The sequence below is a fragment of the Rhizobium aethiopicum genome (genome assembly GCF_014197535.1).
GTDB classification, from domain to species: domain Bacteria; phylum Pseudomonadota; class Alphaproteobacteria; order Rhizobiales; family Rhizobiaceae; genus Rhizobium; species Rhizobium aethiopicum_A.
The window spans coordinates 56,452-111,271 of record NZ_JACIFV010000014.1 but is presented as its reverse complement, the minus strand read 5'-3'; the positions used below and the strand labels follow the sequence as shown (position 1 = coordinate 111,271).

The following is a 54,820-nucleotide window of genomic DNA, read 5'->3' as shown; positions in this document are numbered from 1 at the left end:
CAGATCCTTGGGCGGGTGCACCACCGTGACCCGGTCCTTGAGCCGGGCGAATTCCGCATCGACATCAGCGACCATGAATTCGAGAATGGCCGTCCGGTTGGCTCCTGGCTCCGCGCTGCCCTCGCGGAACAGCGCCACCGTCTCCGCGCTGCCGATGGCGAGGGTCGCGCCTGGTGTGACGATCTCGGCGAAGACGGGCGCAAGCCACTCGGCGCGGCAGCCGGTCACAAGCTCATAAAAGGCCACCATGCTGTTGATATCAGCGGCGATGAGGCGGGTGGATGCGAATTTCATGATCTTCTCCCTGGCTGCACGAGGGCTGCGCGACAATCTCTTTGCTTGCCTTTGTGACACAGCCGTGCTGACAGCGTTGTGGCAGCAGGAGTCAGCAGGCATGCGAAAAGCAGATCGGCTTTTTCAGATCATCCAGATTCTCCGCCGGTCGAGCCGCCCGGTGACCTCGTCCGAGCTCGCGGATGAACTGGAGGTCGCCAGGCGGACCGTCTACCGCGACATCGCCCATCTGATTGCCCAGCGTGTGCCGATCGAAGGCGAAGCGGGGTTCGGTTACGTGCTCGATCCGCGATACGACATGCCGCCGCTGATGCTGACGCCCGACGAGATCGAGGCCGTCGTGCTCGGCGTTCAAATGGTGGCAAGGCTGAATGATGCGGCCATTCGCAATGCCGCCAGCGATGTCATGGCCAAGATCACCTCGGTTATGCCGCCGGACCTGCTTCCCTATATTGCCGAGCCCGCGGTCGGCATCAAACCGGGGGCTGCAGGCGGCGATGCGGCACTCGACACACGTCGGCTGAGGCTGGCGATCAGGCAAGGCCGCAAGCTCGAACTCGATTACCGCGCCGCGGATGGGACGGTGAGCAGCCGCATCGTCTGGCCGGTGCTTCTCGGCTATGCCGATAGGCACAGCCTGCTGATCGCCTGGTGCCAATCGAAACAGGCCTTCCGTCACTTCCGCACCGAACGGATCCTCAAGGTCGAGATTTTGGCTGAACCGATAGGCGTGTCCAGGAGCAGGCTGAGACAGCAATGGCAGCAGTGGCGCGATGCCGAGATGGGCAAGTCGGGTTAGATGCGGAGATGCTTCCGGCCGACGAACGACGTCACAGCCTTGTCGGGTGCTCGCAAAAGATCGGAACCAACAACCGCATTGCGGGCTTCTTGTGACGGTCGAGCTTGATTTCGGTTTCAGGCGACAACTTGAACTCCCGCTGCGGGCCAGACTGTCATGGTTCGATGCTACAGCTCTGAAGCAAGATAGGAAAAATCGAAAACAGCCATGCTCCACAGTGACGATCGATCAAACTCGACAATCGCAACCGTCCGCGAGGTTCAGCAGGCCGGTGCGATCTGTTACCGAAGAAACGGAAGCGGCCAGCTTCGCATCCTTCTCGTGGGAAGTCGTCGGAATGGACGATGGGGCGTTCCGAAAGGCAATCTCGACCCCGGCGAGACGACATCTGCAGCGGCAAGGCGGGAATCCTTCGAGGAAGCGGGCGTCGTTGGCGACGTGGAGGCGACAGCCTTCGGTTCATTCAGCTACCACAAAGACAGCTCGCCGCATCACTACCATGTCACCGTTCACCTGCTGCACGTCGTCGAGGCGCAACCTGATTTCCCGGAGAAGGGCATGCGCAAACAGAAATGGTTTCCTTTGAAAGTCGCGGTCCGAGATGCCGCACAGCCCGGCTTGAAGGCTCTGCTTTCCAGGCTTGAAGGCCTGGCCCTTTGAAGCTCGGCTTCACCAAATCGCTGTCGAGATTGTTGAAGACGCGGCGGCGAGCCGCACGTCTGCTGGAGAAGGCATGGAGTCCGCTTGGCCATAAGCCAGCCAGGCAGCAGCGACCGAGGCTCCAGACGACTGCCGCATTTGGCAGCAACCCCGGAAGGCTTGTGATGAAGACCTTCGTGCCCGCCGATCTGCCAAGCAAGCCTGCCCTTGTGGTGGTGCTTCATGGATGCCGGCAGACGCCCGAAAGCCTGGACGCCGCCAGCGGCTTCTCGAGACTGGCCAGGGAGAGAGGGTTCGTGGTGCTTTACCCGCAGCAGACCCACGCCAACAATGCTCAGAAATGCTTCAACTGGTTCCGTCCGAGCGAGGTCGCTCGCGATCGCGGCGAGGTGCTTTCCGTCAAGCAGATGATTGACCATGCCCTCAAACGACATCGAGCCGATCGCACGCGCGTATACATTGTCGGCCTTTCTGCCGGCGGAGCGATGACAGGTTCGTTGGTCGCCAATTATCCAGATATGTTTGCAGGTGCCGCCATCGTCGCCGGCATGCCGGTCGGCGCCGTGCGCGATGCAATGTCAGCGCTGCATGCGATGAAGTCCGGCGCGGCACTGCCTTGGGATGGCTGGGGCGCAAGGATTGCCGAAATCTCCCCTGGCCAACGCTCCTGGCCGCCGATCAGCATCTGGCAGGGGACTGCGGATCGCACGGTCAACCCGGCAAATGCGAGGGCTTGCGCCGAGCAATGGGTTGAAGCGAACTCTGCTGATCGAAGCAGCGTTCGTGTCGAGAAGAAGCCCTGGGGCGAGTTGTCCTCCTGGAACGTCGCAGGCGCACGCCCGGTATCGCTCTATTCCATCCATGGCATGGGGCACGGTCTTCCCGTCAAAAGCCGAAAGCCGACTCGCTCAGGATCGACAGACCCATTCGTATTGACAGCGGAGATCTCGGCCCCGATCGAACTGATGCGTCTGTGGCGTCTACCAAGGCGGTAAGCACGCCCGGCCACTCCAGGCGATCTCAACATCGGGCGCTGGGTCTTCATGCGACGAGTGCTATATTCAATTTCGGTCGTTTCACCTGAGACGATCCGGGAAAGGAATATTCCATGGCAGACCAGAAGCGCCCCCTGCAACCCGGAAACACCGCGCCCGCCTTCGAACTCGCCACGGCCAATTTCGATGGCACGGTCTCCTTGGCCGATTTGAGCGGCCGCGCGTTCCTGATCGGCTTCTTCCGCGGGCTGCACTGCCCGTTCTGCCGGCGCCAGCTCGAGCAGCTTGCCGGCATAGAGCCCAGCCTCAGCGCCGCCGGGGTGGAGACCGTGGCGGTTATCAACACGCCGGTGGAGCGCGCTCGCCTGTATTTCCGCCACCGCCCGACGCCGGTGACGCTCTTATGCGATCCCGACTGCCGCACGCATCGCGCCTATGGCGTGCCGCATGCCGAGTTCCTGCCCGATGGCAGCAGCGAGCGGCCCGAATGGCCTTATCGCGCGACGATGGCGCAGTTCCAGGCGGCGCGCATCAACCCTACCGGCGAGTTTTCGGAACCGCTCCAGCCGATGGAAGCCAACACGGTTCTCAACGCCAAGGACCGCTTCGCGCTTGATCAAGCCGATCATGCGATCTTCGCCAAACACGCCACCCAGCTCGTCGGGCACTTCCTGGTCGATGCGAACGGCATTATCGCCTGGGCGCAAATGGAGGAGCTGGACGGCCCCAGCAGCCTTTGCATCTTCCCGACTGCAACGGAGATCATCGCCGCCGTGGGCGAGCTTGGACGCTAGGTTGCAGGGCGTAGCCGGATGATTGGCGGCGCCTTTGGCAGCAGGGGGCACGTAGGCGGTCGAGCCATGCGAGACGGTGCAAGGAACAGAGAGTTCGCGGCACGTCCTCTTCTCCCCTCGGGGAGAAGGTGCCGGCAGGCGGATGAGGGGGCCACACGGCGCATCCTCACATCACTACCTATCCCGCGACGCCTGAGCGCGTTTGATCGATGCGCAGCTGTTTGGAAAGATCAGCGCAACCGGCCCCCTCATCCGCCCTACGGGCACCTTCTCCCCGAGGGGAGAAGAGGGAATCGAGAGGTTGCGGCACATTTAGGGAGGCTTGCTTGGACGATCGCAGGAACGTCGAGTTTGCGGCGCCGTACAGGGTCGAGTCTGCCGGACCCTCTCCCGGCCCTTCGCTTTGGGCTCAGGGCGTTCGCAACTGCAATCGATTCGCTGGATCGATTGCTGGCGCTTTGCGCCGCCGGATCAGGGGTCGCGTCTGCCGCACCCTCTCCCGGCCCTTCGCTTGGGCTCAGGGCGTTCGCAACTGCAATCGATTCACTGGATCGATTGCTGGCGCTTCGCGCCACCGTTGCTCACCCACCCGCAATTCCCAAAAGTTCAGCGTCCAGCGCCTTCAGATAATCGCCGGCGATTTCGGCGCTGAGGCCGAGGTCGTGCTGGCCGTAGCGGGAGGCGACGCGGATGTCGACGAAGGTGGTTTCGGCCTCTTCGCGCAGCCGGATGATCATATCGAAGCGCAGGCCGAGGATCAGCGTGCGGGTGGTCGCCTGCAGCGTCACGCCGTTGGCGCCGCGGATCAGCTTGGCGACGTCGTCGTCATAGGGGCGCGGCGTCGGAACGGGAATGATGCCGGGCGCGTCGGTCACGGCGTCGTCGCCGGGGGCGGGCTTTGCCGGCCCGTCCTCGAGATCGCGGTCCGGCTCGGTCGTGCCGGTACTCTTGACGATCGTGAAGCCGCTCTGCTTGGCAACCTTGCGCACCGCCTCCAGCACGCGGTCTAGCGCGCCTTCATAGCGCCGGCCGGTCAGTTCGGGATAGGCCTCCATCTGCTTTTCGCGATCCTCCGGCGTCACCAGCGGATTGCGCTTCAGCCAGATCTGGTCGGATTTCGGCGGCGACAGCCACTCGGGTGCTGCGACCGGATCGGTGGAGACATCGTAGATCGCAGGCAGGCTGAGGTAGCGTTCGGCGGCCACGGCGCCGATACCAAGCGGAAAGGCAGCATAGATCAGCGCCGCGAGTGCGGCGAGCCCGCCCTCGGCGCCGGTCAGCCAGAGACTGCGCAGGCCGATCGCGGCGAGCAGTGCGGTGAGCAGCGCGCAGCCGGCGGCAAAGATCAAAAGCAGCACCAGATAAGGGGTGGCAAGCCCGCCGAAACGATGGGCGATCAGCACGGCGAGCGCCAGAACCAGGGAAAATGCCCCGAGCAGCCGCGAAAAGCGGGCGGCGCTGGAAACGGGGCGGTCGTAGCGGATGGCCATCAAACTTACCGGTTGCTCGTCAGCGCCGCGTCCTCAACCACGCAAATCGCCTTCTTCTTGTTTAGTGCAAGATTCGGCTGAATTGAAACTGTTGTCTCGGAATATCAGATGGAATTCGGCGGAGACCGCCGGGCAATCGGCCGCCCACTTCATAAGCCCTTGCTGATATGTCAAAAAAAGGCCATTCTGCCGCGGTTTCATCTCCAAAGTCACGGACAGGAGAGACGGGATGATTTCACCCGAGATAGCAGCAAGGCCGCAGGCGTCTGCGCTTGGCGGGATCGATCACACCGAACCGGCGCTGCCGATGGAGCTCGTCGAGCTCGAACTGTCGCTCGAAGGTTATGCCGGTGGCGATGCCGGCTTCTGCGAGGCGGTTCGCCAGGCCGCCGGCCGTTCCGGCGGCGAATTGCTGTTCGACCTGCCGGCCGCCGGCCTGATCGAGGATTGCCGCCGCATCGCCGTCCTGCGCATTCCCGATGGCGGGAGCATGCGCGTCGTGCTGGCGCTGCTCGACCATAACGGCACCGAAATCCGCATGCAGGCGCCCGATGAGGAGACCGCCCATCTCGTGCGCTTTGCCGATGCCTTCATCGAGGTGCTGGAGCGGATCTGAGCTCGACCGAGATTTCTAGCGCCGCTCGGCTGCGGCTTCCGCCAGGCTGCGGAAGGGAAATTTGCGACCGCATTCGCATTTGATCATGAAGCTTTCCTGGTGGTTGGAAGCCCGCTGCACGCCAAAGCCGCGCGGCAGCTGATCGACCTTGAAATCCGGATGTTTGCGCTTGGGATCATCGATCTCCGAAGCCTCGGCAAAACCCGCATTGCCGCATTGCGGGCAGTTCAGTTTCTTCGAAAATCGATCGCGGATAGCCATGCTCGTTCCAATATTTGCAAGCCCCTCATACAGAGGAATGCCCCTTGTGCATAGGTGGGCGGCGAAAGTGGAACCATCTGCCCGGGCTGCCGTTCCTTTTTTCAAAAGGAGGCGATCATGCCCAACAGAGACCCGATTCCGAATGCCGATACCCCACGCGGCCCGACGCCGACACCCGGCGTTCCCGACCGCACCCAGGAAAAACCACCGCTGACACCAGCGCAGGACCCGGGCGACACCAAGAACCCGCAAGACCCGCCGCTTGACCCGGCATTGCTGCCGATCGGGGATCCGGCCGGGGCGGCGTAGCAAAACGTCCCCTTTTGCACACCTCACTTTTTTGAGGTTAGCCTCGGCGTCGGCGGCCCCCTCATCCGCCCTACGGGCACCTTCTCCCCGCTGGGGAGAAGAGGGAATCGAGAGGTCGCGGCATAACCCCTTCGCCCCAGCGGGGAGAAGGTGGCCCGAAGGGTCGGATGAGGGGGCCGCACGGCACACCATTCACGTCATCGACCCATCTCGGCGTTCGCTCGCTTGACGCCCTCGCCCAAATGGCATTTCCTCAGGGAAAAGCAAGGAATACCCCAATGCGCCTCTCCCTTCTCCTCGCCCTGCTCGCCGTGACCGCCGGTCTTTCCGCCTGCCAGACGATCACGCCGGAGGAGCGGCGGGCGGCGGATGAGCAGCGGTGCCTGAGCTATGGTTTCCGCCGCGGTACGGATGGGTTCGCCACCTGCCTGCAGCGCATCGATCTCGACCGGCGGGCCGAATCGCGGGCTGAGAGTGCGGAGATGATGAACCGCATGGCCTGGGATCTGAACGGGCCCTATATCTACCACGATCGCTGGCGCTATCGTCACTGACGGCCCGGGCGCCCGCAGGGCTGCCTGGCTTACCTGGTCGCTGCAATGACCGCCTGCGCCGCCGCCAATCTCGCGATCGGCACGCGAAACGGCGAGCAGGAGACGTAGTCGAGGCCGATCGTTTCGCAGAAGCGGATCGAAGCCGGATCGCCGCCATGTTCGCCGCAGATGCCGAGCTTCATGTCGTTGCGGGTGCGTCGGCCGCGCTCGGCGGCGATGCTGATCAGCTCCCCCACCCCGTCGAAATCGAGCGAGATGAAGGGATCGTGCTCGATGATGCCCTTGCGCTGATAGGTGGGGATGAAGGCCGAGGCATCGTCGCGCGAGATGCCGAAAGTGGTCTGCGTCAGGTCGTTGGTGCCGAAGGAGAAGAATTCGGCGGCTTCGGCGATCACATGGGCACGCAGGGCGGCACGCGGCAGCTCGATCATCGTGCCGACGAGATAATCGATCTTCATGCCGGCCTCGGCCATGACATTGCCGGCGATGGCATCGATGCAGGCCTTGACGTAATCGAGCTCGGAACGCAGGCCAACCAGCGGCACCATGATTTCAGGCACGACGGCCGCCCCGGTCTCCTGGGCTGCGGCCACCGCCGCCTCGAAGATGGCGCGGGCCTGCATTTCGACGATTTCGGGATAGGAGATCGCCAGCCGGCAGCCGCGATGGCCGAGCATCGGGTTGAACTCGTGCAGCGCGTCGACGCGCTGGCGCAGCGCAAGCGGCTCCATGCCCATGGCAAAGGCGACCTCGGCCACCTCGTCATCGGTCTTCGGCAGGAATTCGTGCAGCGGCGGATCGAGCAGGCGGATCGTCACCGGCAGGCCGTGCATGACGGTGAAGAGACCGGTGAAATCGGAGCGCTGCATCGGCAGCAGCTTGTCGAGCGCCAGCCGCCTGCCCTTCTCATCCTCGGCCAGGATCATCTCGCGCATGACATGGATGCGCTCGCCCTCGAAGAACATGTGCTCGGTGCGGCAAAGGCCGATGCCTTCGGCGCCGAAGGAGCGGGCAGCGCGCGCATCGGCCGGCGTATCGGCATTGGTGCGCACCGTCATCCGCCGGGCGCGGTCGGCCCAGCCCATGATGCGGCCGAAATCACCCGAAAGCTCCGGCTGAATCATCGGCACCTCGCCCTTCAGCACCTGGCCGGCCGAGCCGTCGATGGTGATGATATCGCCCTTCTTCAGCGTCACGCCGATGCCGAGCAGCCGCTCATTGCGTTGATCGATGCGCATGGTGCCGGCGCCGACGACGCAGGGAATGCCCATGCCGCGGGCGACCACCGCCGCATGGCTGGTCATGCCGCCGCGCGTCGTCAGGATACCTTCTGCGGCATGCATGCCGTGAATATCCTCCGGGCTGGTCTCGACCCGGAGCAGGATGACCTTGCGGCCCTCGGCATCCGCCTCCACCGCCTCTTCGGCGGTGAAGACGATGGCGCCGGTCGCCGCCCCCGGCGAGGCCGGCAGCCCGGTGCCGATCACCTGGCGGTTGACGCGCGGATCGATCGTCGGATGCAGGAGCTGATCGAGGCTTGACGGTTCGATGCGCAGCACCGCCTCCTCCTCGGTAATCACTTTCTCATCGACCATGTCGACGGCGATCTTCATCGCCGCCCGGGTCGAGCGCTTGCCCGAGCGGGTCTGCAGCATCCACAGCTTGCCGCGCTCGATGGTGAATTCGATATCCTGCATGTCGCGGTAATGGATCTCGAGTTCGGTGCAGATGCGGCAGAGCTCGCGAAACGCCTCCGGCATCAGCTTTTCCATCGAGGGCTTGTCGGAGCCGGAGGAAAGCCGCCCCTCCTCGGTGATGCTGTGCGGCGTGCGGATGCCGGCAACGACATCCTCCCCTTGCGCATTGACGAGGAATTCGCCGTAGAGCGCCTTCTCGCCGGTCGAAGGGTTGCGGGTGAAGGCCACGCCGGTCGCCGAGGCGTTGCCGAGATTGCCGAACACCATCGCCTGAATATTGACGGCCGTGCCCCAGCCTTCCGGAATATTATGGAGCTGGCGATAGGTGACGGCGCGCGCGCTCATCCAGCTGGAAAAGACCGCGCCGACCGCGCCCCAGAGCTGGACTTCCGGATTCTGCGGAAACTCCTTACCCAGTTCTTCCTCGATCAGCCTTTTATAGAGGGAGACGATATGCTGCCATTCGGTGGCGCTGAGCTCGGTATCGAGTTCGTGGCCGAGCTTGGCCTTCTCGTCTTCGAGGATCTCCTCGAAGGCGTCGTTGCCGAGGCCCATGACAACATCGGCATACATCTGGATGAAGCGGCGGTAGCTGTCCCAGGCAAAACGCGCGTCGCCCGCATCATGGCCGAGCGCCTGCACGGTCTCGTCGTTGAGGCCGAGATTGAGCACCGTGTCCATCATACCGGGCATTGAGACGCGGGCGCCGGAGCGCACCGAAAGCAGCAGCGGCTGGCTGGTGGAGCCGAAATGGCGGCCGGTGATCGCCTCGATCGCCGCTATGCCGGCGCGGACCTCTGCCTTCAGCCGGTCGTCGATATGGCCGCCATTTTTATAATAGGTATCGCAGGCATCGCTGACGATCGTCAGTCCCGGCGGAACGGGAAGGCCGAGAGCGCACATTTCAGCAAGATTGGCGCCCTTGCCGCCGAGCATCTCATGGTCGCGCGCGCCACCCTCAGCCTGCCCGTCGCCGAACCTATAGACCCACTTGGTCATCTTCCCCCCAACACCAGATTGGGATCAGCGTGATCCCTCGGCTGCCGACAAACCTCGCTCTTTCCTCGGGCGTCGTCCCCGCCCTAGTGGCGAGGATCTGCTGCCTTATGCCGGTTGCAGATGCTCGGGACAGGCCCGAGCATGACGAAAGAGAAGCAGGCAGGTCATTAGCCTGATCACTCAGCTTAATGCCTTGGAGTTGAAATGAAAATCGACAAATGCGGCAAAAATGCTGCGCCGCACAATAATTTTCGCGAGAGTGGCTGCCGAAGGCATGAAACTTCGCCCGATGGGAAGAAGGCATAAAAAAAGCTTTGCGGGACTGCAACAATGTCCCGCAAAGCCTTGTTTCCGTCCGGCCAGGAAAACCGGACGGGGGGTCCCTCAACCCAGGGCGATTCATGGAACCGCCCTGATCTTTGTTTTCCGCAACTCCTCAAGAGACGCTTCGCATTTCCAGGGATTGCTCAAACAGCTTCCAGGTCCTTGCCCTCTACCTGAAAAGCGCATCGCAAATTCGACAAATCCGCAACTTTGACCGCCCCGCTCTTCAGCAAAGTCATCAGGTTGCGTTGAAACAACTTCTAATGCAAGTCAGGGAAAAGAGCATCACCCAAATGGGGTACGGACCGCAAGACAGCCGACCTTTTTTGGTGTTTATCGCCGAATGCGGGAAAATTGCGCGCGATTTGTGCGGACTCCGTCCCGAGCGCGGGGCCTGACCGGCCGGTGAGCAATCGCCCTGACGCCGTGAACAACTCTTGAAGCGATGAGGCGGAGGAGAAATGGGGGTCAGAAACGATCTGATCGAAGGTTTCCGGGGCAGCGGCAAGAGGTGGCCGAGGATTTGCCGCGGCGCGGCTGCATTGTCGTCCATTGGCGATCGAGAGTTTGCCGGTCGCGAGCCAATGACCGGGGATGCGGTGGATTGGCCCGGCGACGATCTCGGATAGAATTGTCGGAATTCCGTTTGGCCGCACGTCTTCAATGCAACGAGCCATGGAGAAAACGATGACGATCACCATTACCGCCTTTGAACGTTCGCCCGATCGCGGCCGTGGCCTGGCGCGCGACATGCGGGTTCGCTGGGCGCTTGAGGAAGCGGGCCAGCCCTATGAGGTTCGTCTCGTCACGTTCGAGACGATGAAGGAGCCGGCGCATCTGGCGCGTCAGCCTTTCGGCCAGATCCCGACCTATGAGGAGGGCGATCTCACCCTGTTCGAGTCAGGCGCGATCGTTCTCCATATCGCCGAGCGTCATGGCGGCCTGTTGCCTGGGGATGCCGATGGCCGGGCGCGGGCGATCGCCTGGATGTTTGCCGCGCTCAACACGGTGGAGACGCCGATCTTCGAGCACAGCCTCGCCAGGATTCTCGAGCGCGACGAGCCCTGGTACGAGCAGCGCCTGCGTGCCCTCGAGGGCAGCATCCGCAGGCGGCTGGACAGCCTTGCCGCTCATCTTGGCGATGCCGACTGGCTCGATGGCGCCTTCAGCGCCGGTGACTTGCTGATGGTCTCGGTGCTGCTGCGGCTGAAATCGTCAAACATCCTGGACGATTATCCGAGCCTCGCCGCCTATGTCGCCCGCGCCGAAGCACGGCCGGCCTATCAACGCGCCTTCGCCGCGCAGCTGGCGGTCTTCCAGGCCGCATCGGCGGGCTGATCGGGATCAGCCGGAGGCTGACAGGCCCGGGCCGCAAGATCTCAAGCAATCTCGCGCAGGCGTTCGGCGGTTTGCAGGTCGACGGAGACGAGGGTGGAGACGCCCTGCTCGGCCATGGTGACGCCGAAGAGGCGGTTCATGCGGGCCATGGTGATGGGATTATGGGTGATGATGACGAAGCGGGTTTCGGTCGAGGCCGCCATTTCGTCCATCAGATTGCAGTAGCGCTCGACATTGTGGTCGTCGAGCGGCGCGTCCACCTCGTCGAGCACGCAGATCGGCGCCGGATTGGTGAGAAAGACGGCGAAGATCAGCGCCATCGCCGTCAGCGCCTGCTCGCCGCCGGACAGCAGCGTCATCGTCTGCGGTTTCTTGCCGGGCGGCCGCGCCAGGATTTCGAGGCCGGCCTCCAGCGGATCGTCGGATTCGATCAGCTGCAGCTCGGCGGTGCCGCCGCCGAAAAGATGGGTGAACAGCCGCTGGAACTGGCCGTTGACGACGTCGAAGGCGGCGACCAGGCGCTCGCGTCCCTCGCGGTTCAAACTCTGGATGGCGCCGCGCAGCTTGCGGATCGCGTCGATGACGTCGTCGCGCTCCTTGATCAGCGCTTCGAGCTTCTCGCTCAGCTCCTTCTGCTCCTCGTCGGCGCGCAGGTTGACGGCGCCGAGCCGTTCGCGCTCCATCTTCAGCCGCTCCAGCTCGCGCTCGACCTCGCGCGGATCGGGCAGCGCCTGCATCGGCTGCAGGCCGGCGAGCCGAAGCGCCTCATGCGGCGGCACGTTCAGCGCCTCGCGAATGCGGCTTTCGCTTTCCTGCCGGCGCTCGCGGGCCGAGACCAGGCGCTCCTCGGCGCGGCCGCGGCGTTCGCGGTATTCGGCAAGCTCGGAAAGCGCGGTCGCCGCCTTGTGATCGGCATCGCGCTGGATGCGTTCGGCTTCGGCCAGAAGATCGCCGGCATTGCGGCGCGCCTCCTCGGCCTTCTGTAATTCGCTGAGCAGGGCCCGGCGCTTGTCGTCGAATTCATCCGGCGCCATTTCGAGATCGGCCGCCTCTTCGCGCGCCTCTTCCTCGCGCTCGCGCAGTGTCGCGACATGATCCTCGCCGCTTGCCGCCCGCTGGCGCCAGGTCTCGCGCTCCTGGCCGATCGCCATGATGCGACGCTGGCGGGCCTCGTTTTCCCTGGCGAGGCTTTCATGGCGGGCGCGGGCTTCGGCGAGCGCGCCGCGATCGGTCGCGACCTCCGCCTGCTGGAAGCGCAGCCGCTCGTCGATCAGCGTCAGATCGGGCGCCTCCTCCAGCTCGATGCGTGCATTTTCTTCCTGGACGCCGATTTCTTCCAGTTGCGCGCCCAGCTGGCTCGCAGCTTCGCTGACGACGTCGCGGCGACGGATGAGATCGCCGGAGGCCCGCTCGGCGGCAGCCAGCGCCTCGCGCGCTTCGCCGAGATGACGCGCCGCCAGCCGGCTCATGTCGCGGGCTTCCGCGAGCCTGCGCTCCTCGACACGGATCGCTTCGGCGGCGGCGGCCTGCCGCTCCTCGGCCTCGGCAAGCACGTCGCGGGCAATTGCCGCTTCGCTTTCGAGTTCGGCCAGACGGTTCTTCTGGGCAAGGCGCAGCGCGGCAGCGCTCGGGGCGTCGGCACCGGTGACATGGCCGTCCCAGCGATAGACGGCGCCCTCTTTCGTCACCAGCCGCTGGCCGGGCTTCAGCGCCGCCATCAGCGAGCGCGCCTCCCCTTCCCCGACCAGGCCGATCTGGCGCAGGCGGCGGGTGAGAGCTGATGGCGCGCTGATATGGGCGATGAGCGGCACGGTGCCTTCGGGCAGCGCCGGATCGCCGGCGCCGTCGCCATTGTCTGACCAGTGGGCCGGCGCCTCGGCATCGAGCGGCGATTCCAGATCGTCGCCGAGTGCGGCACCGAGCGCCGTCTCGAAGCCGCGATCGACCTTCAGCTCCTCGGCAACCGGCGGAAACTTGCCGGCGGCCGCACCGGCAGCGAGCATGCGGGAAATGGTGCGGGCTTCGGTTTCCAGCGCATTCAGGCCGGAGCGGGCCTGATCGACCGGCGCGCGCGACAGTGCCTCGGCCTGGCGGGCGGCGGCCAGCGCCTGCTCGACCGTCTGGGCGGCGGCTTCGGCATCGGCGAGCGCGATTTCGCCGGCTTCGACGATCGTGCGTTTTTCGTCCGGATCGGGCAGGCCTGATATCTTCTCTGCGATGGCCGACAATTCCCCGTTCGCCTCGTGCATCTGGCGTTCGAGGCGCATGCGGCGGTCGGTCAGATCGCGAATGGCGCGCTCCAGCTGGTTGCGGCCGGCGGCGGCTTCCGCCCGCTCGGCCGTCAGCTGCGTGAAGATGCGCTCGCTGTCGGCAAGTTTCGCCGCAGCGCCTTCGAAAGCCTCGCGGGTTTCTTCGGCAAACCGGCCGGAATCGGCGAGGATCTCGGAAATTTCGGCTTCTTCGGCATCGAGCTTGGCGAGGATGACGGCATTGTCGGCCACCAGCCGCTCCTCGCGGCGGATATCCTCGGCAAGCTGGGCGAGACGGCGGGTGAGTTCGTCGCGGCGGCGCAGGATGCGGCCGGCGTCCTCTTCCAGCTGGCTCCTGGCGATCTGCAGGCGCTGCAGGGCGGCGGCGGCGCGCGCCTCGCCCTCGCGCAGTTCCGGTAGCTTCAGGCTGGCGATGCCCTGCTGCTTGGCGGCCTCCATCTGGATCTGTGCCTTTTCGGCGACGATAACGGTTGCCTGGTTGAGGGCGCTGTCGGCCTCGGCCTCGGCCTCCTTGGCCTGCACCCAGCGGATATGCAGGAGCATTGCCTCGCGGGCGCGGATATCGGCCGAAAGCGTCTTGAAGCGGTTGGCCTGGCGGGCCTGGCGCTTCAGGCTCTCGATCTGGCTTTCGAGCTGTGAGGTGACGTCGTCGAGGCGCTCGAGATTGGTTTCGGCGGCGCGCAGCCGCAGTTCGGCCTCGTGGCGACGCGAATGCAGGCCGGAGATGCCGGCCGCCTCTTCCAGGAGCTGGCGGCGGGCCTGCGGCTTTGCCTGGATCAGCTCGCCGATGCGGCCCTGGCCAACCATCGAGGGCGAGCGGGCGCCGGTGGAGGCGTCGGCAAAGAGCAGCTGCACATCCTTGGCGCGGCTTTCCTTGCCGTTGATGCGATAGAGCGAGCCTTGTTCACGCTCGATGCGGCGGGTGACCTGGATCTCGTCGCTGTCGTTGAAGGCGGCGGGTGCGGTCCGCTCGCCATTGTCGAGATAGAGCGCCACCTCGGCGGTGTTGCGGGCCGGGCGGTTTCCCGAGCCGGAAAAGATCACGTCGTCCATGCCGGAGGCGCGCATGTTCTTGTAGGAATTCTCGCCCATCACCCAGCGCAGCGCCTCGACGAGATTGGACTTGCCGCAGCCGTTCGGCCCGACCACGCCGGTCAGCCCCCGCTCAATGATGAATTCGGTCGGCTCGACGAAGGATTTGAAGCCGACCAGGCGCAGCTTGTTGAACTTCATGCGGAAATATCCACGGCAGGAAGCCCCCTCATCCGACCCTTCGGGCCACCTTCTCCCCGCTGGGGCGAAGGGGATGTGCCGCGACGTCTCGATTCCCCCTTCTCCCCAGCGGGGGTCCGAAGGACGGGTCGAGACCCGCGGCTCGACCCCGCTCGGTGCCCGTAGGGCGGATGAGGGGGCCACGCCCGCAAACTGCTCTGAAAACCAAAAACGGGCGCACGGCTTTCGCCGTCGCCCGTAATGGTCGAACGGTCCGGTTCAGATGAGGCTGTCGATGAGCTTCGACATGGTGTCAACCGGCATGTCTCCAGAATAGCGCTTGCCATTGATGAGGAAGGTTGGCGTGGCGTTGACGCCGAAATCCTTCGATCCCCTTTCCCGCGTGGCGTTCACTTCATCCAGAAGCTTCTGGTTCGTCAAGCATTTCGTGAAGCTATCCTCAGTAAATCCGGCAAGCTTCGACATCTGCAGCAATGCAGCGCGGCCATCATCGGCAGCGGCCCAGACCTGCTGCTGCTTGAATAGCATCGAAACCATCGGGAAATACTGTTCCGGCGTGCTCAGCTGCTCCGGATTGGAGGCGCTGCAGCGGGCGAGCATGAAGGCGGCGGCAGCGCGCGGATCGAAGGGGAATTCGCGGATGATGAACTGCGCCTTGCCGGTATCGACGTATTTCTGCTTGATGGCGTCGAAGGTGGTGTTGTGGAAATGGGCGCAATGCGGGCAGGTCATCGACATGTATTCGACGATCTTGACCGGCGCGTCGGCCTTGCCAAGCGCCATCTCGGGCAGCGCGCCAGGCTTCAGCACCTCGGCCATGTCGACATCGCCGTCGGATTGCGGCATGTCCCCCGCCGAGGTGGCCGCCGTCTGCATGGTATCGACATTGGTGCCGTCGGCCATGGTCTTGCCGGAAGACGATGCATCGGCAGCGTCCTTGCTGTCGTTGCAGGCGGCAAGCGCTGCGGCAGCTGCGGCGATGGCGATCCCACCCAGGAGGCGGCGTTTCGTCAGTTGCATTTCGGACATCTGCATGGGTTCCCCATAAGTGATGAGAGTGACGGCATGATTGTGCGATATAACGGCTAAGGGCCGCTCACAAGGCACTGATCAGCAACTTCCTTCAAAGAATTGTGACCGCGATGGGACCAAGAGCCGACCTCGCGTTCGAAATGCGCGATTCTTAGTTTCGGTGGAAGGCTGCAGTTCAAGAGAGTTTGACATCCCGCCCCGGCGGGCTGGCGCGGATCGGAAGCGGCCTTGCTCGTGAACTGCGCGTGGATCCCAGGCTCAGTGTAAAGCCTGGGATGACGGAGGTTGAGGAGACGCGAATGGCATGAAGCGGGACGCTTTTTCGCCCGGAAATGTGCAGCGGTTCCGAAACTTCTGCGCATATTGCGCTTGCCGCGATGGGCCAAAGGGCAGCCAGCATTGGCGCCTCCAGCCTGTTGCCCTCCTCGATCTCCGTCATCCCAGGCCTTGAGCCTGGGATCCATGGCTCCAGCTGACGGGGAGCTACATGGATCGGGAGAACCCGCCCTAGCGCCCTCTCCCCTGTTTCCCCATCACCGCCGTGCCCAACCGCTGGATCGCCTGGCGCAGCTTGTCGCCCTCGATGCCTGCCATCATGCCTTCGAGCTTGCGAGCGGCCTCGCCCTTCAGCGGCGCGGGCGGGCGAGAGCGGCGGTGGGCTTGCGAGACTGGTTTCTGGACAATCCGGATCTGGTGGACGGCGGCGAAGCCGAAGAAGCTGTTGATGCGCTGGATGAGTTCGCCCTGGGCATGGGTGAGGAAAAGCGCGCGCGCGCCTTCGCAGGCGATCGTCAGCACGCCGGGGCGGAAGCTGCCGTCATCGCCGCCGCCGCGGGCCCAGGCGATCTTCTCCGGCCGGGTGCAATCGGCGAAATCCTCGCCCGCGATTTCGCTCCAGGAGCCGAGCAGCGCCGTGTTGATGCCGGCGCGCCGCGCAAGGACGGGATCGATCAGCCCGTTCGCCAGCTCGGAAATCTGTTTTGCACCTTTGCGTGGATAACTCATCGAAAACCTTGGGTGCCGCCGCGAATTGACGGGACCGACTTGATCGCGCGGCATTGCTTCGCCAAGTATAGGCACTTCCCCCGATCCCGGCAAATCATGACGATCACGACCCTCGACACGCCCTCGGCAAAGCCCCTCCTCGACTGGTACGACCGCCACCACCGCGATCTGCCCTGGCGCATCTCACCCGGAATGGCGGCGCGCGGCGTCAAATCCGACCCCTATCGTGTCTGGCTTTCCGAAGTGATGCTGCAGCAGACGACGGTGCAGGCGGTCAAACCCTATTTCGAGAAGTTTCTCGAGCGTTGGCCCGAGGTGACCGATCTGGCAGCGGCCGAGAACGACGAGGTGATGGCAGCCTGGGCGGGGCTCGGCTATTACGCGCGCGCCCGCAATCTGAAGAAATGCGCCGAAGCCGTGGCAAAGGAATATGGCGGCGTCTTTCCCGACACCGAAGAGGGTCTGAAATCGCTCCCGGGCATCGGCGATTATACCGCTGCAGCCATCGCGGCCATCGCCTTCAACCGGCAGGCCGCTGTCATGGACGGCAATGTCGAGCGGGTAATTTCAAGGCTTTATGCGATCGAAGCGCCGCTTCCGGCTGCCAAGCCGCTGATGAAGGCGAAAGTGGCGCTGCTGACGCCTTCAGGCCGTCCCGGCGATTTCGCCCAGGCGATGATGGATCTTGGGGCGACGATCTGCACGCCGAAGCGGCCGGCCTGTTCACTCTGTCCGTTCCGCGATGCCTGTCAGGCGCTGAAATCGTCCGATCCCGAGCTCTTCCCGGTCAAGGCGGCAAAGAAGGGAAAGCCGGTGCGCCACGGCGCGGCTTTCATCGCCGTGACTGGAGAGGGCGAGATCCTGCTCCGGCGGCGAGCCGAAAGCGGCCTGCTCGGCGGCATGACCGAGGTGCCGACGACAGCCTGGACGGCGCGGCTCGACGGCGAAACATCGGCGGCGGCCGCTCCTTTCGCCGCCGGATGGCAGGCGAGCGGCACCGTCATCCATGTCTTCACCCATTTCGAACTCCGTCTGTCGATCTGGCGGGCGGCCATCCCCAGCCCTGTCGACACCAATGACGGATGGTGGGAGCCGGTTACAAATCTTGAAGCGCAGGCCTTGCCGACCGTCATGAAAAAAGCGATCGCAGCGGCTATTCCTTTCGCGTTCAAAACATCCAGGGCATAAACATGACCACCGAAATAAAGCATATCGTTTTCGACATCGGCAAAGTCCTTATTCATTACGATCCGCATCTTCCCTTCGCCCGCCTCATTCCCGACGAGGCCGAGCGCAACTGGTTCTTCGCCAATATCTGCACCCATGACTGGAACGTCGAGCAGGACCGCGGCCGTACCTGGGCGGACGCCGAAGCGCTGCTGATCGAAGCGCATCCGACGCGCGAGGAGCATATCCGCGCCTTCCGCAAATACTGGCATGAGATGGTGCCGCACGCCTATGAGGACAGCGTCGCGATCATGGAAGGACTGATCGAGGAAGGCCGCGACGTCACGATGCTCACCAATTTCGCCTCCGACACTTTTCGCGAAGCGCAGCAGCGTTTCCCGTTCCTGACGAGGCCGCGCGGCGTCACCGTTTCCGGCGATGTCGGCCTGATCAAGCCTGATATCGCGATCTATGAGACGCATACGAAGAGCTTCGGCCTCGATCCCGCCGCAACGATCTTCATCGACGACGCGCCGGCCAATGTCGAAGGTGCCAAGGCTTTCGGCTGGAACGCGGTGCTGTTTTCGGGCACGGAAAAGCTGCGCAGCGATCTCGCCGCCCATGGCTTGAGGGTCTGAGGCCATGGCTTTCGATCCGGCAGAGGAAATCGAGCGCTTCCATGCCGCCATCAACGCGCTCGATTTTCCCGCAATCGAGGGCTATTTCGCCGAGGACGCCACCTATGTCTCAAACGGCGTCGGCAGCCTTGCCGGGCGGGCAGAAATCATGGCCGCCTTCCGGCTCTATTTCGACGATTATCCCGATCAGACGGCGGAGGATTCGCTGGTGGAGCGGCTGACGCCTCTCTCCGGCCGCGCCGTCTGGTCACTCCGCGCCACCCACAGTCAGACCGGCAAGCCGTTGATCCGCGAGGGCGAGGAGACGATCACCTTCAACGAAGATGGCCGGATTACGCGTGTCGAGGTCACCGACTACCGCGCTTTCTGATTATCGCGCTTCCGAGCTCAAATAGAAGACGCCCGAGGCTCAAGCCCCGGGCGCCTTGGCCTTCTTCCGCAACTGGAGGAAACCGGAAGAAGGTATTTCGATCCCGCGAAGGCGCTGCTCAATCCACCTTTGCCAGATCACTGCGGATGACGGACCTCAAATCGTCGATCGGGCGCAGGGACTGCCCGTCTTCGAAATGCCAGAAGGTCCATCCGTTGCATGCATCGAGCCCCTGCACCTTGGCGCCGAGACGATGAATGGAGCCGGCCTCGCCGCCGGAGGAGACGGTGCCGTCGGCGCGAACGATGGCGCTGTAGCGGCGCTTTGCGTCGGTCAGCACCTGGCCGGGCTTGATCAGGCCGCTTTCGACAAGCACGTTGAAGGCGACGCGGACTTCGGCCTTCTTGCCGGTCATGACCGTCAGCTCCGCCTTGCCGAGCGGCTCGACGGCGGCGATGCGGGCTGCGGCCGCATCGATATAATCCTGCTCACGCTCGATGCCGACGAAGTGGCGGCCGAGGCGTTTGGCGACCGCACCCGTCGTTCCCGAGCCGAAGAAGGGATCGAGCACGATATCGCCGGGTTTGGTCGAGGCCATGATGACGCGGGCAAGCAGCGCTTCCGGCTTCTGGGTCGGATGCACTTTCTTGCCGTCCTCGCCCTTCAGCCGCTCATTGCCGTTGCAGATCGGGAACAGCCAGTCGGAACGCATCTGCACGTCGTCATTGGCGGCCTTCATCGCATCGTAGTTGAAGGTGTAGCCCTTGGCCTTGGCATTCGGGCTTGCCCAGATCATCGTCTCGTGGGCGTTCTGGAAACGGCGGCCCTTGAAATTCGGCATCGGATTGGTCTTGCGCCAGATGATGTCGTTCAGGATCCAGAAGTTCAGATCCTGCAGCGTGGCGCCGACGCGGAAGATATTGTGGTAGGAGCCGATCACCCAGATCGAGCCCGTCGGCTTGAGCACGCGGCGGCAGGCGAGCAGCCAGGCGCGCGTGAAGGCATCATAGGCCTCGAAGGAGGCGAACTGATCCCATTCGTCATCGACGGCATCGACCAGCGACTGGTCGGGACGATGCAGCGTTCCGCCGAGCTGGAGATTATACGGCGGGTCGGCGAAGATCACATCGACGGAGTGATTGGGCAAGGCTTCAAGGGCGCTCACGCAGTCGCCCTTGATGATCGTGTCAACCCAGGAGTCCGCCTTGACGGAGGCCTTGAGGTCGGCAAGCGGAAAAACTGACGCCATTCTGATACTCACTCATACGCTTTACGCTTAACTCTCCGTTATGGTTACCTAACTTAGTTACCAAAGCCTGAAGCGCTGGCCGATTTCGGGAATTTATTGTGGCGGGCACCCCTTCCCTCATCAGGCGGCGTCATGAACCCTGCGGCTGTCGGCCGGCGCCTCGTCGCGTTCGAACATGCCGTAATCGCGGACCACACTGGCGATCCGCAGGCGGTAATCGGCGAAGACGCCGCCGCGGCCGGCCTGCTGCGCGGCGCGATGGGTCTCGCGGTTACGCCATTCTCTGACGGCCTCCTCATCACGGAAGAAGGACAGTGACAGCAGCTTGCCGCGATTGGTCAGGCTTTCGAACCGCTCGATCGAGATGAAGCCGTCGATGGTTTCGAGCTCGGCGCGCAGCTCGCCGGCGAGATCGAGATATTTGTGGCGTTCGCCCACATAGGGCACGACTTCGAAGATGACGGCGATCATGGCAGCACCAGCTTGACGTGGGGAGCGGAGACGTTTTTCAGGAAGATGCGGTCCTCCTTGAGGATGAAGCGTTCGCGTCTGGCAAATTCGTAATTCTCGCGGCCGAGTGGGTCGGCGGCCAGCCTGGCGCGATAGGCTTCGTAGGCGGCGAGGCTTTCGATGTTGTAGACGCCGTAGGCCGTCGTCGCCGAGCCCTCATGCGGGGCGAAATAGCCGATCAGATCGGCGCCGTTGCGAGGAATCGCCTGGCCCCAATTCTCGGCATATTCGGCAAAAGCTTCCTTCCTGAAGGGGTCGATCTCATAACGGATAAAGCAGGTGATCATCGGGTTCTCCTTTGTGCTTCCCGTTTTCGCACATTGCCGGACGGCGATGCTTCGGTTACGATCGAACTATGAAGGAAGGTCCAGACATTGCCCAGATCGGCGCGCTGATCGGTGATCCCGCTCGCGCCAACATGCTGGCGGCGCTGACCGGCGGCCGGGCGCTGACGGCGACCGAGCTTGCCGGCGTCGGCGGCATCACGGTGCAGACGGCAAGCACCCATCTCGCCAAGCTCGAAGCCGGCGGGCTGCTTGCCCAGCGCAAGCAGGGGCGCCACCGTTATTTCACGCTGGCCGACGAGGCCGTCGCCCGGCTGATCGAAAACATGATGGGCTTTGCCGCCGGACGCGGGCATCTGCGCCACCGACCCGGTCCGAAGGAGCCGGCGCTGCGCAAGGCGCGCATCTGCTACGATCATCTGGCCGGCGATTATGGCGTGCGCATGCTCGACAGCCTGATTGCCTCAGGCGCGATCGAAGCGGTCGGAGAGGGTCTGGCACTGACGGAAAAGGGCGAGAGCGATCTCGCCCGCATCGGCATCGACGTCGGCAATCTCAGATCCTCACGCCGCCCGCTCTGCCGCTCCTGTCTCGACTGGAGCGAAAGGCGCGCCCACCTTGCCGGCAGCCTTGGCAAGGCGCTGCTTTCAAGCTTCCTCGACAGGGGCTGGGCGCGGCGCACTGCCGAGAGCCGGTCAATCCTCTTCACCCCGGAAGGCGACCGGCAGTTTCTGAGGTTATTTCCGGTCGAGGTGTAGCTTGCTACGATTCTGCAACGACGCTTTCCACCCACCCGCCCCCGTCCTTCGAGGCTCCGGCTTCGCCTGCGCACCTTCAGGATGAGGGCTGATCAGGGTGCCGTGTGGCCGGCAGGATGGGAACTGACTGGTCTGCCGTACGGCTGGCCACCCTCTCTTCAGCCTCGGCCCTGGGTGTCTCGCAAGCCGCAGCCTCCGGGGGCGCTACCTGGCCGCCCTCGCTTCAGCCTTGCACATTATGTCTCTCAGGCCGCAGCCTCCGGGAGCGACCTCGCTCCGGCCTTATCCTGAGGTGCCCTGAAGGGGCCTCGAAGGACGGGGCCGGCCACCGCCGCTTCAGGGCCAATCGGTTGCGCTTGCCGCGATGACCGGTCGTTCCCGATGCCACCGCCGATTGGCGGTTCCCCTTTGCTTCCCGCCCCCTCTCCCGCGGATCCGCCCAAGGTCCGACGCCTTGTCAGACTGAGGTCCCATGACAGGAACAGCCGGGTAAACCCGTCGTTTGTCAAACAGCTGTGCATCCACTCCGGATGCGACGGCAACTGACCAACAATCGGAGGAATATCCTATGATGAAGGTAACACATCTGGCATTGGCGGCCGCCCTTCTGGCCGGCACGGCGGCGTCCGGCTTCGCCCAGTCCTCGAGCACAGTCGGAACCGGCGGTTCGTCGGCAGGCGGCGGAACTGCGAGCAGCACCGTCGGTACTGGTGGCAGCTCTGCCGGGGGCACCTGCCCGGCTGGTGCGACCAACTGCAATCCCGGCTCGTCCTCGACGGTTGGCACGGGCGGCTCATCGGCTGGCGGCGGGACCTCGAGCAGCAGCGTGGGCACCGGCGGCTCGGCCGCGGGCTCAGGCTCTGGATCCGGTTCCGCCTCTACGCTTGGCACCGGTGGCTCGTCGGCCGGCGGCGGCACCTCCAGCAGCAGCGTGGGCACCGGCGGTTCGGCCGCGGGTTCGGGCGATGCCAATTCCGCTTCGAGTGTCGGAACCGGCGCATCGTCGGCGGATGGAGACAAGACCGGCAGTACTGTCGGCACCGGCAGCAGTGCCGCGGGCTCTTCGCACGACAACAAAGGCAAGAAGGGCTGCGCACCTGGCCAAGTCAAGAAGGACGCCGCCGGCACCAAAGGTTGCTGATGACGTCGGCCGGCGCCCCTGCGGCGTCGGCCAAACCCTTGGAGATTAGCAATGACCAGATTTCCCATATTCGCATTGTCGGCTTCACTCGCCGTGATCGCCGGACAGACCATGGCGGAGGAGATCAAACTCGACGACGGAACGACCTGCACGATCGTCCAATCCCAGGCGGGAGACACGTCAACCACCGTCACGGCCGGCAACGGGCACGTGTCCTCGTCGACCACGACGGGTAGCGGTTCGACCGGCTCCACTTCGTCATCCGCCTCGGCCGGCTCCTCGGCAGGATCGGGAAGCGTCGACAGCTTCTCGACGGCAAGCGTGACCCGGCCGGACGGCACCGTCATCACGAAACGGTCCGATGGAACCTGCTCCATCACCAAGCCGAACAAATAGGAGATGGCAATGAAACCTATCAACCTTATCGCGGCCGCCTCGATCGCGCTGCTCGCATCGAGCCCGGCCGCCCTCGCGGAGGAGTGTAATGCGGCCGGAACCGTCGGAACGGCGGGGAGCGCTTCGGCCGGAGGCACATCCGCCAGCTCTGTGGGAACGGCAGGCGTCTGCCAGACCGATGGCGGCACGACATCGTCGATCGGATCTGGCGGAAGTGCGGCCACGGTCGACGGAAAGGCGCAAAGCAAGACTCATATCAACGATAATGGCGACAAGCTAAAGGCGCAGACCAAGGCCCAGGCCGTCGACAAAGGCACGTTCAGCAAGTCCCGCACCAAGACCAGTGTCAACGGCGATGGCTTGGAAAGCACGACCCGCACCATGTCGCACGTGCCCGGCGAAAAGCCGGTCATGAGCACCACTAAGAAGAAGATCCTTGTACCGGAACAATAACCGGATCGGGCTCGTCTTCTTGAACTTCGACGAGCCCTGCCCCTCCAGTATCACCATCCAGCAGCGACAACGAAGCCGGTCGCCTGCCGCATCGCAGCCATGCTTGAGATCAGGTTGAGCTTTGCCCGGCCATCGTGTAAAGCCGCAACATCCCCGGACAAGACCAGATTTCCAGCAAGAGCGTGAACATATGGACGGCTTCGATCTCATCATTTTCGACTGCGACGGTGTGCTCGTCGATTCCGAAATCATCGCGGCCGAAGTCGAATCCGCGCTGCTGACGGATGCCGGATATCCGATCGGCGCCGAGGAAATGGGCGAGCGCTTCGCCGGCATGACCTGGCAAAATATCCTGCTGCAGATCGAGCGCGAGGCGAGCATCCCGTTTTCGGCGTCGCTGCTCGACAAGTCGGAGAAGCTGCTCGACATCAGGCTGGCGAATGACGTCAAGGCAATCCCAGGCGTCGAATTCGCCGTCTCCAGGCTGCCGATGAAGCGCTGCATCTGCTCGAATTCGAGCACGAAGCGCCTCGACATGATGCTGGGCAAAGTGGGCCTGAAGCCGCTATTCGCACCCAACATCTACTCCGCCAAGGATCTCGGCGCCGACCGCGTCAAGCCGAAGCCCGATATCTTCTTGCACGGCGCAAGCCGCATGGGCGTCTCGCCCGACAAGACGGTGGTGGTCGAGGATTCCGTGCACGGCGTGCATGCGGCCCGCGCCGCCGGCATGCGCGTCATCGGCTTCACCGGCGCCTCGCACAGCTACCCCGCCCATGCCGACAAACTGACCGACGCCGGCGCGGAAACGGTGATCTCGCGCATGAACGACCTGCCGGGTGTGGTTGCCGCGCTCGCGGCGTGGGAAGGCGTGCTTTAGGTCTTCGGGCAATACCCTCTCTTCCCTCATTCCTGTGCTCGTCACAGGAATCCAGTGCGCCCAAGTCCTTGGGCGCGGAAGACTCTTTCCTCAACAACAAGTGAGTTATTCACGGCGCCGACGCGCCGTGGCTGGATTCCTGTGACAAGCACAGGAATGAGGGAAGTCAGCATCCAGGCCCCTGGAAACGGGCCGATATCGCCTCAGCTGCTCTTCTTGCCCTTTGCCGGCTGGGTGTCGAAGCCGACGTTGACGCGCACCAGGGCGCCGGCGCCGACCGGCATCTTGATGCCTTCCTTGCGGAAGATGACCTGCGTGCCCGGTGAGCCCGCCGGGATTTCGGTCGGGAACTTGGTGACTTCGGAGTAGAGCACGTTCTCGCCGTCGAGGACGCTGACGCGGATCGGCAGCGTCACCGGGCCGGGAGCACCCGCCGGGCCGGTGATCAGGCGCAGCTGGGCGACGACCGTCATCGTCAGGTTGGTGTCGTTCAGCATGCACTGGCGGGTGTAATCGCCGAAGGAGGCCTGGACGACGATCTGCTGCGGATCGTCCTTCTTGCCCTTGGCATAGGTGCGGAAGATCGAATCCTGGTCACGCATGAAGATCTGCGGGCAGGCGCCCTGGACGACCGGGGCGACGGCGCCCTGCGCGGTCGTGGCCGTGCCGATCGAAGGATTGTTCGACGAGGGACTGGCGGGCGCCAGCGGCATGATCTGGGCGTTGCCGTTCGGCTGGGTGGGCGCAGCCTCCGGTTTGCTGTCGCCGCCCATGCCGAGCGAATTGCAGCCGGCGAGCAGGGCGGCAAGAGAAGCGGAGACGATGAGACGCGAGACCTTGCCGAGCACGATATTCCACCCCTTGCACAAGCGTTTCTTGGAGGCCTCATGTCTTTTGCGTGAGGCCTTTCACGACGGTTGGCGATGGTCTATATCAGCGGCTCAAACAAAAATCGATTGGGTACGCGCCGTTTTGATGCACTTTTCGCCGCCGGATGCGGGCAACTTCAACAAGATAACGGCGATCATATGTCCGCAGCGCCGCGCCTTCTCGATTTCCGGCAAGCAAGCGGCCGGATTTTCTCCAGCGATAGATCAAGGATGACGAACGTGGACTATATCTCGACCCGCGGCGAGGCCCCTTCCCTCGGCTTTTGCGACGCCCTCTTGACGGGGCTGGCGCGCGACGGCGGGCTCTACGTTCCCAGGGAATGGCCGCACTTCTCCAAGAAGCAGATCCGCGCGCTCAGGGGCAAGAGCTATCAGGAGATCGCCTTCACCATCCTGTCGCCCTTCACCAATGGCGAGATCCCCGAGGCAACCTTCCGGGCGATGATCGACGAGGCCTACGGCACCTTCCGCCATCCGGCGATCGCGCCGCTCGTCCAGACCGGGCCGAACAGCTTCGTCATGGAGCTCTTCCACGGCACGACGCTCGCCTTCAAGGACGTGGCGATGCAACTGCTCGCCCGACTGATGGATTATGCGCTGGAAAAGCGCGGTGAGCGCGCGACGATCGTCGGCGCCACCTCGGGCGACACCGGCGGCGCGGCGATCGACGCCTTCGCCGGGCGCGAGCGCACCGACATCTTCATTCTCTTCCCGCACGGCAAGGTCTCGCCGGTGCAGCAGCGGCAGATGACCACCTCGACCTCGTCAAATGTGCATGCGCTCGCCGTCGAGGGCAATTTCGATGACTGCCAGAACCTGGTGAAGGCGATGTTCAACGACGCTGCCTTCCGCGACAGGGTCCGTCTCTCCGGCGTCAACTCGATCAACTGGGCCCGGATCATGGCCCAGATCGTCTATTATTTCACGACGGCGGTTGCGCTCGGCGGCCCGGATCGGAAGATCTCGTTCACGGTGCCCACCGGCAATTTTGGCGATATTTTCGCGGGCTACTGCGCCAAACGCATGGGTCTGCCGATCGACCGGCTTGTCATCGCCACCAATGAAAACGACATCCTGACGCGGACGCTGAAGACCGGCCGCTACGACATGAAGGCGGTCAAGGCGACGAGTTCGCCGTCGATGGATATCCAGATCTCGTCGAACTTCGAGCGGCTGCTGTTCGAAGCCTATGGTCGCGACGCCTCCAAGGTGCGCGCGGCGATGGAAAGCCTCAAGCAATCGAACGGCTTCGAGATCGCTCCCGAGGCGCTGAAGGTCATTCGCCGCGAGTTCCGGGCCGGGCGCGCCAGCGAGCGGCAGGTGGCCGAGACGATCCGCAAGACCCATGCCGAGACCGGTTATCTCCTCGATCCGCACTCGGCGATCGGCGCCTTCGTCGCGGCCAAGAACGAAAAGCCGAATACGCCGATGGTGACGCTTGCGACCGCGCATCCGGCGAAATTCCCCGTCGCCGTAAAATCGGCCAGCGGTATTGACCCGGCGCTTCCGACGTGGCTTGCTGGTCTGATGCACAGGGAGGAGCGCTTCCAGATCATCAAACCGGAGCTGAAAGCCGTTGAAACCTTTATCGGCCAGCACGCCCGCAGCGAGACGACAGCAGGCGCAGAAAGATAGCCAATGACAGTTGAGTGCACCCGGCTCAAATCCGGGCTGACAGTAGTCACAGAAACCATGCCGCACCTGGAAAGCGTTGCGCTCGGAGTCTGGATCAAATCGGGATCGCGCAACGAGACGGAAGACGAGCACGGCATCGCCCACCTGCTCGAACACATGGCCTTCAAGGGCACGGCGCGGCGCACGGCCCGCCAGATCGCCGAAGAGATCGAAGATGTCGGCGGCGAGGTCAACGCCGCAACCTCGACCGAGACGACCTCCTATTATGCCCGGGTGCTCAAGGACCATGTGCCGCTCGCCGTCGACATCCTCGCCGACATCCTGACGGAATCGGCCTTCGAGGAGGAGGAGCTGGAGCGTGAGAAGCAGGTGATCCTGCAGGAGATCAACGCCGCCAACGACACGCCCGACGACGTGGTGTTCGACCGTTTCTCCGAGGCCGCCTATCGCGACCAGACGCTCGGACGCGCCATCCTCGGCACGCCACAGACCGTCGTCTCCTTCACGCCGCAGCAGATCCGCACCTATCTCGGCCGCAACTACACGACCGACCGGATGTTCGTGGTCGCGACCGGCGCCGTCGACCATCAGGAATTCCTGCGCATGGTCGAGCAACGTTTCGCCAGCCTGCCGACCACGCCATCCGCCCCGCCCGTCATGGAAGCGGCGCGTTATATCGGCGGCAGCGTGCGCGAGCCGCGCGATCTGATGGATGCGCAGATTCTGCTCGGCTTCGAAGGCAAGCCCTACCACGCCCGCGATTTCTACTGCTCGCAGATCCTCGCCAATATCCTCGGCGGCGGCATGTCCTCCAGGCTGTTCCAGGAAGTGCGCGAGTTCCGCGGCCTCTGTTATTCCGTCTACGCCTTCCATTGGGGCTTCTCCGATACCGGCATCTTCGGCATCCATGCCGCAACCGGCGGCGAAAACCTGCCGGAGCTGGTGCCTGTGATCATCGACGAGCTGCACAAGTCGGCCAATGAGATCCACCAGAAGGAGATCGAACGCGCCCGCGCCCAGATTCGGGCCCAGCTGCTGATGGGCCAGGAGAGCCCGGCCGCCCGCGCCGGCCAGATCGCACGGCAGATGATGCTCTACGGCCGGCCGATCTCCAATCCGGAGATGATGGAACGGCTGGAGGGCATCACCATCGAACGGCTGACCGACCTCGCCGGCCGGCTGTTCTACGACACGGTGCCGACGCTTTCGGCGATCGGGCCGCTGGAACAACTCGCGCCGATGGAAGACATCATCGCCTCGCTTTCGGTCCCCGCGCCGAAGACGATGCAGGCCAGCTGAGCCGACGTCCGTCTGCCGGGAGTGATCGATGCCAAAATCGGTGTTTCGGTTCCTGTCGCGGCAGCCGGATGCGGTGGAGCTGGAGAATGAGAAATACCTCTTGCGCCTGCCGCGCTACCAGGATTTCAACCAGTGGCACCGGCTGCGCGCCGAAAGCCGCAAATTCCTGGAACCCTGGGAGCCGACCTGGCGGCGCGACGAGCTGACGGAGGGCGCCTATCGCGCCCGCGTCATCCGCGGCAAGCAGGAATATGCCTCCGGACAGGCGATCCCGCTGTTCATCTTCCTCAAGGAAAACCGGACGCTCGTCGGCGGCATCACCATCGGCTATATCAGGCGCGGTGCGGCACAAAGCTGCATGATCGGCTACTGGATGGGCGAACGTCATGCCGGCCAGGGGCATATGTACGCTGCCCTTCAGTTGGTTATTCCTTACATCTTCTCCGGGCTTGAGTTGCACCGTATTGAAGCAGCCTGTATTCCAGATAACGCGCGCAGCATGCGTCTGCTTGAAAAGGCCGGGTTTCAGCGGGAAGGTTATCTGCGCGGATATTTGAAGATCAACGGTCAGTGGCACGACCACGTGATGTTCTCACGGCTCGCCACCGATACCGGATAAAGGCAGGAAAACCGACAGCCGATGACAAGAAACAGCATGCTGCCCAAGTCACCGTCCGGACGAGTGATCGCGGTGATCGCAGCCCTTTTCCTGGCGGTTTTCGCCCTTTCGGCGGGCGTTGCCCAGGCGGCCGAACCGGTGAAGATTTCCCGCGACGATACCGCGCTCGATCTCACCGCGACGACCGAGATCTACGCCAACCAGGGCGAGGCCTTCCAGGTGTCGACGGCGGCCGGGGCCGACGGCATCCGCCGGCGCATCGAGGTCAGGGCAAGCTCGGAGAACCACCAGGGCGACTGGGCGGTGTTTGCCCTTGCCAACGTCTCGGAGGAACAGCTGGAGCGCGTCATCGTCGCGCCACATTTCCGTCTGGTCAATTCCAAGCTGTTCTGGCCGGATCTCGGCTCCCAGCGCATCAGCGCCATCACGCCCAGCGAAGGCTTTGCGCTCGATCGGCAGCCGAGCGACGAGGCCGACGTCTTCCGCATCACGCTGAACCCCGGCGCCGTCATCACCTTCGTCGCCGAACTGTCGACGCCGGAGCTGCCGCAGATCTATCTCTGGGAACCGAACGCCTACAAGGATACGATCAACGCCTTCACGCTCTATCGCGGCATCGTGCTCGGTATTGCCGGCCTGCTCGCCGTGTTCCTGACCATCCTCTTCGTCGTCAAGGGCACGTCGATGCTGCCGGCAACCGCCGCACTTGCCTGGGCGGTGCTCGGCTATATCTGCGTCGACTTCGGTTTCCTCGGCAAGCTGATCAGCGTCGCCTCGGCCGACCAGCGAATATGGCGGGCCTGCGCCGAGGTGGCGCTCGCCTCGAGTTTCGTCATCTTCCTCTTCACCTATCTGAACCTCAACCGCTGGCACGCGCATCTCGGCTACGCCACACTCGCCTGGGTGCTCGGCCTGGCCCTGCTCTTCGGCGTGGCGATCTACGATCCGTCGATCGCCGCCGGCATTGCGCGGCTTTCCTTTGCGCTAACGGCGGCGACCGGCCTGCTTTTGATCATCTATCTCGGCTTCAACCGCTACGACCGCGCCATTCTGCTGGTGCCGGCCTGGGCGCTGACGCTCGTCTGGCTGTTCGGGGCGTGGCTGACGGTCACCGGCCGGCTCGACAACGACATCATCCAGCCGGCGCTCGGCGGCGGCCTGGTGCTGATCGTGCTGCTGATCGGCTTCACCGTCATGCAGCACGCCTTTGCCGGCGGCGCCTTCCAGCAAGGGCTGTTTTCCGACCTCGAGCGGCAGTCGCTGGCCCTGACCGGCTCCGGCGACATGGTGTGGGACTGGGACGTGGCGCGCGACCGCGTCGTCACCATTCCCGACGTCTCGGTCAAGCTCGGCCTCTCCCCCGGCACCATGCACGGAGCGGCGCGCAACTGGCTGCCGCGGCTGCATCCCGACGACCGCGACCGCTTCCGCGCCACGCTAGACGTGCTGCTCGAACACCGCCGCGGCCGGCTGAACCACGAATTCCGCATCCGCGCCGAGGACGGGCATTTCCATTGGCTCTTGATCCGCGCCCGGCCGGTGCTCGGCTCCAACGGCGAGATCATCCGCTGCGTCGGCACGATCGTCGACGTCACCGAGCAGAAGAATTCCGTCGAGCGGCTGCTGCACGATGCGCTGCACGACAATCTGACCGGCCTGCCGAACCGACAGGTCTTCCTCGACCGGCTGCAGTCGGTGCTGGCGCTGGCTCCGGCCGGCGAGACGCTGCGCCCGACTGTCATGGTGATCGACATCGACCGCTACAAGCTGGTCAATGATTCCCTCGGAGTGGCCGCCGGCGACAATATCCTCATCGCACTGACGCGGCGCCTGCGCCGTCTGATGAAGCCGCAGGACACACTGGCGCGGCTTGCCGGCGACCAGTTCGGCCTCATCCTGGTGTCCGAGCACAATCCGGCCAAGGTCGCCGATTTTGCCGATGCTGTGAGCAAGGCGATCATGGTGCCGATCAATTTCGCCAGTCGTGAGATCATCCTGACGGCCTCGATCGGGCTCGCTTCCTGGGTCGACCGGCAGGAGAGCGCCAGCGGGCTGCTCAGCGACGCCGAGCTTGCGATGTATCGGGCAAAACGGGCCGGCGGCAACCGCGTCGAACCGTTCCAGCCGGCCTTCCGCGACTTCGGCACCGACCGGCTGCAGCTCGAAACCGATCTGCGCCGCGCCATCGAACGGAAGGAACTGTCGATGGTCTACCAGCCGATCGCCCGGCTCGAGGACGTCGAGGTCGCCGGCTTCGAGGCGCTGATGCGCTGGGAACATCCCAAGCGCGGCAATATCCCGCCATCGGAATTCATTCCGCTTGCCGAGGCCTCCGACATCATCGGGGCGCTCGGCATGTTCGCGCTCGAACAGGCGACCAACGACCTGATGAGCTGGCAGAACCAGACCGGCGAACTGCCGATCTTCGTGTCGATCAACCTGTCGAGCGTGCAGCTGCTGAACAATGAGCTTTATGACGACGTGCGTTCGGTTCTCGCCAAGACGCATTGCACGCCGTCGCGGCTGAAGCTTGAACTGACGGAATCCATGGTGATGGAAAATCCGGAGCAGGCCCGCCTGGTGCTGCAGAAGCTGAAGGAAGCCGGCATCGGGCTGGCGCTCGACGATTTCGGCACCGGCTATTCCTCGCTTGCCTATCTCACCCGCTTCCCCTTCGACACGATCAAGCTCGACAAGGCGCTGGTTCGCGACAGCAGCGACAAGAAGGCGACCGTGCTCAGATCGGTGATATCGATGGCGCGCGAGCTCGAGATGAAGGTGGTGGCCGAAGGGATCGAATCCAACGAGGACGCGATCGAGCTTGCCAAAATGGGCTGCAGCTACGGGCAGAGCTATCTCTTCGGCCCGCCGATGCCATCGGACTCGGTGCTGCGGCTGCTTCGCGACCGGTTTCCGCTGACGAAACGGGCGTGAGGGAAGGCGATCGGTCTCAGCGCTCTGACCCGATCCGTCACTACAGTGCAATAGGAAGGGTGGGCCTCTGACTGGGAGGTCGCTCTTCGACGCAGGCGCTTCGGCCGCTAGCTTTCGGCTCGTGCGCGTCATCTTTACTAATCATGATGTATTGGTCGAGTCATTGGCGCCGGTATAACCAGGTTGCGCCGGCGCACGATAAAAAGGGCCGCAATATTGGTTCGATTGCAACAACGCCCATTGTTTGGACTGCTTGCGAACCCGTTCGGGACGACGTTTCGACTCGTGGAACTTGGCGGAGATCATCTGCGGCTTACACGCCGAGGATTGATCACATCGGTATCCCTGGAAGCAATATCGTCAGCACCATTCGTTCGGCGGGGGATGCTTGGTGCGACCATGACTGTCACCGCTACGGAGCGCGACGACATCGTCATTCGTGGCGTAGGACATTCTGATGCACAGGCATTTGCGGAAGACGTCAAAGCCGCGTGGATCGCGTTCAACCTCTCGGCGCTCGAGCGCGAAGCAGATCGCTTGCGTCGACTTCACACGGCAATCGTCAAACTGAGCGAGCCAGCACGCTATCCGGCCGCCTGCGAGATTGCTCCCCTTTTGAGCGAAGCGAGAGCCATTGACGTCTCGCTGCTATCGAAGCTGCAGCCAGATGCCATTGGGCCCGAGGCAGCCGAGCGCATCGCGCTTATCAGGAGGTTCGTTGCTGATCCTGGCGCAATCAGAGCGAATGCGATCGTCACCTTTCTCACTGCCGAGCTCGAGCGCTGGAAGGACTTTTTCGACACGATCGAGAGCAAACCGCTGACGCCGGAACAGCGCCTTTCCGTCGTCGTAGACGAGGACGCAACGCTGGTGCTAGCCAGTGCCGGATCAGGAAAAACCAGTGTCATCACTGCCAAGGCTGCCTATCTCGTCAAGGCCGGGATCCGCCACCCGGACGAAATTCTGCTGCTGGCATTTGCAAAGAATGCCGCTGAGGAGATGTCAGAACGGGTCGAAGCGCGCTCGGGCGTGGCGATCGTGGCGCGAACTTTCCACGCGATTGCCTATGACATCATCGGCATGGTCGAAGGGTCGAAGCCACCGTTGGCCGATCACGCCACCGACGACGTGAAATTCACGAACTTGATCAAACAGATCCTGAAGGATCTCGTTCACGCGTTGTCCGAAGTCTCCAGTGCAATCATCCGGTGGTTCGCGCACTTTCTGGTCGAGCCAAAGACCGAATGGGACTTCAAGACGAAGCACGATTTTTACAGCCATATGGAGAAGCAGGATCTACGCACGCTGCAAGGGGAAAAGGTCAAGAGCTACGAAGAACTGCAAATCGCCAACTGGCTTTACGAAAACGGCATCGAGTACGAGTACGAACCCGATTACGAGCACAAAATACATGAGACCGGACGCCGCGACTATTGCCCGGACTTTCGGCTGACTGACAGCGGCATCTATATTGAGCATTTTGGGGTGCGGCGTCAGAAAATGCCTGATGGCAGCGAGCGGCTGATCACGGCCCCCTTCGTCAATCGTGATGAGTATCTGGCAGGCATGGCCTGGAAGCGCCAGGTTCACGCCGAACATCAAACCCGGCTCGTCGAAACCTACAGCTACGAGCGGCAGGAGGGGCGTCTGCTCACCGGCTTGGCAGAGAAACTTGCCCCGCATGTAACGTTGAAGCCTCGCCCCGCCGATACGATCTTCGATCGGGTTGTTGAACTGAACCAGATCGACAGCTTCTCGCAACTGCTCGGAACGTTTCTGCGCAAGTTCAAGGGTGGTGGTTACAGCCTCGCCGATTGTGACGGCAAGTCCGAGCGATTGACGCTCGGTGGGCGCGCCAAGGCGTTTCTTGCTGTGTTTGAACCTGTTTTCGCAGAATATCAAAAGCGGCTGGGTGGAAGGATCGACTTCGAAGACATGATCCTGCGAGCCGCTCACTACGCTGAAACGGGACGGTATGTCAGCCCGTTCCGCCACATCCTCGTCGACGAGTTCCAGGATATATCGCAAAGCCGTGCCAGGTTGGTGAAGGCGCTGAAAGCCCAGCACCCAGACGTGCGCGTCTTTGCAGTGGGCGACGACTGGCAATCGATTTTCCGTTTTGCAGGGTCCGACATTCATCTGATGCGCCACTTCGGCGACGAATTTGGCGGGACCTTCAACGGGGAAACCGGCGTGCACAGGACGGTCGATCTTGGCCGCACCTTTCGATCGATCGACCAGATCGCATTCGCATCCAAAACCTTCGTGCTAAAGAACCCGGCCCAGATCTCCAAACAGATTGTTCCGGCAGGGAAAGCAACCGAGGCGGCCATCAAGATCGTGATGGCGCCGAAGAACGAGGATGAGAAAAAGCTCCGCGAGGTTCTTACCGGACTGTCCGCCAAGCTTGGACCTGCAGGTACCGCGAGCGTTTTGCTGCTCGGGCGGTACCGATTTCTCGAGCCGGACATGAGGGACCTGCAGCGCAGGTTTCCCCAACTACGCCTCAGTTTCAAGACGATCCATGCGTCGAAGGGCCTTGAGGCCGATCACGTGGTCCTCTTGAACGCAGACAGCGGTCGGATGGGATTTCCTTCCGAGATTGTCGATGACCCGTTGCTCGCCTTGGTCTCGCCGGAAGAAGAGCTGTTCGAGAATGCGGAAGAGCGGCGGGTGATGTATGTCGCCATGACAAGGGCCCGTCATACCTTGACGATCATAGCCTCGAACTCGCGACCATCCTCTTTTGTCACCGAACTCAGCAAGGATCCCGAATATGGCATCGCGGCCCAGTCGGGCGCAGAACAGGCTGCGCACGCATGCGGGGAGTGTGGTGGCCGGCTATTGGACGTGCGGGGGCAGGATGGTCGAACATGGTATCGCTGCGAACATGTCGAGCACTGCGGAAATCTGCTACCTGCCTGCTCGTCCTGTGGTGCGAGCCTTCCCCGTCGTCTGGACGGATCGGTCGAGGCTCGGTGTGCCTGCGCTGCAGGCTATCCGGCATGTCCGGTATGCAAGGATGGATGGCTTTTTGAACGATCCGGGCGTTATGGTCCTTTCCTGAGCTGCGTTCGGTATCCTGCCTGCACCGGCAAGGCTCAGATTTCGACCAGCATGGCAGGTGTCAGGGCGACAAAGTCAAAGCGTTAGTACTCGCTCACCTTGCGACCTCCACAGCTCCATCTCCGGCGCGACAAGCGGTGCCTCCTTAAACTGCAGAATCAGCGGGTGTCCGATTTCACTCGGAGGGACGCGAAAGCGTTCTCGATAACACCACCTGAGAGGCGCATTTGACTACTGTTGGGGTAATTCCCTGCCCTTTCATGGATGCCCATTGACCAACGGCCCGCGATGTGCGCCTCTCATTGCTTGCACAAGGAAAATCCGATGCTCAAGCTTCTGCTCGCCCTCTCGGTCGGCGCTTTTTTCGTTTCGCCGCTTCAGGCCGGTGACGTCCATCCCGTCATGAAGGAATGCGTGCCCGGGGTGAAGCATTGTGAACGATGGACCCAGGAATTCCAGACGGCGTTGACGCTGGCACAGAAGGGCGATCATGGGGCGCAGCAGACCGTGGCTTTCTGCCTGTCTTCCGGATGCCATGGCGCGGTGGTCGTCGACAGGGTCGCCTCCTGCAGCTGGCACCTCGTCATCACCAATTCGGGTGCGGCCACCGTGCTCGACCGCTCCAACCTCAGGAACACCTGTCGGCCGATGACGCCGGCTCAGAAGGACGAAGCCCGTGCTCACGCCGGCGAGCTCGTCCGCAAGATCTATAATCGTGACATGGCGGCGACCGACCAGATGTAGGCCCCGTCCTCCTCCGGCGCTCGGCCAACGACCGGCGTCAAAAATAAATCTCATTGCCCTCCCCGCTTTGGCCGCTATTCTCCTCTCAAGAAAATCGGGAGGACCATAATGATCCTGCACTGCGTGTTCCTGCGGCTGAAGACGGCGATGACGATGGACGACAAGCAATCGCTGTTCGACGCGATCGTCGCATTGAAACAGGTCATCCCCGGCATATTCGATATCAAATACGGGCCGAATGTTTCGCCCGAAGGCCTGCATGCCGGCTTCGTCGATGGTTTTGCCGTGACCTTCGAAAGCGCCGAAGCGCGGGATGCCTATCTCGTCCATCCCGAACATGTGACCGTCGGCGAGCGTATCGTTTCCTCGACGGACGGCGGCCTTGCCGGCATCCTGGTCTTCGACCTCAATCTGTGAGAACGGCCGGCAGTTGCGGAATGCAGCTGGTATCCGTATCGTAAGGCGATCGTTCCACCGATTTCAGGTTGGGCCATGCATCAGCAGATCCAGCTTTTTGGCGCTATCGCGGTCCGGCCCGCCGTCCTTGCTCTCATTCCCCGGTTCGAAACTGCCACGGGATTGACCGTTGCGGTCAGGTGGGAAGTCAATCCGACAGTCAAGAAGCAGATCGAAGCCGGAGAAGCTTTCGACCTCGTCATCATCAATCCGTCCATGGTGCAGGATCTGACTGCTACGGGAAAGGTCAAGGCAGGGAGCCAGGTCTGGTTTGGCCGAGTCGGGATGGGTGTGGCGGCAAAGGCGGGCAGCCGGCCACTGGACATAAGATCCGTCGACGCATTCATACACGCATTGAAGAGCGCCGAAACGATCGCTTACGCCAGTGACGGAACCAGCGGCGGCTACTTCTCCGCTTTGCTGGATCGGCTGGGAATAGCCGATGAGGTAAAGCCGAAGCTCGTGGCCGTACCTGGAGGGCAGACGGCGTCGGCCGTCTGCCAGGCGAAAGCCGAGCTGGCCGTCGTTCCGGTGACTTCGATTCTCGCCGCCGCTCCCGAAGTCGTGCTCGCCGGCCGATTTCCGGCAGAACTGCGAAGTTACATCGACTTCGCCATCGGCGTCAGCGCCGATCTGCGGGATGCAGAAGCCGCCAGGCGGCTCTCGGAGTTTCTGACCTCGACCTCGGTTGACGACATCCTCGCGGCAAAGGGTGTCGAGCGCCGCTAGCGCAGCGGCACACGAACCCCGAGGCCCCTATCCTTAGCTCGATTTCGCCATGGCGGCGGCGAGCTGATCGACATTGTAGCGGAACATCTTCTCATAGGTCGGCGCCGGGCCCTTGGCATCGGAGAGCGATTCGACATAGAGCTCGCCACCGGGTTCGGCGCCGGTTGCCTTGGCGACCTGCTTGACCAGGCGCGGATCGTTGGAATTCTCGAAGAAATAGGCCTTCACACGCTCGCTCTTGATCTGCTCGATCAGCTTGGCGACGTCGGCGGCGGACGCTTCGCTCTCGGTGGAAAGACCGAGCGGCGCAAGGAAGCTGACATTATATTCGCGGCCGAAATAACCGAAGGCATCGTGGCTGGTCAGGACCTTGCGGCGGTCGTCGGGAATCTTGTCGAATTTCGAATGGGCGTAGGCGTTCAGCTCATCGAGCGTCTTTGAATATTTCGCGGCATTGGCCTTGAAGGCGGCGGCATCGGCGGGATCGGCCGCTGACAGTGCCTTCTCGATGTTGGCGACCCAGACCTTGACGTTAACGGGGCTGTTCCAGACATGCGGGTCGGTGATCTCAGAACCATCCTCTTCCATGGTGCGGGTGACGACGCCTTCGGAAACCGTAACCGGCTTGCCCTTATAGCCCGAGGCGGTGATCAGCCGGTCCATCCAGCCTTCCAGCCCTTCGCCGCTGACGAAGGTGACTTCAGCCGCCTTCAAATTCTTCGCGTCGGCGGGCGACGGTTCGAATTCGTGGGGATCGCCGTTCGGACCGACGAGGCTCGTCACCTTCACATGCTCGCCGCCGACCTCTTTGACGACATCGGCAAGCACGGTGAAGGACGCCACAACCTTCAGCGTTTCGGCCGAGGCGGGTGCCGCCGAGAGCACCAGTGCGGGAAGTGCAGCGGCGGCGAGAAGCAGTCTGCGCGATATCATCGAAGTCTCCTTGAAGTCAGCCCTTCAGATGCGGGCGGGGAAAGAGGCGCCGGGCGATGCCGGAGGGCGCGAAAAGGATTGAGAAGGCGTAGATGAGGGCCGCCGTCATGATGATCGTCGGGCCGGAGGCGAGTTCGAGATGGTAGGAGGCGATCAGGCCGAGATAACCGGAGGCGGCGCCGGTCGCGGTCGCAATCAGCATCATCACGGGCAGGCTGCGCGACCAGAGCTGGGCGACGGCGGCCGGCAGCATCATCAGGCCGACCGCCATCAGCGTGCCGAGCGCCTGGAAGCTGGCGACAAGGTTCAGCACCACGAGCAGCAGGAAAAGGACATGGTAGACCGGCCCACGTCCGCCGACGGCTCTGAGAAAACCGGGATCGAAGCATTCGGCCACCAGCGGCCGGTAGACGGCGGCGAGGACGACGAGCGTCAGCGAGGTGATCGCGCCGATCTGGTAAAGTGCCGGCGCATCGATCGCCAGGATGGTGCCGAAGAGCACGTGAAGTAGATCGATGTTCGAGCCGCGCAGCGAGACGATCAGCACGCCGAGCGCCAGCGACGCGAGGTAGAAGCTGGCGAAGCTCGCATCTTCCCGCAGCACGGTCATGCGGCTGACGGCGCCCGAGAGCAGCGCCACCGACAGGCCGGCGACAAGGCCGCCGAGGCCCATTGCCGTCAGCGATAGCGAGCCGGCGACGAGATAACCGAACGCCGCCCCGGGCAGCACCGCATGGCTCATGGCGTCGCCCATCAGGCTCATGCGCCTCAGCATCAGGAAGACGCCGATCGGCCCGGAGCCGAGCCCGAGGCAGAGGCAGGCGACAAGGGCGCGGCGCATGAAACCGAAATCGGCAAAGGGCGCGAGAAAGAGATCGTAGGCCGTCATGCCGCCGGCGCCTCTTCAGCTTCGCAGGCGGCGGCATCCTCGTCCCAGCGCTCGGCCATGGCGCGGGCCTTCATCAGATTGGCGGAGGACATGATCTCGGCGGTCGGACCCCATCCGACAAGCTCGCGGGCGAGCAGCAGGGTTTTCGGGAAATGGGCGCGGACGAGCTCGAAATCGTGCAGCACGGCGATGACGGTGCGGCCCTCGCCATGCCAGCGGATGACCAGTTCGACGAGATCCCGGGTGGTGCGGGCATCGATTGCCGTGAATGGTTCGTCGAGCAGGATGACGCCGGCATCCTGCAGCAGCAGGCGGGCAAAGAGCACGCGCTGGAACTGGCCGGCCGAGAGCGACCCGACATGGCGCCGGCCGAAACCGTCGAGGCCGACGGCGGCAAGCGCCTCGCCTGCTCTCTTCACATCGGCGGGGCCGACACGGCCGAAGGCTCCCCGCGTCTTCCAGACGCCGAGCATGACGGTGTCGATGACCGAGATCGGAAAGCGCCGGTCGATCTCGGCCGCCTGCGGGAGATAGCCGAATTCCGCCCGGCCAAGCCGATGCTCGACCCTGCCTTCGGCCGGCCGAAGCTCACCCATGATCGCCTTCAGCAGCGTCGACTTGCCCGCCCCGTTCGGCCCGGCAATCGCCGTCAGGCTGCCGGCGGCGAAGGCGCCGGAGACATGATGGACGGCCGGGTGGCGGTCATAGGCGATGGTGAGATCGTCGAGACGGATCAATGGCGTCATGGCAGCAACACCGCCCAGTGGATGGCGAGCCAGAGGACGGCAATGACCAATGTGATGCCGACTACCCTCAATAAGGCCGATTGTCCCATGAGGCTGATGGGAAGGCGATCGGGGTTTCGCGGCATGGCTGATCCTACAATGTAATAACATTACGGTTATGTTATAACGATTGCGGCAAGATTGAGGCGGTAGCGGGACTTTGGTGGATGCGGCGGTTCTCTGCCTCCCCTTTCGTTTGGGCGACGATGAGGCTCAGAGAGGCAAGCGCCGACATTCCAGAGAGCCTCCTCCTGAGGCGCCCCGCAGGGGCCTCGAAGGACGAGGCGGGCGTTCCGAGGCTTGCCCCCAAACAACAAAAGGGCGACCGAACGGCCGCCCTTTTCATCCCTCGGAATCAATACTCAAAGCAGTTCCAGCATCGCCGCTGCACCCGACACCGTCGCCTGGCCGGGGCTTTCCTCGATGTTGAGGGCTTTCACCACGCCGTCTTCGACCAGCATCGAATAACGCTTGGAGCGCAGGCCGAGGCCGCCGGCGGAGAGGTCGGCTTCGAGGCCAACGGCCTTGGTGAAGCCGGCGTCCCAATCGGCGAGGAAATGGATCTTGCCGAGCCCGCCCGAGGATTGCGCCCAGGCGCCCATCACATGCCAGTCGTTGACGGCGAGAACGGCGATGTCGTCGACGCCCTTGCCAAGGATGGTGTCGCGGTTTTCGAGATAGCCCGGCAGGTGGTTCAGCGAGCAGGTGGGCGTGAAGGCGCCCGGCACGGCAAAGAGCACGACGCGCTTGCCGGCGAAGAGCTGCTCGGTGGTGATTTCGACCGGGCCGTCGGCGGTCTTTTCCTTGAAGGTGGCGGCCGGAAGCTTGTCGCCGATCGCGATGGTCATGGTTTTCTCCTCGGGTTCTATTGCTGGTTCGGCTCTGCGGCGGGCGCCGCGGGGGATGGTGGCGACTATAAGTGCCGGTCAGTCAAAGGCAAGCGTGGTCTCCATCGCCCTGTCGCCATCGATAACAAGCACGCCCCAGCGCTTGCCTGAAACGTCGTAATCCTTGGGCAGCCTGCCGATCATCATATCGGTCTTGAAGGTGGCGCCATCGCGTTTGCCGCCGCTCTGTTTGGTGAAGGCATAACCGCTCGGGCCGGTGACGATGATATCGGGGGCGCCCTTGCCGTCGCCCGGCAAGGCGAGCGTCAGCGACAGCGTCTTCCGATCAGCTGAGATCGCATGCGCCGTCACCTTGAAATCATCCGAAGGGGACTTCGGCAGCGTCGCATCAGCGGCCGCAAGGATGGCCTCTTCCTCCGGATGCGACTGCATGGCGCGGCCGAGCTTCAGGCTCAACTTCGCCTGGAAGGGAACGCAGATATCCTTGCAGATGCCGATGAAGGCGGCGGCGTCGATCTCGACTCCACCTTTGCCGGCCGCCGTCAAGGATAGCGGCAGCGTCACCGGCGCGTCATAGGCGATATCCTCGATTCCGCCTTTGAAAAAATGCTTCGGAACGGGATAGCCGATGGCGTCGAGCGTGACGCCGCCCGCCGGCGCAATGGTGACCTGAGGCGGAATGCCGCTGTTGCCGGGCTCGCGCCAATAGGTGATCCAGCCGGGTTTCGGTTCGATCTGCAGGCCGGCGCGGATCTTGCCGCCGGCATCGGGCGCCAGCGCCACGAGGCGCATGCGGCCGCCCTCGGCCTCGGCCCAGGCGCTCATTTCCGCCTTTGCGGAACAAAAAGGGACGAGGGCAGCGGCCACTGATATGACCGCCATCAAAAGCCGGCGCGGGGCCATGAAAATAATCATCATGGAACAACGGTTTACCGAAAGTGCTCTCCGGCCGCCAGAAGCCGCGCCCATTTAAATCTTCATTTTCGGTTGATTGATTTGTGACATTGGCCCATCTTTCTCTTGTCGGGGCCTTGTGCGGTCTGGCAGCAGGAGGAACAATGTCCTTATCGACGCTGAAGAACAGACGGGAACGTGGCTTCTTCGATGGCCAGTTCCTCATCGCCATGCCAGGCATGGAAGACCGGAATTTTGCGCGCACGGTGATTTACATCTGCGCGCATTCGGATGCCGGCGCCATGGGCTTCGTCATCAACCGGCCGCAGAGCCTCACCTTTACTGACGTGCTGCTGCATCTCGACATGATCAAGCAGGAAGAACCGATCGTGCTGCCGCAGCGGGCGCGCGACTTCCCGATCCAGACGGGCGGCCCGGTGGAGAGCGGCCGCGGCTTCGTGCTGCATTCGGACGATTATGCCAGCGACTCCTCGATCCCGGTCAGCGACGACATCTGCCTGACGGCAACGCTCGACATCGTGCGCGCCATCTCCAAAGGCGCCGGGCCAAAGCGCGCGACCATGCTGCTCGGCTATTCCTCCTGGGCGGCTGGCCAGCTCGAAAACGAGGTCGCCAATAATGGCTGGCTCACCTGCCCGGCCAATGAGGAACTCATCTTCGACCGTAGCCTCGACGACAAATACGAGCGGGCGCTCGCCGGCATGGGCATCAACGCCGCCATGCTTTCGGCCGAAGCCGGCCACGCCTGACGGTCGCGGCTCGCCTGACGGTCGCTGCTCCCTGACGGTCGCGGGAACGAATAGGTGCGAGTGACGTTCCCTTCCCGCGCGGACGAGAGGTCCGACGCCGAGCATGGAGACATCACACATGGGTAGCACCAGCGACAAGATTTCAGGCAAGGCAAACGAAATTGCCGGCAAGACCAAGAAGGCCGCCGGCAAGGCCACGGGCAATCGCGACATGCAGGCCGAGGGCGACGTCCAGGAAGCCAAAGGCAAGGGACAGGTCGCAACAGGCAAGGTCAAGGACAAGCTCAAAGGCGCCGTCGACCGGCTCTGAACCACCAGCTCAGCCCGGATGAACCATGCCTGCCGTGCACGCGCGCGGCGGGCATTTTTCATCCGCCCCTGCTTTGCAGAGATCAAAACGATGAAACTCTTTGCCTGCGACAATTGCGATCAGGTCGTCCACTTCGATAACCGGCACTGCGTCCGCTGCAATCACCGTCTCGGCTTCCTCCCGGGCGACCTTGCCATGCATGCGCTGGAGCCGCGCGACGAAATGGTCTGGCAGCTCGTTTCAGACCCCGACCGGCACGTGCGCTTCTGCGCTAATGCCGGCCTCGACATCTGCAACTGGCTGGTGGACGTCGAGAGCGAGGGTGAATTCTGCACCGCCTGCCGCCACAACCGGCTGGTTCCGAATACCGACACCCAGGACGGCATCGATCGCTGGCGGCGCATCGGCCAGGCGCAGCGTCATCTGTTCTATTCGCTGCTACGCTGGAAGCTGCCGCATCCCGATCGCGGCCAAGATCCGCAAGGCGGCCTGGTTTTCGATTTCCTCGAAGATTCCCTGCAGGGCAACGGCAATGTCGTGCCAGCGATGACCGGTCATGAGGAAGGCCTGATCACCATCCGCGCCGCCGAAGCCGACGACGCCACGCGCGAACAGGCGCGCAGCTCGATGAACGAGCCCTATCGCACGCTGCTTGGCCATTTCCGCCACGAGGCCGGCCATTTCATCTGGAACAAGCTGGTGCGCGATCAGAATGGTCTCGACGATTTCCGCGCCGTCTTCGGCGACGAGCGGCAGGATTATGCGGCCGCGCTGCAAAGACACTATGCCGGCGGCGCACCCGTGGGATGGCAGGATAATTTCATCAGCGCCTATGCCGCATCGCACCCCTGGGAGGATTTCGCCGAATGCTTCGCGCACTACCTCCACATCGTCGATACGCTGGAGACCGCCCGCGCCTTCGGCATCGCCATCGATCCGCGCGGCCACGAGGAAATAGCAGGCGAGGTGGATTTCCTTCCCTACAGGGCAAAGAGCGCCGAGCAGCTCGTCAGCGCCTGGGTGCCGCTCAGCATCGCGATCAACGCCATCCAGCGCAGCATGGGCCAGCCGGATTCCTACCCTTTCGTGCTCTCCTCGCCCGTCGTGGCCAAGCTCGAATATCTGCATCGGCTGATTCAGGCCGCGGTGACGCAGTAGATGGGGTGAGAGGTATGAAGACCCTTTAGTGGCGGTGGTTATCTCCCACTTCACGTCACTTTTTGGGATGCCCCAGGGCTCTGCTTGCTCCCTCTTCTCCCAGCGGGGAGAAGGTGGCCCGAAGGGTCGGATGAGGGGGCCGCACGGCATTCCCTTCATGATTGCCCTTCGCTTGCGCTCAGTGCCTCGCTCCTATCGTCGCTCGCCCCCTCATCTGCCTGCCGGCATCTTCTCCCCGCTGGGGGAGAAGGAGAATCGTGGCAGCGCCGCATACATCCCCGGCAAGAGGAGATGCAAACTCAGCCATTCTGCACACTCTTAAAACGAAACCGCCTTGCCCTTCTTGAACGGCTCCATGCCTCTTCGCGCAAGTTCATCCGCGCGTTCGTTTTCAGGGTGGCCGGCGTGGCCCTTGACCCAGTGCAGCGTCACCTTGTGGCGGTTGCGGGCTTCCTCAAGCGCCTGCCAGAGCTCGGCATTTTTCACCGGCTTCTTGTCCGATGTCTTCCAGCCGTTTTTCTTCCAGCCGAAGATCCACTTGGAGATGCCGTCCTTGACATAGGCGCTGTCGGTATAGAGGTCGACTTCGCAAGGGCTTTTCAGCGCCTGCAGCGCCGAGATCGCCGCCATCAGCTCCATGCGGTTGTTGGTTGTCTCCGCCTCGCCGCCGCAAAGCTCCTTTTCGACCTCGCCGTAGCGCAGTACCGCGCCCCACCCGCCCGGACCGGGATTGCCGGAGCATGCGCCGTCGGTGAAGATATCGACGTGTTTCATAGGCTCAACCCGTATTCGGCGGCCGAGCCGATCTGGCGGTGAAAGCGCAGCTTGCGGAGATATTCGAGCGGGTCCTTCTTGGTGACCATGGCGCCTTCCGGCGTCATTAGCCAGTCATAGAGCCGCGTCAGGAAGAAGCGCAGCGCCGAGCCGCGCGCGAGCACCGGCAGGGCGGCGATTTCTTCATCGCTCAACGCCCTGACGCTCTGGTAACCCTCGAGCATCGCCATGCCCTTAGTGATGTTATAGGCGCCATCCTTCTCGAAGCACCAGGCGTTCAGGCAGATCGAGACGTCATAGGCGAGCAAGTCGTTGCAGGCGAAATAGAAATCGATCAGGCCGGAGAGCTCGTCGCCGAGGAAGAAGACGTTGTCGGGGAATAGGTCGGCATGGATGACGCCGGACGGCAGGTTCTTCGGCCAGGCGGCAGCGAGAAAATCGAGCTCGCTGCGGATCTCGCCCTGCAGGCCGGGTTCGACCTCGTCGGCACGCGCCTCGGATTTCTCCCAGAGCCCCCGCCAGCCATCGAGCGACAGCGCGTTCGGACGTTTCATCTCGAAGCCCTCGCCGGCCACATGCATTTCGGCCAGCGCCCTGCCGACCTCGCGGCAATGCTTTGCCTCCGGCTTTCTCAGCCACATGCCTTCGAGGAAGGAAATCAGCGCGGCCGGGCGGCCGGAGAGCGAGCCGAGCAGCGCGCCGTCGCGGCGCGGCAACGGCAGCGGGCAGGAAAGGCCGCGGGCCGAAAGATGCTGCATCAGGCCGAGGAAGAAAGGCAGGTCGCTCTTTTCCACGCGCTTCTCATAAAGCGTCAGGATCAGCGGCGCCTTCGAGGTATGCAGCAGGAAGTTGGAGTTTTCGACGCCTTCGGCGATGCCCTTATAGGAGAGCAGCGTGCCTGCATCATATTCCGTCAGGAACCATTTCAGATCGTCTTCGGCGATATCGGTATAGACTGCCAAGTGAGGTCTCGTCTCTGTATTGTGGATGGTGATGACCGGGACGCGGTGGCGGCCTAGCCGTTGACGAAGGCCATGTCGGCCGCCGTCAGCTCAATGCTGCGCAATTCGCGGTTGACCAGGAAGTTTTCGGTTTCCTGCACCGTCTCGGCCAGCTCGACGCGGGCATCGAAACGGGCGCGGAAGGCCTCGATGATCTCATTGACGATCACCTCCGGCGCCGAGGCGCCGGCGGAAAGGCCGAGCGTCGAAATCGCGCCGATCTCGTCCCAGTCGAGCTCGGCGGCGCGCTGCACCAGGATCGATTTCTTCGCCCCTGCCCTCAGCGCCACTTCGACGAGCCGCTTGGAATTGGAGGAATTCGGCGCGCCGACGATGATGAAAAGATCGCAGCCGGGGGCCGCCTGCTTCACCACTTCCTGGCGGTTGGTCGTGGCATAACAGATCGAATCCGCCGCCGGCGCGCTCAGGTTGGGAAAACGCTCCTGCAGGCGGTCGATGACGCCGGCGGTATCATCGACCGACAGCGTCGTCTGGGTGACATAGCCGAGATTATCGGGATCGGCGGGGGCATAGGCGTCGGCATCCTCGATCGTCTCGATCAGCGAAACCGAACCTTCCGGCAATTGCCCCATCGTGCCGATCACTTCCGGGTGGCCGGCATGGCCGATGAGGACGACATGACGGCCGAGGCGATTGTGGCGCATCGCCTGCTTGTGGACCTTGGAGACCAGCGGACAGGTGGCGTCGAGATAGAAGAGATTGCGGCTCGCCGCATCCTCCGGCACCGATTTCGGCACGCCGTGAGCGGAGAAGACCACCGGCTGGGCGCGATGCTCGGCCGGGATCTCGTCCAGCTCCTCGACGAAGACCGCGCCCTTGGCCTCCAGCCCTTCGACGACATAACGATTGTGGACGATCTCGTGGCGCACATAGACCGGCGCGCCATAGGATTTGAGCGCCAGCACGACGATCTGGATGGCGCGGTCGACGCCGGCGCAGAAGCCGCGCGGGCCGCAGAGCCTGATCGTCAAGGGAGGTTTCGCCGCAATAGTCATGTCCGTTCCGTTTTCCTCATTCCTGTGCTCGTCACAGGAATCCAGCCACGGCGCGTCCGCGCCGTGAATGACTGTCAACATTCAAATCCATCTTCCGCGCCCAAAGACTTGGGCGCACTGGATTCCTGTGACAAGCACAGGAATGACGGGAGAACTTGGCAACGTCCAGCTTCAACAGCAGCGTCCCGCGCGTGGGACAAGCGACCTCTAGCCCAATATAGCCGGGAATTGAAGCGATACTATTGCGGAGGCGTCTTGACCTCCTTGCGGAACCAGGAGATCGCCACCACGGTGACGAGTACGGCGGCAAGCCCGTACCAGGTCAGGGCATATTGCAAATGGTCGTTCGGCAGATCCACCTGGGTGACGCCGCCGATCGGCAGGCCGGCCGGATTGGGGGTGGAATCGGCATCGACGAAGAAGGGGACGACGCGCGCCTTCTCCAAGCCGACGCTCTCGGCCATGACGTCGAGGTCTTTCCAGTAGAAGATGTTCTTGGCGATGTCATTGTCGGGCACCAGCCAGGAGGGCTTGCCGGCAAGTTTGGCGCGCGCGAGGCCCGTGACCGTCTGCTGATCGGTCAGCTGGCCCTGCATACGCATTTCCGGCTCCTTGTTCTCATAAGGAACGAAGCCGCGGTTGACGAAGAGGATGCGCCCGTCGGCAAGCTCGAGCGGGGTATAGACGTAAAAGCCGGTCTGGCCGCGCCAGGTGGCGAAGAAATGCCGCTCCTTGTTGTTGATATAGCGGCCAATGGCGGTGACCTTGCGGTATTCGATGTCGCCGCCGGACGCGGCCATTGCCTCGATGTCGGCGAGCGGCACCGGCGCGGCAGCCTGGCGCGCGGCGATATCGGCGAGCAGGCCTTGCTTCCAGTGGAGGCGCTGCAGCTGCCAGGTGCCGAGCGCAACCAGAATGGCAAGGGCAGTCAGCACCAGAATGCCGGTTATGACAGGCAGCCGGCGGCGCGCCACGGCATGATCGATGTCAGTCACTCAGACGTCCTTCGCGGGCATTATGGCGGTACTGCATGGCAATCAGGATGCCCTTGAACCAGCGCAGCGTCAGGAGCGACAGGATGATTGTCAGCGGCCCGAAAATAAGAATATGGACCCAGATCGGCGGCCCGTAATTGACCTGCAGCCACAGCACCATGCCGATGATGATGAAGCCGACGATGAGGATGACGAAGACTGCCGGCCCGTCACCGGAATCGGCAAACGAATAATCCAGGCCGCAGGAGGCGCAGTGTGGCTTCAGGCCGAGCAGGCCATCGAACAGCTTGCCATGGCCGCAGCGCGGGCAGCAGCCCTTAATACCGGTTTTCACCGGATCGAGAGGGGGGAAATGCGCGCTGTCCTCGCTCATGCTGTTCCTTTGCGCGGCCACTTGCGGCCGCGGCTTTTTCGATGCTGCCTTAACTCTCCCATAAAGTATTCGCATCCCGAATGGAAATGCCTGCGCGGTTTCGCCTCACCGATTCGCGCCAAACAGAAGAAGAAGACTGATGACCAATGACAGCCATGCCGGACAGATTATCATCCTGAACGGCGCGCCGAGAAGCGGCAAATCCAGCATTGCGCGTGCAATCCAGGACGAATTCGAGGGGCCGTGGATCAACCTCGGCGTCGACGGCTACAATGATATGACACCGAAGCGCTACCTGCCCGGCATCGGCCTGAGGCCGGGCGGCGAGCGCCCGGATCTCGAGGAACTCGTGCCGTTCCTCTATGCAGCCCTTTATGAATCGATCGCCATTCATGCCGGCCTGGGGCTCAACGTGGTGGCCGATCTCGGCCATCACGACAGCTACTCGCAGCCGCTCGGCATTCTCGGCGATTGCGCCCGGCGCCTGCAAGGCTTTCCAGTGCTGTTCGTCGGCGTGCGCTGTCCGATCGAGACGATCATGCAGCGGCGCGAGATCAAGCAAGAGGGGCGCGAGACGCTATATCTCAGCGCCACCGAAGACGTACCGGTCCCCGAACCGGTGCAGCGCTGGCAGGACGAGGTTCATCGCCCCGGCATCTACGACATGGAGGTCGACACCTCGGTGCTGACCGCACTCGAATGCGCCGAGGCGATCCGCCACCAGCTCGACCTCGGCATACCGACCCCCTCGGCCTTCGAACGGATCGCAGGCGGTCGGTGACGGCTGGGTGTCTCAGAGAGGATCGATCATGATGGCCATTGAACTTCGGCAGGTCAAAGAGAGCGAGGATTGGCAGGCCTATCACGCCGTCCGACGGCACGTATTGTTCGAACTGCGCGGCCTTGACGGGTACGACGACAACCATCCGGATGAGTATGAAGCGAGCCATATACCGCTCCTGCTGAGGAAAGACGGCGTCGCTCTCGGCACGGTGCGCCTCGATCTCTCGGATGGCGCATCCGGTATTGTGCGGCTTGTCGCCATCCTGCCGGAATATCAGAGACAGGGGCTCGGGCGGATTTTGATGTCCGAGGTCGAGAGACTAGCGGTAGAATATGGCCTCAGCCGGCTGGAGGCCCATGCCGCGCCGTATGCCGTCCATTTCTACGAAAAGCTTGGCTGGGTCACTGTCGATGCGTGCCAAAGCACCCCGCTCATGTTGAAGAATCTTCAGTCGTCCCATCATGGCAGCGGATCGGAAGGCGATTAACCGTTTCCCGCTGTAGGTTTAGTAGTCGAGGCCCGCAGGGCGACCGGCCCCTCATCCGGCTGCCGCCACCCTTCTCCCCGTAAACGGGGCGAAGGGGATATGCCGCGACCTCTCCGTTCCCACTTGCCTTTCGCAGGGCACGTCCCCTCTCCCCGTTTGACGGGGAGAGGGTTAGGGTGAGGGGCAGCCACCCGCGCGAATCGAACGGGCACAAGGCCAAGCAAAACGAGATTTATCTGCAAAAATCAGGCACCGGGCATGCCTTCTGCTTGAATATAGTTGCAATCAATCGGAGGAGCATTCTTGATCTCTCCCGACATGCAAACGCTTTGTCGATGCCCAAGCATGGGATGAGTGTCCGCCTCTTACCAATCGCACGTCCCACTCTCCATTAGGCTCAGGTTTGACCGACTTGACCCGAGCATCGACGCCGAGTTCGGCGGCAAATGCCACCATTATCGCTTCCAGGTGCGAAGCTGGGGCCGAAAGCGACGAGACCATCGACATCTTTGCCATTTGCCGACGACGATGGGCACCGCCCATCCGGGTAATATCAATGTGATCAATCGCGGCGTAGTGTTCCATTTGGCTTTGAGAGGAGGATGCTATGCCTACCATATTGGCCTACCACGACGTCAAGGACGTCAAACATTGGCTCACTTCACCGCGCCGCAAAGAGGTCTTCGAGCCGCTCGGCTGCACAAACATTCGGACGTTTGTCGATCCACAGGCGTCCAACCGCGTTGGCCTCGTCATGGACGTTCCCGACATGGGCCGCCTGGAGGAGTTTATGAAGTCCAAGCAAGCGGCGGATGCGATGGAGTATGACGGAGTATTGCCGGAGACCTTGGTGATTCTCACTCAATCGTAGCGGGACGTCAGGGGCCGCGCTGTGGATCAAGCCCTGCGATCACGGTGCGTGGAGCCGAAAACAGAAAAGGCGGACCCGAGGCCCGCCTTTCGCTTGAACATCGCTCCCGATCAGCCCGCGGCGACCGGAGCGCCCCAGCCGCCCCAGACGTAGATGCAGAAGAAGAGGAACAGCCAGACGACGTCGACGAAGTGCCAGTACCAGGCGGCCGCCTCGAAGCCGAAATGCTGCTTCGGGGTGAAATCGCCGCGCAGCGCGCGCAGCAGGCAGACCAGCAGGAAGATCGTGCCGACGAGGACGTGGAAACCGTGGAAGCCGGTCGCCATGAAGAAAGTCGCGCCGTAGATCGAATTCTTGAAGTCGAACGGGGCGTGGGCATATTCGTAGGCCTGCACGCTGGAGAACAGGATGCCGAGCAGCACGGTCAGCGTCAGGCCCTGAATGAGGCCCTTGCGGTCGTTGTGCAGCAGTGCATGGTGCGCCCAGGTGACCGTCGTGCCCGAGAGCAGCAGGATGACGGTGTTGTAGATCGGCAGGTGCCAAGGATCGAGGACTTCGATGCCCTTCGGCGGCCACACGCCGCCGGTATAGGCCATGCGCGAGGCCTGGATCGCCTCGTTCGGAAACAGGCTGGCGTCGAAATAGGCCCAGAACCAAGCGACGAAGAACATCACTTCCGAAGCGATGAACATGATCATGCCGTAACGCAGGTGCAGCGAGACGACGCGGGTGTGAGAGCCCTCATGGGCTTCCTTCACCGTATCGGCCCACCAGCCGTACATGACGTAGAGAACCAGCACGAGGCCGATAAAGAAGAGCCAGGGATTGGCGAGTTCGGCGCCGGCGACCTTGAAGGAGCCGCCGTTCAGGTAACGCATATAGCAGACGCCGCCGATCGCCATGATGAAGGCGCCGAGCGAGGCCAGAATCGGCCATGGGCTCGGATCGATGATGTGGTAGTCGTGGTTCTTCTGATGCGCATCGGCCATGTGGCTATCCCCGGATGTCTTCCTCACTTCGCTCCCGGCTTAGCCGGAAACGAGCCTTGATCAAAGTTTCTTTTCAATCTTCACCGCTCCACCCTCATTCGAAGCGACAGGCTTCTGACCCTCTTTCGGGTAGAACGTATATGACAGCGTCACCGTGTGGATATCCTTCGATTCCACCGCCTTGACGATTTCAGGGTCGATATAGAACACGACCGGCATTTCCAGCTTCTCGCCCGGCTTCAGGTCCGTTTCCGTAAAGCAGAAGCACTGAACCTTGTTGAAATAGACGCCCGCTTCGCCCGGCGTGACGTTGAACACCGCCTGGCCGCGCTGGGTTTCGTTCGACCGGTTTTCGGCCGTGAACATCACCTGGATGGTTTCGCCGATCTTGGGATTGACCTCGCGCTCGACTGGCTTGAAATCCCATTGCAGGCCGGGGGCGACATTGGCGTCGAAGGTGACGCGCATCTTGCGGTCGAGCACGACGCTCGACATCTGCTCGACGCGCTGCGTCGTGCCGTTATAGCCGGTCACCTGGCAGAAGATGCGGTAGAGCGGCACGGCGGCATAGCTCATCGCGCCCATGCCGAAGACGAAGCTCAGGCACATCAACACGACGGCGCCGTTATTACGGCCCTGCTTCCTTGGTGCGGCGGCTCTTTCGCTCATCCGGCCATTCCCCCGCCGATCTTGACGATCGTGATTGCATAGAAGAGGACGACTAGGCCGGCCAGCACCAGCCCGAGGGCGATGTTGCGATTGCGGCGCGACTTCATCTGCTTTTCGGTGAGCTTGACCAGATCCATCAGAACCAACCTCCAGCGTGCGAAACCAAGACCGAAGCCAGCCGGTCGATCATCAGGACTGAAAATACGGCGAAGAGGTAGAAGATCGAGAAGGCGAAGAGCTTCTTGGCCGGGATCATCTTCAGATCGCCGTCCGGCATGCGCCAGACGGCGATGGAACAGGTGATGAAGATCGCGCCGAGAGCGGCGGCGATGAGGCCATAGCCGAAGCTTGCGAAACCGAGGAAGGACGGCAGCACCGCACAGACTGCAGTCAGCACCGCATAGGCGACGATCTGATGCTTGGTCACCCGCTCGCCGGCGACGTTCGGCAGCATCGGCACGCCGACGGCTTCATAATCGCGCATCTTGAACAGGGCAAGCGCCCAGAAATGCGCCGGCGTCCACAGGAAGATGATCAGGAAGAGAACGGTGCTCTCGATCGTCACCGAATTCGTCACACAGGCCCAGCCGATCATCGGCGGGAAGGCGCCGGCAGCACCGCCGATAACGATGTTCTGCGGTGTCGAGCGCTTCAGCCACATGGTGTAGATGACGGCGTAGAAGAAGATGGTGAAGGCGAGGATGCCGGCCGAGAGCCAGTTGACGGCAAGGCCGAGAATGACAACCGAAAAGCCCGACAGCACCAGGCCGAAGGCAAGCGCTTCCGACGGCGCGACGCGGCCGGCCGGGATCGGACGTTTGGCCGTGCGGCTCATGACGGCGTCGATATCGGCGTCGTACCACATGTTGAGCGCGCCCGAGGCGCCGGCGCCGACGGCGATGCAAAGGATCGCGATCAGGCCGAGGACGGGGTTGATGTGGCCCGGCGCCAGCACCAGGCCGGCAAAGGCGGTGAAGACCACGAGCGACATGACCCGCGGCTTCAAGAGCTCGAAATAATCGCGCGCGCTCGCTTCCGACATTTCGCCGTCCTCTGCAAGCGCCTCGTGATTGTCGATAACCGTCATTATTCCGTCCTGAATTTCCTTACGCCGGACGCCGTTTTCGAATGCGGCGTCCGGTTTTACGCACGCTTTACTTGATGCGCGGCAGCTGTTCCCACTGGTGATAGGGCGGCGGCGAAGGCAGCTGCCATTCCAGCGTCGTCGCACCCTCGCCCCACGGATTTTCGCCGGCGATGCGCTTCTTGGCGAAGGCTTCGAAGACCCCGAAGAGGAAGATCAGCACACCGAAGGCCGAGATGTAGGAGCCGATGGAGGAAACATAGTTCCAGCCGGCAAAGGCATCCGGATAATCGATGTAGCGGCGCGGCATGCCGGCGAGGCCGAGGAAGTGCTGCGGGAAGAACACCAGGTTGACGCCGATGAACATGACCCAGAAATGCAGCTTGCCGACAAACTCGTTGTACATGTAGCCGGTCATCTTCGGGAACCAGTAATACCAGCCGGCGAAGATCGCAAAGACGGCGCCGAGCGACAGAACGTAGTGGAAGTGGGCCACGACGTAATAGGTGTCATGCAGCGAACGGTCGAGACCGGCATTGGCGAGCTGAACGCCGGTGACGCCGCCGACCGTGAACAGGAAGATGAAGCCGATCGCCCAGAGCATCGGCGTGCGGAACGAGATCGAGCCGCCCCACATCGTTGCGATCCAGGAGAAGATCTTCACGCCTGTCGGAACGGCTATGACCATCGTGGCGAAGACGAAGTAGCGCTGCGCATCGAGCGACAGACCGACCGTGTACATGTGGTGGGCCCAGACGACGAAGCCGACGGCGCCGATCGCGACCATGGCGTAGGCCATGCCGAGATAACCGAAGATCGGCTTCTTCGAGAAGGTCGAGATGATATGGCTGATCATGCCGAAGCCCGGCAGGATGAGGATGTAGACCTCGGGGTGACCGAAGAACCAGAACAGGTGCTGGTAGAGGATCGGGTCACCGCCGCCTTCCGGAGAGAAGAAGGAGGTGCCGAAGTTGCGGTCGGTCAGCAGCATGGTGATGCCGCCCGCCAGAACCGGCAGCGAGAGCAGCAGCAGGAAGGCGGTGATCAGCACCGACCAGGCAAACAGCGGCATCTTGTGCAGCGTCATGCCGGGGGCGCGCATGTTAAGGATCGTGGTGATGAAGTTGATCGCACCGAGGATCGACGAGGCGCCGGCAATGTGCAGCGCGAAGATCGCCAGGTCGACCGCCGGTCCCGGCGTGCCGCTCGTTGCCAGCGGCGGATACATCGTCCAGCCGCCGCCGGTGCCGTAAGCGCCTGCCGGGCCTTCGACGAACATCGACAGCAAGAGCAGCGCGAAGGCCGGAACGATCAGCCAGAAGGAGATGTTGTTCAGGCGCGGGAAGGCCATGTCGGGAGCGCCGATCATGATCGGCACCATCCAGTTGGCGAAACCGCCGATCATCGCCGGCATGACCATGAAGAAGATCATGATCAGCGCGTGCGCCGTCGTAAACATGTTGAACATCTGCTTGGCGCCGTCGATGGCGGCATCGCCCTCATAGCCGTAGACCATCGAGGCCAGGCCGTGGAAGATCTGGATGCCCGGCTCCTGCAGCTCCATGCGCATGGCCACCGACAACGCGCCGCCGATGATGCCGGCGATGATCGCGAAGATCAGGTAGAGCGTGCCGATGTCCTTGTGGTTGGTCGAGAACAGCCAGCGATTGACAAAACTCGGCTTGTGCCCGTGATCATGGTGATCGTGATCATCATGCGCATGGTCGTGGTGGGCGTGAGAATGATCGTCGTGAGCGGAAGGTCCAGCCATTGTCCCGATCCCCTTTAATTACTGTGCTTCGGCAACGTCGACGGTCTTCGCGGGACCATCGGTTGCGGCCATGAGTGTCTTGTAGGCGCCGGGCAGGTCGCTGGCGGCTGCGGTCAGCCACTGCTTGTACTTGTCCTCGGAGACGACGCGGATGGCGATCGGCATGAACGCATGGTCCTTGCCGCAGAGCTCGGAACACTGGCCATAGAACAGGCCTTCGCGCTCGGCCCTGAACCAGGTCTCGTTCAGGCGGCCCGGCACGGCGTCGATCTTGATGCCGAAGGACGGCATGGCGAAAGCATGGATGACGTCGGTCGGCGCAGACGTCACAAGAACGCGGACCGTCTTGTTGACCGGCAGCACCAGCTCGTTGTCGACGGCGAGAAGTCGCGGATAGACCGACTTGTCTTCCTTGCCGGCGGCGGCGCGATCCTGATCCTTCAACAGGTAGGAATCGAAGGCGAGCGGGCTGTCGCCCGACCCTTCATATTCATAATTCCACTGCCACTGAGTGGCGGTCGCCTTGATCGT

Annotated in this window: 58 protein-coding genes and 1 pseudogene (2 of these 59 running past the window's edge); 31 read left to right on the top strand and 28 right to left on the bottom strand. The window is 62.9% G+C overall.

Annotated features, from left to right (window positions below):
- Window positions 1–294, bottom strand: partial view of a VOC family protein gene (locus tag GGD53_RS19190; RefSeq protein WP_184458405.1) — the 5' portion only. Its footprint begins 105 nt before the window's first position; the window shows 294 of its 399 coding nt (coding positions 1–294); the start codon lies at window positions 292–294; the stop codon falls past the left edge of the window.
- Window positions 295–394: 100 nt separating this feature from the next.
- On the opposite strand from GGD53_RS19190, the gene GGD53_RS19185 reads away from it, so the two are divergent.
- The 4 genes from GGD53_RS19185 to GGD53_RS19170 all read left to right on the top strand — a co-directional run bounded on the left by GGD53_RS19185 (window position 395) and on the right by GGD53_RS19170 (window position 3,542).
- On the top strand, window positions 395–1,093 hold the full coding sequence (locus GGD53_RS19185; RefSeq protein WP_184458403.1) for a helix-turn-helix transcriptional regulator: 699 nt from the start codon (window positions 395–397) through the stop codon (window positions 1,091–1,093).
- Between the two features lie 207 nt (window positions 1,094–1,300).
- Complete coding sequence (locus tag GGD53_RS19180) at window positions 1,301–1,753, top strand: NUDIX hydrolase (protein ID WP_184458401.1); 453 nt, start codon at window positions 1,301–1,303, stop codon at window positions 1,751–1,753.
- Entirely contained in the window at window positions 1,750–2,748 is a 999-nt protein-coding gene (locus GGD53_RS19175; protein ID WP_184458398.1) for an extracellular catalytic domain type 1 short-chain-length polyhydroxyalkanoate depolymerase, read from the top strand. The genes GGD53_RS19180 and GGD53_RS19175 overlap by 4 nt, the downstream gene beginning before the upstream one ends.
- Window positions 2,749–2,861: 113 nt before the next feature.
- Window positions 2,862–3,542 (top strand): redoxin domain-containing protein, encoded by a 681-nt coding sequence (locus tag GGD53_RS19170; protein ID WP_184458396.1) that lies wholly within the window; start codon window positions 2,862–2,864, stop codon window positions 3,540–3,542.
- 581 nt (window positions 3,543–4,123) lie between these two features.
- On the opposite strand, the gene GGD53_RS19165 is transcribed toward GGD53_RS19170, so the two are convergent.
- The gene (locus GGD53_RS19165) at window positions 4,124–5,032 is read right to left on the bottom strand and encodes a DUF1499 domain-containing protein (RefSeq protein WP_184458394.1); all 909 of its coding nucleotides are present in this window, start codon (window positions 5,030–5,032) and stop codon (window positions 4,124–4,126) included.
- 229 nt (window positions 5,033–5,261) lie between these two features.
- Here GGD53_RS19165 and GGD53_RS19160 point away from each other — a divergent pair, with 229 nt between their 5' ends.
- Window positions 5,262–5,648: a hypothetical protein gene (locus GGD53_RS19160; RefSeq protein ID WP_184458392.1), complete on the top strand. Its 387-nt coding sequence runs from the start codon at window positions 5,262–5,264 to the stop codon at window positions 5,646–5,648.
- A gap of 15 nt (window positions 5,649–5,663) precedes the next feature.
- Here the strand turns inward: GGD53_RS19160 and GGD53_RS19155 are convergent, their stop codons facing one another.
- Window positions 5,664–5,909 carry a hypothetical protein gene (locus GGD53_RS19155; protein WP_184458390.1) on the bottom strand — a complete coding sequence of 82 codons (246 nt, stop codon included), beginning with the start codon at window positions 5,907–5,909 and terminating at the stop codon, window positions 5,664–5,666.
- A 117-nt stretch (window positions 5,910–6,026) separates the two neighbouring features.
- Here GGD53_RS19155 and GGD53_RS19150 point away from each other — a divergent pair, with 117 nt between their 5' ends.
- Window positions 6,027–6,218, top strand: a complete 192-nt coding sequence (locus GGD53_RS19150; RefSeq protein ID WP_184458388.1) for a hypothetical protein — start codon at window positions 6,027–6,029, stop codon at window positions 6,216–6,218.
- Between the two features lie 278 nt (window positions 6,219–6,496).
- Entirely contained in the window at window positions 6,497–6,772 is a 276-nt protein-coding gene (locus tag GGD53_RS19145; protein WP_184458386.1) for a hypothetical protein, read from the top strand.
- A 29-nt stretch (window positions 6,773–6,801) separates the two neighbouring features.
- Here GGD53_RS19145 and ppdK read toward each other — a convergent pair whose 3' ends face one another.
- Together ppdK and GGD53_RS19135 are read right to left on the bottom strand one after the other, a co-directional pair.
- Window positions 6,802–9,468: a pyruvate, phosphate dikinase gene (ppdK, locus tag GGD53_RS19140; RefSeq protein WP_184458384.1), complete on the bottom strand. Its 2,667-nt coding sequence runs from the start codon at window positions 9,466–9,468 to the stop codon at window positions 6,802–6,804.
- Between the two features lie 584 nt (window positions 9,469–10,052).
- Window positions 10,053–10,493, bottom strand: a complete 441-nt coding sequence (locus GGD53_RS19135; RefSeq protein WP_184458382.1) for a hypothetical protein — start codon at window positions 10,491–10,493, stop codon at window positions 10,053–10,055.
- Between GGD53_RS19135 and GGD53_RS19130 the strand changes: the two genes are divergently transcribed.
- Entirely contained in the window at window positions 10,480–11,130 is a 651-nt protein-coding gene (locus GGD53_RS19130) for a glutathione S-transferase family protein (protein ID WP_184458380.1), read from the top strand. The genes GGD53_RS19135 and GGD53_RS19130 overlap by 14 nt on opposite strands.
- A 41-nt stretch (window positions 11,131–11,171) precedes the next feature.
- On the opposite strand, the gene GGD53_RS19125 is transcribed toward GGD53_RS19130, so the two are convergent.
- Window positions 11,172–14,633 carry a chromosome segregation SMC family protein gene (locus GGD53_RS19125; RefSeq protein WP_184458378.1) on the bottom strand — a complete coding sequence of 1,154 codons (3,462 nt, stop codon included), beginning with the start codon at window positions 14,631–14,633 and terminating at the stop codon, window positions 11,172–11,174.
- Here GGD53_RS19125 and GGD53_RS32415 point away from each other — a divergent pair.
- Window positions 14,632–14,823: pseudogene (locus tag GGD53_RS32415) on the top strand (hypothetical protein); the annotation flags it as partial. The gene GGD53_RS19125 and the pseudogene GGD53_RS32415 overlap by 2 nt on opposite strands.
- Before the next feature lie 68 nt (window positions 14,824–14,891).
- Here the strand turns inward: GGD53_RS32415 and GGD53_RS19120 are convergent.
- Together GGD53_RS19120 and GGD53_RS19115 are read right to left on the bottom strand one after the other, a co-directional pair.
- Window positions 14,892–15,662: a DsbA family protein gene (locus tag GGD53_RS19120; RefSeq protein WP_184458485.1), complete on the bottom strand. Its 771-nt coding sequence runs from the start codon at window positions 15,660–15,662 to the stop codon at window positions 14,892–14,894.
- Window positions 15,663–16,172: 510 nt separating this feature from the next.
- Complete coding sequence (locus GGD53_RS19115; protein ID WP_184458377.1) at window positions 16,173–16,670, bottom strand: DUF721 domain-containing protein; 498 nt, start codon at window positions 16,668–16,670, stop codon at window positions 16,173–16,175.
- 96 nt (window positions 16,671–16,766) lie between these two features.
- Between GGD53_RS19115 and mutY the strand changes: the two genes are divergently transcribed.
- The 3 genes from mutY to GGD53_RS19100 are packed head-to-tail and all read left to right on the top strand — an operon-like array spanning window position 16,767 to window position 18,845.
- On the top strand, window positions 16,767–17,858 hold the full coding sequence (gene mutY / locus GGD53_RS19110; protein ID WP_184458375.1) for an A/G-specific adenine glycosylase: 1,092 nt from the start codon (window positions 16,767–16,769) through the stop codon (window positions 17,856–17,858).
- 2 nt (window positions 17,859–17,860) lie between these two features.
- Entirely contained in the window at window positions 17,861–18,475 is a 615-nt protein-coding gene (locus tag GGD53_RS19105) for an HAD family hydrolase (protein ID WP_184458373.1), read from the top strand.
- 4 nt (window positions 18,476–18,479) lie between these two features.
- Complete coding sequence (locus GGD53_RS19100; RefSeq protein WP_184458371.1) at window positions 18,480–18,845, top strand: nuclear transport factor 2 family protein; 366 nt, start codon at window positions 18,480–18,482, stop codon at window positions 18,843–18,845.
- A gap of 118 nt (window positions 18,846–18,963) precedes the next feature.
- Here GGD53_RS19100 and GGD53_RS19095 read toward each other — a convergent pair whose 3' ends face one another.
- The 3 genes from GGD53_RS19095 to GGD53_RS19085 form a co-directional block, all read right to left on the bottom strand.
- The gene (locus GGD53_RS19095; RefSeq protein WP_184458369.1) at window positions 18,964–20,094 is read right to left on the bottom strand and encodes a site-specific DNA-methyltransferase; all 1,131 of its coding nucleotides are present in this window, start codon (window positions 20,092–20,094) and stop codon (window positions 18,964–18,966) included.
- Between the two features lie 120 nt (window positions 20,095–20,214).
- Window positions 20,215–20,565: an antibiotic biosynthesis monooxygenase family protein gene (locus tag GGD53_RS19090; RefSeq protein ID WP_184458367.1), complete on the bottom strand. Its 351-nt coding sequence runs from the start codon at window positions 20,563–20,565 to the stop codon at window positions 20,215–20,217.
- Window positions 20,562–20,891: an NIPSNAP family protein gene (locus tag GGD53_RS19085; protein WP_184458365.1), complete on the bottom strand. Its 330-nt coding sequence runs from the start codon at window positions 20,889–20,891 to the stop codon at window positions 20,562–20,564. The genes GGD53_RS19090 and GGD53_RS19085 overlap by 4 nt, the downstream gene beginning before the upstream one ends.
- Before the next feature lie 68 nt (window positions 20,892–20,959).
- On the opposite strand from GGD53_RS19085, the gene GGD53_RS19080 reads away from it, so the two are divergent.
- From GGD53_RS19080 to GGD53_RS19060, 5 genes are all read left to right on the top strand, one after another.
- On the top strand, window positions 20,960–21,646 hold the full coding sequence (locus GGD53_RS19080) for an ArsR/SmtB family transcription factor (RefSeq protein ID WP_184458363.1): 687 nt from the start codon (window positions 20,960–20,962) through the stop codon (window positions 21,644–21,646).
- A 568-nt stretch (window positions 21,647–22,214) separates the two neighbouring features.
- Window positions 22,215–22,787, top strand: a complete 573-nt coding sequence (locus GGD53_RS19075; protein ID WP_184458361.1) for a hypothetical protein — start codon at window positions 22,215–22,217, stop codon at window positions 22,785–22,787.
- A 51-nt stretch (window positions 22,788–22,838) separates the two neighbouring features.
- A complete protein-coding gene (locus GGD53_RS19070; protein WP_184458360.1) occupies window positions 22,839–23,183 on the top strand; it encodes a hypothetical protein in 345 nt (114 codons plus the stop codon).
- Window positions 23,184–23,192: 9 nt separating this feature from the next.
- Window positions 23,193–23,636 (top strand): hypothetical protein, encoded by a 444-nt coding sequence (locus GGD53_RS19065; RefSeq protein ID WP_184458358.1) that lies wholly within the window; start codon window positions 23,193–23,195, stop codon window positions 23,634–23,636.
- A gap of 190 nt (window positions 23,637–23,826) precedes the next feature.
- Entirely contained in the window at window positions 23,827–24,516 is a 690-nt protein-coding gene (locus tag GGD53_RS19060) for an HAD family hydrolase (RefSeq protein ID WP_184458356.1), read from the top strand.
- Window positions 24,517–24,719: 203 nt separating this feature from the next.
- Here GGD53_RS19060 and GGD53_RS19055 read toward each other — a convergent pair whose 3' ends face one another.
- Window positions 24,720–25,367: a hypothetical protein gene (locus GGD53_RS19055; RefSeq protein WP_184458484.1), complete on the bottom strand. Its 648-nt coding sequence runs from the start codon at window positions 25,365–25,367 to the stop codon at window positions 24,720–24,722.
- A gap of 249 nt (window positions 25,368–25,616) precedes the next feature.
- On the opposite strand from GGD53_RS19055, the gene thrC reads away from it, so the two are divergent.
- The 8 genes from thrC to GGD53_RS19010 all read left to right on the top strand — a co-directional run bounded on the left by thrC (window position 25,617) and on the right by GGD53_RS19010 (window position 36,888).
- Entirely contained in the window at window positions 25,617–27,041 is a 1,425-nt protein-coding gene (gene thrC, locus GGD53_RS19045; protein ID WP_184458354.1) for a threonine synthase, read from the top strand.
- A gap of 3 nt (window positions 27,042–27,044) precedes the next feature.
- A complete protein-coding gene (locus tag GGD53_RS19040) occupies window positions 27,045–28,340 on the top strand; it encodes a M16 family metallopeptidase (protein WP_184458352.1) in 1,296 nt (431 codons plus the stop codon).
- Between the two features lie 28 nt (window positions 28,341–28,368).
- Complete coding sequence (locus GGD53_RS19035; protein ID WP_184458350.1) at window positions 28,369–28,959, top strand: GNAT family N-acetyltransferase; 591 nt, start codon at window positions 28,369–28,371, stop codon at window positions 28,957–28,959.
- Between the two features lie 21 nt (window positions 28,960–28,980).
- Window positions 28,981–31,893: a sensor domain-containing phosphodiesterase gene (locus GGD53_RS19030; RefSeq protein ID WP_184458348.1), complete on the top strand. Its 2,913-nt coding sequence runs from the start codon at window positions 28,981–28,983 to the stop codon at window positions 31,891–31,893.
- Between the two features lie 399 nt (window positions 31,894–32,292).
- Window positions 32,293–35,046, top strand: coding sequence for a UvrD-helicase domain-containing protein (locus GGD53_RS19025; RefSeq protein WP_246717832.1), 2,754 nt, complete (start codon window positions 32,293–32,295; stop codon window positions 35,044–35,046).
- 237 nt (window positions 35,047–35,283) lie between these two features.
- A complete protein-coding gene (locus tag GGD53_RS19020) occupies window positions 35,284–35,703 on the top strand; it encodes a hypothetical protein (RefSeq protein WP_184458344.1) in 420 nt (139 codons plus the stop codon).
- A 108-nt stretch (window positions 35,704–35,811) separates the two neighbouring features.
- Window positions 35,812–36,120, top strand: coding sequence for a Dabb family protein (locus tag GGD53_RS19015; protein ID WP_184458343.1), 309 nt, complete (start codon window positions 35,812–35,814; stop codon window positions 36,118–36,120).
- Window positions 36,121–36,195: 75 nt separating this feature from the next.
- On the top strand, window positions 36,196–36,888 hold the full coding sequence (locus GGD53_RS19010) for a substrate-binding domain-containing protein (RefSeq protein ID WP_184458341.1): 693 nt from the start codon (window positions 36,196–36,198) through the stop codon (window positions 36,886–36,888).
- A 33-nt stretch (window positions 36,889–36,921) separates the two neighbouring features.
- Here GGD53_RS19010 and GGD53_RS19005 read toward each other — a convergent pair whose 3' ends face one another.
- The 5 genes from GGD53_RS19005 to GGD53_RS18985 form a co-directional block, all read right to left on the bottom strand.
- Window positions 36,922–37,821, bottom strand: coding sequence for a metal ABC transporter solute-binding protein, Zn/Mn family (locus GGD53_RS19005; RefSeq protein ID WP_184458339.1), 900 nt, complete (start codon window positions 37,819–37,821; stop codon window positions 36,922–36,924).
- 16 nt (window positions 37,822–37,837) lie between these two features.
- Window positions 37,838–38,710, bottom strand: coding sequence for a metal ABC transporter permease (locus tag GGD53_RS19000; protein WP_184458336.1), 873 nt, complete (start codon window positions 38,708–38,710; stop codon window positions 37,838–37,840).
- Window positions 38,707–39,456, bottom strand: coding sequence for a metal ABC transporter ATP-binding protein (locus GGD53_RS18995; RefSeq protein ID WP_184458335.1), 750 nt, complete (start codon window positions 39,454–39,456; stop codon window positions 38,707–38,709). The genes GGD53_RS19000 and GGD53_RS18995 overlap by 4 nt, the downstream gene beginning before the upstream one ends.
- 401 nt (window positions 39,457–39,857) lie before the next feature.
- Window positions 39,858–40,343 (bottom strand): peroxiredoxin, encoded by a 486-nt coding sequence (locus tag GGD53_RS18990; RefSeq protein WP_184458333.1) that lies wholly within the window; start codon window positions 40,341–40,343, stop codon window positions 39,858–39,860.
- A gap of 78 nt (window positions 40,344–40,421) precedes the next feature.
- Window positions 40,422–41,261 (bottom strand): protein-disulfide reductase DsbD domain-containing protein, encoded by an 840-nt coding sequence (locus GGD53_RS18985; protein WP_184458331.1) that lies wholly within the window; start codon window positions 41,259–41,261, stop codon window positions 40,422–40,424.
- A gap of 140 nt (window positions 41,262–41,401) precedes the next feature.
- Between GGD53_RS18985 and GGD53_RS18980 the strand changes: the two genes are divergently transcribed.
- From GGD53_RS18980 to GGD53_RS18970, 3 genes are all read left to right on the top strand, one after another.
- Window positions 41,402–42,007 (top strand): YqgE/AlgH family protein, encoded by a 606-nt coding sequence (locus GGD53_RS18980; RefSeq protein WP_064800934.1) that lies wholly within the window; start codon window positions 41,402–41,404, stop codon window positions 42,005–42,007.
- Window positions 42,008–42,125: 118 nt separating this feature from the next.
- Window positions 42,126–42,317: a CsbD family protein gene (locus GGD53_RS18975; protein WP_184458329.1), complete on the top strand. Its 192-nt coding sequence runs from the start codon at window positions 42,126–42,128 to the stop codon at window positions 42,315–42,317.
- A gap of 90 nt (window positions 42,318–42,407) precedes the next feature.
- Window positions 42,408–43,475 (top strand): zinc-binding metallopeptidase family protein, encoded by a 1,068-nt coding sequence (locus tag GGD53_RS18970; protein ID WP_184458327.1) that lies wholly within the window; start codon window positions 42,408–42,410, stop codon window positions 43,473–43,475.
- 318 nt (window positions 43,476–43,793) lie between these two features.
- On the opposite strand, the gene rnhA is transcribed toward GGD53_RS18970, so the two are convergent.
- The 5 genes from rnhA to GGD53_RS18945 form a co-directional block, all read right to left on the bottom strand.
- Window positions 43,794–44,249: a ribonuclease HI gene (gene rnhA / locus GGD53_RS18965; protein WP_011424310.1), complete on the bottom strand. Its 456-nt coding sequence runs from the start codon at window positions 44,247–44,249 to the stop codon at window positions 43,794–43,796.
- The gene (locus GGD53_RS18960) at window positions 44,246–45,211 is read right to left on the bottom strand and encodes a homoserine kinase (protein WP_184458325.1); all 966 of its coding nucleotides are present in this window, start codon (window positions 45,209–45,211) and stop codon (window positions 44,246–44,248) included. Before GGD53_RS18960 ends, rnhA begins: the two co-directional genes overlap by 4 nt.
- 53 nt (window positions 45,212–45,264) lie before the next feature.
- A complete protein-coding gene (gene ispH / locus GGD53_RS18955; RefSeq protein ID WP_184458483.1) occupies window positions 45,265–46,266 on the bottom strand; it encodes a 4-hydroxy-3-methylbut-2-enyl diphosphate reductase in 1,002 nt (333 codons plus the stop codon).
- A 239-nt stretch (window positions 46,267–46,505) separates the two neighbouring features.
- The gene (locus GGD53_RS18950; RefSeq protein ID WP_184458323.1) at window positions 46,506–47,261 is read right to left on the bottom strand and encodes an SURF1 family cytochrome oxidase biogenesis protein; all 756 of its coding nucleotides are present in this window, start codon (window positions 47,259–47,261) and stop codon (window positions 46,506–46,508) included.
- Window positions 47,254–47,634 carry a DUF983 domain-containing protein gene (locus GGD53_RS18945; RefSeq protein WP_184458320.1) on the bottom strand — a complete coding sequence of 127 codons (381 nt, stop codon included), beginning with the start codon at window positions 47,632–47,634 and terminating at the stop codon, window positions 47,254–47,256. The genes GGD53_RS18950 and GGD53_RS18945 overlap by 8 nt, the downstream gene beginning before the upstream one ends.
- A gap of 139 nt (window positions 47,635–47,773) precedes the next feature.
- Here GGD53_RS18945 and GGD53_RS18940 point away from each other — a divergent pair, with 139 nt between their 5' ends.
- The 3 genes from GGD53_RS18940 (at window position 47,774) to GGD53_RS18930 (ending at window position 49,776) form a co-directional block, all read left to right on the top strand.
- Window positions 47,774–48,415: a chloramphenicol phosphotransferase CPT family protein gene (locus GGD53_RS18940; protein ID WP_184458318.1), complete on the top strand. Its 642-nt coding sequence runs from the start codon at window positions 47,774–47,776 to the stop codon at window positions 48,413–48,415.
- Window positions 48,416–48,443: 28 nt separating this feature from the next.
- A complete protein-coding gene (locus GGD53_RS18935; protein WP_246717831.1) occupies window positions 48,444–48,905 on the top strand; it encodes a GNAT family N-acetyltransferase in 462 nt (153 codons plus the stop codon).
- Between the two features lie 607 nt (window positions 48,906–49,512).
- On the top strand, window positions 49,513–49,776 hold the full coding sequence (locus tag GGD53_RS18930) for a hypothetical protein (protein WP_097597707.1): 264 nt from the start codon (window positions 49,513–49,515) through the stop codon (window positions 49,774–49,776).
- Window positions 49,777–49,886: 110 nt separating this feature from the next.
- On the opposite strand, the gene GGD53_RS18925 is transcribed toward GGD53_RS18930, so the two are convergent.
- From GGD53_RS18925 to coxB, 6 genes are all read right to left on the bottom strand, one after another.
- Window positions 49,887–50,765 (bottom strand): cytochrome c oxidase subunit 3, encoded by an 879-nt coding sequence (locus tag GGD53_RS18925; RefSeq protein WP_184458316.1) that lies wholly within the window; start codon window positions 50,763–50,765, stop codon window positions 49,887–49,889.
- A gap of 60 nt (window positions 50,766–50,825) precedes the next feature.
- A complete protein-coding gene (locus tag GGD53_RS18920) occupies window positions 50,826–51,434 on the bottom strand; it encodes a cytochrome c oxidase assembly protein (protein ID WP_184458314.1) in 609 nt (202 codons plus the stop codon).
- Window positions 51,431–51,571, bottom strand: coding sequence for a hypothetical protein (locus GGD53_RS18915; RefSeq protein ID WP_004672998.1), 141 nt, complete (start codon window positions 51,569–51,571; stop codon window positions 51,431–51,433). The genes GGD53_RS18920 and GGD53_RS18915 overlap by 4 nt, the downstream gene beginning before the upstream one ends.
- Window positions 51,571–52,521 (bottom strand): heme o synthase, encoded by a 951-nt coding sequence (locus GGD53_RS18910; RefSeq protein ID WP_184458312.1) that lies wholly within the window; start codon window positions 52,519–52,521, stop codon window positions 51,571–51,573. Before GGD53_RS18910 ends, GGD53_RS18915 begins: the two co-directional genes overlap by 1 nt.
- A 67-nt stretch (window positions 52,522–52,588) precedes the next feature.
- Window positions 52,589–54,289 carry a cytochrome c oxidase subunit I gene (gene ctaD / locus GGD53_RS18905; RefSeq protein WP_184458310.1) on the bottom strand — a complete coding sequence of 567 codons (1,701 nt, stop codon included), beginning with the start codon at window positions 54,287–54,289 and terminating at the stop codon, window positions 52,589–52,591.
- An 18-nt stretch (window positions 54,290–54,307) separates the two neighbouring features.
- On the bottom strand, window positions 54,308–54,820 hold the 3' portion of the coding sequence (gene coxB / locus GGD53_RS18900) for a cytochrome c oxidase subunit II (protein ID WP_184458308.1). The gene runs 372 nt beyond the window's last position; only the last 513 of its 885 coding nucleotides appear in the window; its start codon lies beyond the right edge, outside the window; its stop codon occupies window positions 54,308–54,310.

Coding starts and splice junctions, on each gene's coding strand:
- GGD53_RS19165 (WP_184458394.1), bottom strand. CDS start 5,032: ATGGCCATCCGCTACGACCGCCCCGTTTCCAGCGCCGCCCGCTTTTCG.
- GGD53_RS18985 (WP_184458331.1), bottom strand. CDS start 41,261: ATGATGATTATTTTCATGGCCCCGCGCCGGCTTTTGATGGCGGTCATA.
- GGD53_RS18995 (WP_184458335.1), bottom strand. CDS start 39,456: ATGACGCCATTGATCCGTCTCGACGATCTCACCATCGCCTATGACCGC.
- GGD53_RS19185 (WP_184458403.1), top strand. CDS start 395: ATGCGAAAAGCAGATCGGCTTTTTCAGATCATCCAGATTCTCCGCCGG.
- GGD53_RS19090 (WP_184458367.1), bottom strand. CDS start 20,565: ATGATCGCCGTCATCTTCGAAGTCGTGCCCTATGTGGGCGAACGCCAC.
- GGD53_RS19060 (WP_184458356.1), top strand. CDS start 23,827: ATGGACGGCTTCGATCTCATCATTTTCGACTGCGACGGTGTGCTCGTC.
- GGD53_RS19105 (WP_184458373.1), top strand. CDS start 17,861: ATGACCACCGAAATAAAGCATATCGTTTTCGACATCGGCAAAGTCCTT.
- GGD53_RS18990 (WP_184458333.1), bottom strand. CDS start 40,343: ATGACCATCGCGATCGGCGACAAGCTTCCGGCCGCCACCTTCAAGGAA.
- GGD53_RS18980 (WP_064800934.1), top strand. CDS start 41,402: ATGTCCTTATCGACGCTGAAGAACAGACGGGAACGTGGCTTCTTCGAT.
- GGD53_RS19040 (WP_184458352.1), top strand. CDS start 27,045: ATGACAGTTGAGTGCACCCGGCTCAAATCCGGGCTGACAGTAGTCACA.
- GGD53_RS19125 (WP_184458378.1), bottom strand. CDS start 14,633: ATGAAGTTCAACAAGCTGCGCCTGGTCGGCTTCAAATCCTTCGTCGAG.
- ctaD (WP_184458310.1), bottom strand. CDS start 54,289: ATGGCTGGACCTTCCGCTCACGACGATCATTCTCACGCCCACCACGAC.
- GGD53_RS18935 (WP_246717831.1), top strand. CDS start 48,444: ATGATGGCCATTGAACTTCGGCAGGTCAAAGAGAGCGAGGATTGGCAG.
- GGD53_RS18930 (WP_097597707.1), top strand. CDS start 49,513: ATGCCTACCATATTGGCCTACCACGACGTCAAGGACGTCAAACATTGG.
- GGD53_RS19015 (WP_184458343.1), top strand. CDS start 35,812: ATGATCCTGCACTGCGTGTTCCTGCGGCTGAAGACGGCGATGACGATG.
- GGD53_RS19155 (WP_184458390.1), bottom strand. CDS start 5,909: ATGGCTATCCGCGATCGATTTTCGAAGAAACTGAACTGCCCGCAATGC.
- GGD53_RS19145 (WP_184458386.1), top strand. CDS start 6,497: ATGCGCCTCTCCCTTCTCCTCGCCCTGCTCGCCGTGACCGCCGGTCTT.
- GGD53_RS18910 (WP_184458312.1), bottom strand. CDS start 52,521: ATGACGGTTATCGACAATCACGAGGCGCTTGCAGAGGACGGCGAAATG.
- GGD53_RS18915 (WP_004672998.1), bottom strand. CDS start 51,571: ATGGATCTGGTCAAGCTCACCGAAAAGCAGATGAAGTCGCGCCGCAAT.
- GGD53_RS19180 (WP_184458401.1), top strand. CDS start 1,301: ATGCTCCACAGTGACGATCGATCAAACTCGACAATCGCAACCGTCCGC.
- mutY (WP_184458375.1), top strand. CDS start 16,767: ATGACGATCACGACCCTCGACACGCCCTCGGCAAAGCCCCTCCTCGAC.
- GGD53_RS19135 (WP_184458382.1), bottom strand. CDS start 10,493: ATGGTGATCGTCATCGTTTTCTCCATGGCTCGTTGCATTGAAGACGTG.
- GGD53_RS19080 (WP_184458363.1), top strand. CDS start 20,960: ATGAAGGAAGGTCCAGACATTGCCCAGATCGGCGCGCTGATCGGTGAT.
- GGD53_RS19005 (WP_184458339.1), bottom strand. CDS start 37,821: ATGATATCGCGCAGACTGCTTCTCGCCGCCGCTGCACTTCCCGCACTG.
- ppdK (WP_184458384.1), bottom strand. CDS start 9,468: ATGACCAAGTGGGTCTATAGGTTCGGCGACGGGCAGGCTGAGGGTGGC.
- GGD53_RS18975 (WP_184458329.1), top strand. CDS start 42,126: ATGGGTAGCACCAGCGACAAGATTTCAGGCAAGGCAAACGAAATTGCC.
- GGD53_RS19115 (WP_184458377.1), bottom strand. CDS start 16,670: ATGAGTTATCCACGCAAAGGTGCAAAACAGATTTCCGAGCTGGCGAAC.
- GGD53_RS18920 (WP_184458314.1), bottom strand. CDS start 51,434: ATGAGCGAAAGAGCCGCCGCACCAAGGAAGCAGGGCCGTAATAACGGC.
- GGD53_RS19130 (WP_184458380.1), top strand. CDS start 10,480: ATGACGATCACCATTACCGCCTTTGAACGTTCGCCCGATCGCGGCCGT.
- ispH (WP_184458483.1), bottom strand. CDS start 46,266: ATGACTATTGCGGCGAAACCTCCCTTGACGATCAGGCTCTGCGGCCCG.
- GGD53_RS18945 (WP_184458320.1), bottom strand. CDS start 47,634: ATGAGCGAGGACAGCGCGCATTTCCCCCCTCTCGATCCGGTGAAAACC.
- GGD53_RS19010 (WP_184458341.1), top strand. CDS start 36,196: ATGCATCAGCAGATCCAGCTTTTTGGCGCTATCGCGGTCCGGCCCGCC.
- GGD53_RS19120 (WP_184458485.1), bottom strand. CDS start 15,662: ATGTCCGAAATGCAACTGACGAAACGCCGCCTCCTGGGTGGGATCGCC.
- GGD53_RS19020 (WP_184458344.1), top strand. CDS start 35,284: ATGCTCAAGCTTCTGCTCGCCCTCTCGGTCGGCGCTTTTTTCGTTTCG.
- GGD53_RS19085 (WP_184458365.1), bottom strand. CDS start 20,891: ATGATCACCTGCTTTATCCGTTATGAGATCGACCCCTTCAGGAAGGAA.
- GGD53_RS19065 (WP_184458358.1), top strand. CDS start 23,193: ATGAAACCTATCAACCTTATCGCGGCCGCCTCGATCGCGCTGCTCGCA.
- GGD53_RS19160 (WP_184458392.1), top strand. CDS start 5,262: ATGATTTCACCCGAGATAGCAGCAAGGCCGCAGGCGTCTGCGCTTGGC.
- GGD53_RS19095 (WP_184458369.1), bottom strand. CDS start 20,094: ATGGCGTCAGTTTTTCCGCTTGCCGACCTCAAGGCCTCCGTCAAGGCG.
- GGD53_RS18970 (WP_184458327.1), top strand. CDS start 42,408: ATGAAACTCTTTGCCTGCGACAATTGCGATCAGGTCGTCCACTTCGAT.
- GGD53_RS18940 (WP_184458318.1), top strand. CDS start 47,774: ATGACCAATGACAGCCATGCCGGACAGATTATCATCCTGAACGGCGCG.
- thrC (WP_184458354.1), top strand. CDS start 25,617: ATGACGAACGTGGACTATATCTCGACCCGCGGCGAGGCCCCTTCCCTC.
- GGD53_RS19170 (WP_184458396.1), top strand. CDS start 2,862: ATGGCAGACCAGAAGCGCCCCCTGCAACCCGGAAACACCGCGCCCGCC.
- GGD53_RS19075 (WP_184458361.1), top strand. CDS start 22,215: ATGATGAAGGTAACACATCTGGCATTGGCGGCCGCCCTTCTGGCCGGC.
- GGD53_RS19030 (WP_184458348.1), top strand. CDS start 28,981: ATGACAAGAAACAGCATGCTGCCCAAGTCACCGTCCGGACGAGTGATC.
- GGD53_RS19035 (WP_184458350.1), top strand. CDS start 28,369: ATGCCAAAATCGGTGTTTCGGTTCCTGTCGCGGCAGCCGGATGCGGTG.
- GGD53_RS19070 (WP_184458360.1), top strand. CDS start 22,839: ATGACCAGATTTCCCATATTCGCATTGTCGGCTTCACTCGCCGTGATC.
- GGD53_RS18925 (WP_184458316.1), bottom strand. CDS start 50,765: ATGGCCGATGCGCATCAGAAGAACCACGACTACCACATCATCGATCCG.
- GGD53_RS19025 (WP_246717832.1), top strand. CDS start 32,293: ATGACTGTCACCGCTACGGAGCGCGACGACATCGTCATTCGTGGCGTA.
- rnhA (WP_011424310.1), bottom strand. CDS start 44,249: ATGAAACACGTCGATATCTTCACCGACGGCGCATGCTCCGGCAATCCC.
- GGD53_RS19150 (WP_184458388.1), top strand. CDS start 6,027: ATGCCCAACAGAGACCCGATTCCGAATGCCGATACCCCACGCGGCCCG.
- GGD53_RS19100 (WP_184458371.1), top strand. CDS start 18,480: ATGGCTTTCGATCCGGCAGAGGAAATCGAGCGCTTCCATGCCGCCATC.
- GGD53_RS19000 (WP_184458336.1), bottom strand. CDS start 38,710: ATGACGGCCTACGATCTCTTTCTCGCGCCCTTTGCCGATTTCGGTTTC.